Origin of the sequence: Pararhodobacter zhoushanensis (assembly GCF_025949695.1) — a bacterium.
Lineage (GTDB): Bacteria > Pseudomonadota > Alphaproteobacteria > Rhodobacterales > Rhodobacteraceae > Pararhodobacter > Pararhodobacter zhoushanensis_A.
Window position 1 is genome coordinate 907,135 of the sequence record NZ_JAPDFL010000001.1, and the last position, 56,085, is coordinate 963,219.

General features: G+C 65.4%; 52 protein-coding genes and 2 pseudogenes (2 of these 54 cut by a window edge). 24 read left to right on the top strand and 30 right to left on the bottom strand.

Going from position 1 to position 56,085, the window contains the following annotated elements:
- Window positions 1-423: the final stretch of a transglycosylase domain-containing protein gene (locus tag OKW52_RS04490; RefSeq protein ID WP_264504644.1), read on the top strand. Its footprint begins 1,767 nt before the window's first position; the window shows 423 of its 2,190 coding nt (coding positions 1,768-2,190); its start codon lies beyond the left edge, outside the window; it ends in the stop codon at window positions 421-423.
- A gap of 55 nt (window positions 424-478) precedes the next feature.
- Here OKW52_RS04490 and OKW52_RS04495 read toward each other — a convergent pair whose 3' ends face one another.
- Both OKW52_RS04495 and OKW52_RS04500 read right to left on the bottom strand, forming a co-directional pair.
- Window positions 479-1,087 carry an MlaC/ttg2D family ABC transporter substrate-binding protein gene (locus OKW52_RS04495; protein WP_264504645.1) on the bottom strand — a complete coding sequence of 203 codons (609 nt, stop codon included), beginning with the start codon at window positions 1,085-1,087 and terminating at the stop codon, window positions 479-481.
- Window positions 1,074-1,853, bottom strand: coding sequence for an MlaA family lipoprotein (locus OKW52_RS04500; protein WP_264504646.1), 780 nt, complete (start codon window positions 1,851-1,853; stop codon window positions 1,074-1,076). The genes OKW52_RS04495 and OKW52_RS04500 overlap by 14 nt, the downstream gene beginning before the upstream one ends.
- Before the next feature lie 109 nt (window positions 1,854-1,962).
- Between OKW52_RS04500 and OKW52_RS04505 the strand changes: the two genes are divergently transcribed.
- From OKW52_RS04505 to OKW52_RS04540, 8 genes and pseudogenes are all read left to right on the top strand, one after another.
- Window positions 1,963-3,654 carry a type I secretion system permease/ATPase gene (locus OKW52_RS04505; protein WP_264504647.1) on the top strand — a complete coding sequence of 564 codons (1,692 nt, stop codon included), beginning with the start codon at window positions 1,963-1,965 and terminating at the stop codon, window positions 3,652-3,654.
- Window positions 3,651-4,943 carry an HlyD family type I secretion periplasmic adaptor subunit gene (locus OKW52_RS04510; RefSeq protein WP_264504648.1) on the top strand — a complete coding sequence of 431 codons (1,293 nt, stop codon included), beginning with the start codon at window positions 3,651-3,653 and terminating at the stop codon, window positions 4,941-4,943. Before OKW52_RS04505 ends, OKW52_RS04510 begins: the two co-directional genes overlap by 4 nt.
- A gap of 226 nt (window positions 4,944-5,169) precedes the next feature.
- Window positions 5,170-5,634 carry a RidA family protein gene (locus tag OKW52_RS04515; RefSeq protein ID WP_264504649.1) on the top strand — a complete coding sequence of 155 codons (465 nt, stop codon included), beginning with the start codon at window positions 5,170-5,172 and terminating at the stop codon, window positions 5,632-5,634.
- Window positions 5,634-6,413: a glycerophosphodiester phosphodiesterase family protein gene (locus tag OKW52_RS04520; RefSeq protein ID WP_264504650.1), complete on the top strand. Its 780-nt coding sequence runs from the start codon at window positions 5,634-5,636 to the stop codon at window positions 6,411-6,413. Before OKW52_RS04515 ends, OKW52_RS04520 begins: the two co-directional genes overlap by 1 nt.
- Window positions 6,414-7,637 carry a GNAT family N-acetyltransferase gene (locus OKW52_RS04525; protein ID WP_406622187.1) on the top strand — a complete coding sequence of 408 codons (1,224 nt, stop codon included), beginning with the start codon at window positions 6,414-6,416 and terminating at the stop codon, window positions 7,635-7,637. It abuts the gene before it with no gap.
- Complete coding sequence (locus tag OKW52_RS04530) at window positions 7,634-8,224, top strand: glutathione S-transferase family protein (RefSeq protein ID WP_264504652.1); 591 nt, start codon at window positions 7,634-7,636, stop codon at window positions 8,222-8,224. Before OKW52_RS04525 ends, OKW52_RS04530 begins: the two co-directional genes overlap by 4 nt.
- Entirely contained in the window at window positions 8,224-8,523 is a 300-nt protein-coding gene (locus OKW52_RS04535; protein ID WP_264504653.1) for a 4a-hydroxytetrahydrobiopterin dehydratase, read from the top strand. Before OKW52_RS04530 ends, OKW52_RS04535 begins: the two co-directional genes overlap by 1 nt.
- Window positions 8,520-9,402 (top strand): annotated as a pseudogene (locus tag OKW52_RS04540) (mechanosensitive ion channel family protein). Before OKW52_RS04535 ends, OKW52_RS04540 begins: the two are co-directional and overlap by 4 nt.
- Before the next feature lie 55 nt (window positions 9,403-9,457).
- On the opposite strand, the gene OKW52_RS04545 reads toward OKW52_RS04540, so the two are convergent.
- Window positions 9,458-9,943, bottom strand: coding sequence for a peroxiredoxin (locus tag OKW52_RS04545; RefSeq protein ID WP_127108995.1), 486 nt, complete (start codon window positions 9,941-9,943; stop codon window positions 9,458-9,460).
- Between the two features lie 117 nt (window positions 9,944-10,060).
- On the opposite strand from OKW52_RS04545, the gene OKW52_RS04550 reads away from it, so the two are divergent.
- On the top strand, window positions 10,061-11,263 hold the full coding sequence (locus OKW52_RS04550; RefSeq protein ID WP_264504654.1) for an NAD(P)/FAD-dependent oxidoreductase: 1,203 nt from the start codon (window positions 10,061-10,063) through the stop codon (window positions 11,261-11,263).
- Window positions 11,260-11,835: a 16S rRNA (guanine(966)-N(2))-methyltransferase RsmD gene (gene rsmD / locus OKW52_RS04555; protein ID WP_264504655.1), complete on the top strand. Its 576-nt coding sequence runs from the start codon at window positions 11,260-11,262 to the stop codon at window positions 11,833-11,835. The genes OKW52_RS04550 and rsmD overlap by 4 nt, the downstream gene beginning before the upstream one ends.
- A 99-nt stretch (window positions 11,836-11,934) precedes the next feature.
- On the opposite strand, the gene OKW52_RS04560 is transcribed toward rsmD, so the two are convergent.
- Window positions 11,935-14,166, bottom strand: a complete 2,232-nt coding sequence (locus OKW52_RS04560) for a xanthine dehydrogenase family protein molybdopterin-binding subunit (RefSeq protein WP_264504656.1) — start codon at window positions 14,164-14,166, stop codon at window positions 11,935-11,937.
- Window positions 14,163-14,634, bottom strand: a pseudogene (locus OKW52_RS04565) ((2Fe-2S)-binding protein). Before OKW52_RS04565 ends, OKW52_RS04560 begins: the two are co-directional and overlap by 4 nt.
- A gap of 103 nt (window positions 14,635-14,737) precedes the next feature.
- On the opposite strand from OKW52_RS04565, the gene OKW52_RS04570 reads away from it, so the two are divergent.
- Complete coding sequence (locus OKW52_RS04570; RefSeq protein ID WP_264504657.1) at window positions 14,738-15,340, top strand: TetR/AcrR family transcriptional regulator; 603 nt, start codon at window positions 14,738-14,740, stop codon at window positions 15,338-15,340.
- Between the two features lie 11 nt (window positions 15,341-15,351).
- Here the strand turns inward: OKW52_RS04570 and OKW52_RS04575 are convergent, their stop codons facing one another.
- The 7 genes from OKW52_RS04575 to OKW52_RS04605 form a co-directional block, all read right to left on the bottom strand.
- Window positions 15,352-15,972 carry a L,D-transpeptidase gene (locus tag OKW52_RS04575; protein ID WP_264504658.1) on the bottom strand — a complete coding sequence of 207 codons (621 nt, stop codon included), beginning with the start codon at window positions 15,970-15,972 and terminating at the stop codon, window positions 15,352-15,354.
- A gap of 82 nt (window positions 15,973-16,054) precedes the next feature.
- Window positions 16,055-16,891, bottom strand: coding sequence for a tryptophan 2,3-dioxygenase (gene kynA, locus OKW52_RS04580; RefSeq protein ID WP_264504659.1), 837 nt, complete (start codon window positions 16,889-16,891; stop codon window positions 16,055-16,057).
- A gap of 243 nt (window positions 16,892-17,134) precedes the next feature.
- The gene (kynU, locus tag OKW52_RS04585) at window positions 17,135-18,331 is read right to left on the bottom strand and encodes a kynureninase (RefSeq protein WP_264504660.1); all 1,197 of its coding nucleotides are present in this window, start codon (window positions 18,329-18,331) and stop codon (window positions 17,135-17,137) included.
- Window positions 18,332-18,453: 122 nt separating this feature from the next.
- The gene (locus tag OKW52_RS04590; protein ID WP_264504661.1) at window positions 18,454-18,591 is read right to left on the bottom strand and encodes a hypothetical protein; all 138 of its coding nucleotides are present in this window, start codon (window positions 18,589-18,591) and stop codon (window positions 18,454-18,456) included.
- 158 nt (window positions 18,592-18,749) lie between these two features.
- Window positions 18,750-19,148, bottom strand: a complete 399-nt coding sequence (locus OKW52_RS04595) for a (deoxy)nucleoside triphosphate pyrophosphohydrolase (RefSeq protein ID WP_264504662.1) — start codon at window positions 19,146-19,148, stop codon at window positions 18,750-18,752.
- Between the two features lie 106 nt (window positions 19,149-19,254).
- The gene (gene argJ, locus OKW52_RS04600; protein ID WP_264504663.1) at window positions 19,255-20,601 is read right to left on the bottom strand and encodes a bifunctional glutamate N-acetyltransferase/amino-acid acetyltransferase ArgJ; all 1,347 of its coding nucleotides are present in this window, start codon (window positions 20,599-20,601) and stop codon (window positions 19,255-19,257) included.
- 86 nt (window positions 20,602-20,687) lie between these two features.
- Window positions 20,688-21,536, bottom strand: coding sequence for a peptidylprolyl isomerase (locus OKW52_RS04605; RefSeq protein ID WP_264504664.1), 849 nt, complete (start codon window positions 21,534-21,536; stop codon window positions 20,688-20,690).
- Window positions 21,537-21,717: 181 nt separating this feature from the next.
- Between OKW52_RS04605 and secA the strand changes: the two genes are divergently transcribed.
- Both secA and OKW52_RS04615 read left to right on the top strand, forming a co-directional pair.
- Window positions 21,718-24,453 carry a preprotein translocase subunit SecA gene (secA, locus tag OKW52_RS04610; protein WP_264504665.1) on the top strand — a complete coding sequence of 912 codons (2,736 nt, stop codon included), beginning with the start codon at window positions 21,718-21,720 and terminating at the stop codon, window positions 24,451-24,453.
- A gap of 201 nt (window positions 24,454-24,654) precedes the next feature.
- Window positions 24,655-25,881, top strand: a complete 1,227-nt coding sequence (locus tag OKW52_RS04615) for a hypothetical protein (protein ID WP_264504666.1) — start codon at window positions 24,655-24,657, stop codon at window positions 25,879-25,881.
- A 113-nt stretch (window positions 25,882-25,994) separates the two neighbouring features.
- Here OKW52_RS04615 and radC read toward each other — a convergent pair whose 3' ends face one another.
- From radC to OKW52_RS04655, 8 genes are all read right to left on the bottom strand, one after another.
- Window positions 25,995-26,744 (bottom strand): RadC family protein, encoded by a 750-nt coding sequence (gene radC / locus OKW52_RS04620; protein WP_264504667.1) that lies wholly within the window; start codon window positions 26,742-26,744, stop codon window positions 25,995-25,997.
- Window positions 26,745-26,933: 189 nt separating this feature from the next.
- Window positions 26,934-28,082, bottom strand: a complete 1,149-nt coding sequence (dnaJ, locus tag OKW52_RS04625) for a molecular chaperone DnaJ (protein ID WP_264504668.1) — start codon at window positions 28,080-28,082, stop codon at window positions 26,934-26,936.
- Window positions 28,083-28,154: 72 nt separating this feature from the next.
- Window positions 28,155-30,074: a molecular chaperone DnaK gene (gene dnaK / locus OKW52_RS04630; RefSeq protein WP_264504669.1), complete on the bottom strand. Its 1,920-nt coding sequence runs from the start codon at window positions 30,072-30,074 to the stop codon at window positions 28,155-28,157.
- 179 nt (window positions 30,075-30,253) lie between these two features.
- A complete protein-coding gene (locus tag OKW52_RS04635) occupies window positions 30,254-31,180 on the bottom strand; it encodes an AEC family transporter (protein WP_264504670.1) in 927 nt (308 codons plus the stop codon).
- A gap of 55 nt (window positions 31,181-31,235) precedes the next feature.
- Window positions 31,236-32,624: a TRAP transporter large permease gene (locus tag OKW52_RS04640; RefSeq protein WP_264504671.1), complete on the bottom strand. Its 1,389-nt coding sequence runs from the start codon at window positions 32,622-32,624 to the stop codon at window positions 31,236-31,238.
- A gap of 5 nt (window positions 32,625-32,629) precedes the next feature.
- Entirely contained in the window at window positions 32,630-33,181 is a 552-nt protein-coding gene (locus tag OKW52_RS04645; RefSeq protein WP_264504672.1) for a TRAP transporter small permease subunit, read from the bottom strand.
- Window positions 33,182-33,306: 125 nt separating this feature from the next.
- Window positions 33,307-34,413 (bottom strand): TRAP transporter substrate-binding protein, encoded by a 1,107-nt coding sequence (locus OKW52_RS04650; protein WP_127108955.1) that lies wholly within the window; start codon window positions 34,411-34,413, stop codon window positions 33,307-33,309.
- A gap of 167 nt (window positions 34,414-34,580) precedes the next feature.
- Entirely contained in the window at window positions 34,581-35,462 is an 882-nt protein-coding gene (locus tag OKW52_RS04655; RefSeq protein WP_264504673.1) for a DMT family transporter, read from the bottom strand.
- 179 nt (window positions 35,463-35,641) lie between these two features.
- On the opposite strand from OKW52_RS04655, the gene OKW52_RS04660 reads away from it, so the two are divergent.
- Window positions 35,642-37,021, top strand: a complete 1,380-nt coding sequence (locus OKW52_RS04660) for a multicopper oxidase family protein (protein WP_264504674.1) — start codon at window positions 35,642-35,644, stop codon at window positions 37,019-37,021.
- Here OKW52_RS04660 and OKW52_RS04665 read toward each other — a convergent pair.
- Window positions 37,018-38,151: a citrate/2-methylcitrate synthase gene (locus OKW52_RS04665; protein WP_264504675.1), complete on the bottom strand. Its 1,134-nt coding sequence runs from the start codon at window positions 38,149-38,151 to the stop codon at window positions 37,018-37,020. The genes OKW52_RS04660 and OKW52_RS04665 overlap by 4 nt on opposite strands.
- Before the next feature lie 38 nt (window positions 38,152-38,189).
- Between OKW52_RS04665 and OKW52_RS04670 the strand changes: the two genes are divergently transcribed.
- Entirely contained in the window at window positions 38,190-39,059 is an 870-nt protein-coding gene (locus OKW52_RS04670) for a phosphate acyltransferase (protein ID WP_264504676.1), read from the top strand.
- 88 nt (window positions 39,060-39,147) lie between these two features.
- On the opposite strand, the gene OKW52_RS04675 is transcribed toward OKW52_RS04670, so the two are convergent.
- Window positions 39,148-39,852 carry a sulfite exporter TauE/SafE family protein gene (locus tag OKW52_RS04675; RefSeq protein ID WP_264504677.1) on the bottom strand — a complete coding sequence of 235 codons (705 nt, stop codon included), beginning with the start codon at window positions 39,850-39,852 and terminating at the stop codon, window positions 39,148-39,150.
- Window positions 39,853-39,890: 38 nt separating this feature from the next.
- Window positions 39,891-41,666, bottom strand: a complete 1,776-nt coding sequence (gene xsc / locus OKW52_RS04680; RefSeq protein WP_264504678.1) for a sulfoacetaldehyde acetyltransferase — start codon at window positions 41,664-41,666, stop codon at window positions 39,891-39,893.
- Between the two features lie 160 nt (window positions 41,667-41,826).
- Here xsc and OKW52_RS04685 point away from each other — a divergent pair, with 160 nt between their 5' ends.
- The 3 genes from OKW52_RS04685 to OKW52_RS04695 all read left to right on the top strand — a co-directional run bounded on the left by OKW52_RS04685 (window position 41,827) and on the right by OKW52_RS04695 (window position 43,400).
- The gene (locus tag OKW52_RS04685; RefSeq protein ID WP_264504679.1) at window positions 41,827-42,579 is read left to right on the top strand and encodes a Stf0 sulfotransferase family protein; all 753 of its coding nucleotides are present in this window, start codon (window positions 41,827-41,829) and stop codon (window positions 42,577-42,579) included.
- Window positions 42,580-42,646: 67 nt separating this feature from the next.
- The gene (locus tag OKW52_RS04690) at window positions 42,647-43,039 is read left to right on the top strand and encodes a MerR family transcriptional regulator (protein WP_264504680.1); all 393 of its coding nucleotides are present in this window, start codon (window positions 42,647-42,649) and stop codon (window positions 43,037-43,039) included.
- Window positions 43,011-43,400: a carboxymuconolactone decarboxylase family protein gene (locus tag OKW52_RS04695; RefSeq protein WP_264504681.1), complete on the top strand. Its 390-nt coding sequence runs from the start codon at window positions 43,011-43,013 to the stop codon at window positions 43,398-43,400. Before OKW52_RS04690 ends, OKW52_RS04695 begins: the two co-directional genes overlap by 29 nt.
- Here OKW52_RS04695 and OKW52_RS04700 read toward each other — a convergent pair.
- Both OKW52_RS04700 and pdxR read right to left on the bottom strand, forming a co-directional pair.
- The gene (locus tag OKW52_RS04700) at window positions 43,397-43,891 is read right to left on the bottom strand and encodes an NUDIX domain-containing protein (protein ID WP_264504682.1); all 495 of its coding nucleotides are present in this window, start codon (window positions 43,889-43,891) and stop codon (window positions 43,397-43,399) included. The genes OKW52_RS04695 and OKW52_RS04700 overlap by 4 nt on opposite strands.
- 21 nt (window positions 43,892-43,912) lie before the next feature.
- Window positions 43,913-45,412 (bottom strand): MocR-like pyridoxine biosynthesis transcription factor PdxR, encoded by a 1,500-nt coding sequence (pdxR, locus tag OKW52_RS04705; protein WP_264504683.1) that lies wholly within the window; start codon window positions 45,410-45,412, stop codon window positions 43,913-43,915.
- Window positions 45,413-45,544: 132 nt separating this feature from the next.
- Between pdxR and OKW52_RS04710 the strand changes: the two genes are divergently transcribed.
- The 4 genes from OKW52_RS04710 (at window position 45,545) to OKW52_RS04725 (ending at window position 49,695) form a co-directional block, all read left to right on the top strand.
- Window positions 45,545-46,921 (top strand): aminotransferase family protein, encoded by a 1,377-nt coding sequence (locus tag OKW52_RS04710; RefSeq protein WP_264504684.1) that lies wholly within the window; start codon window positions 45,545-45,547, stop codon window positions 46,919-46,921.
- A gap of 67 nt (window positions 46,922-46,988) precedes the next feature.
- Window positions 46,989-47,369, top strand: a complete 381-nt coding sequence (locus tag OKW52_RS04715) for an acyl-CoA thioesterase (protein WP_127108933.1) — start codon at window positions 46,989-46,991, stop codon at window positions 47,367-47,369.
- Between the two features lie 93 nt (window positions 47,370-47,462).
- Complete coding sequence (locus tag OKW52_RS04720; RefSeq protein ID WP_264504685.1) at window positions 47,463-49,352, top strand: hypothetical protein; 1,890 nt, start codon at window positions 47,463-47,465, stop codon at window positions 49,350-49,352.
- 184 nt (window positions 49,353-49,536) lie between these two features.
- On the top strand, window positions 49,537-49,695 hold the full coding sequence (locus OKW52_RS04725) for a hypothetical protein (protein WP_264504686.1): 159 nt from the start codon (window positions 49,537-49,539) through the stop codon (window positions 49,693-49,695).
- Window positions 49,696-49,749: 54 nt separating this feature from the next.
- Here OKW52_RS04725 and OKW52_RS04730 read toward each other — a convergent pair whose 3' ends face one another.
- From OKW52_RS04730 to OKW52_RS04750, 5 genes are all read right to left on the bottom strand, one after another.
- A complete protein-coding gene (locus tag OKW52_RS04730) occupies window positions 49,750-50,727 on the bottom strand; it encodes an ABC transporter ATP-binding protein (protein WP_264504687.1) in 978 nt (325 codons plus the stop codon).
- The gene (locus OKW52_RS04735) at window positions 50,724-51,698 is read right to left on the bottom strand and encodes an ABC transporter ATP-binding protein (RefSeq protein WP_264504688.1); all 975 of its coding nucleotides are present in this window, start codon (window positions 51,696-51,698) and stop codon (window positions 50,724-50,726) included. The genes OKW52_RS04730 and OKW52_RS04735 overlap by 4 nt, the downstream gene beginning before the upstream one ends.
- A gap of 8 nt (window positions 51,699-51,706) precedes the next feature.
- The gene (locus tag OKW52_RS04740) at window positions 51,707-52,561 is read right to left on the bottom strand and encodes an ABC transporter permease (protein WP_264504689.1); all 855 of its coding nucleotides are present in this window, start codon (window positions 52,559-52,561) and stop codon (window positions 51,707-51,709) included.
- Window position 52,562: 1 nt separating this feature from the next.
- Window positions 52,563-53,543: an ABC transporter permease gene (locus OKW52_RS04745; RefSeq protein WP_319800453.1), complete on the bottom strand. Its 981-nt coding sequence runs from the start codon at window positions 53,541-53,543 to the stop codon at window positions 52,563-52,565.
- A gap of 80 nt (window positions 53,544-53,623) precedes the next feature.
- Complete coding sequence (locus OKW52_RS04750) at window positions 53,624-55,204, bottom strand: ABC transporter substrate-binding protein (RefSeq protein WP_264504690.1); 1,581 nt, start codon at window positions 55,202-55,204, stop codon at window positions 53,624-53,626.
- 269 nt (window positions 55,205-55,473) lie between these two features.
- Between OKW52_RS04750 and OKW52_RS04755 the strand changes: the two genes are divergently transcribed.
- A protein-coding gene (locus tag OKW52_RS04755; RefSeq protein ID WP_264504691.1) for an amidohydrolase crosses the window boundary here: on the top strand, window positions 55,474-56,085 show its 5' portion. The gene runs 1,017 nt beyond the window's last position; only the first 612 of its 1,629 coding nucleotides appear in the window; it begins with the start codon at window positions 55,474-55,476; its stop codon lies off the right edge, out of view.

The window sequence follows — 56,085 nt, forward strand, 5'->3', positions numbered from 1 at the left end:
GCGGCACACCGTCTGGTCTGGATGATGACGCAGGTGCTGGAAGGGCCCTATGGCACCGGTCGTCGTGCGCGGCTGCCCGATGGGCGGCAGGCGGCGGGCAAGACCGGCACCACCAACTCGGCGCGCGATGCGTGGTTCGTCGGCTTTACCGCTGACTACGTCGCCGGCGTCTGGATGGGCAATGACGACAACACGCCCCTTGCAGGCGTGACCGGCGGCGGGTTGCCCGCCGAGATCTGGCGCGAGACCATGGTGCGCATCAACGATGGCATGCCGCTGCATCCGCTGCCCATGGTCGTGCCGCAACCGCCCGCACTGGAGCCGCCGACAACCCGGGGCGCGCCCGGTGCCACGCAAGGCGGCAACGGCAATCTGGGCGATGCGGTCCTGGGGATCCTGAATGGCATTCTGGGCGGGAACTGACACGAAAACGCCGGGGTCTGCGTGACCCCGGCGTTTTTCATTTCCGACTGTGGCCTCAGCCTGCCTGACGCAGATCCGCGATCATCTGGTCGATATTGCCGCCGCGCCGTTCCAGCATGGTGCCGATCTCTTGGCGTTCGGCCGCCAGCAGGTTCACGCCCTCGATGATCAGGTTGAAGAACAGGTCGCGCCCGCTGCGGTCTGACACCTGCCAGCGCACCTCGAACGGGGCATCGCCGCGCATGGTCATCGTGGTGATGACCTCATAGAAGCTCTGCACCTCGCGCGCACCCGTCACCTCGACCGAGGCGCCGACGAACCGGCGGAACTGGCGGCCATATTTGCGCGACAGGTAGTCGCGGAAGGCCGTGGTGAACGCCGCCATCTGCGCGGCACTGGCGCTGCGCGCGGGCGGCCCCAGAACCGAGCGCGCAATCACCGGCACATCGCCATAGCGGTCGAACAGATCGGCAAACTGCCCGATCATCCGTGCTTCCGACGCGCCCGAGTTGATGATCCCGTGAACGTCGCGCATCACGCTGGTAATCAGCTCGCTCGCCTGTCCCTGGGTCATCGCCACAGCAGTGCGGGGCAGCAAGGGCAGCGCGGTGGCTGCGGCCATGGTGGCCAGCAGCGAGCGGCGGGTTGGCTTAAAAGTCGGCATAGGGGTCAATGATCTCGTCCTCAGCTTCAATCCCAAGATGATACCGCCGCGTCTGCAAGTAGAGAAGCCGCGCCTGGGCATAGGGGTCGGCGGTATTGATCACATTCGCGTCGAGTATGTCCGAATACTCGGCCGCATCGGCCAGTCTGCCGCCAATGCGCGCGATCGAGGTCAGGCTCGATTCGGGCTGAGGCAGGACAAACCGCAGCGGGTTGATGAAGGCGTCGACGACCAGCCCGGCGGTGTCGCGCTCGGTCGAGGGGCCAAAGACCGGCAGCACCATGTACGCCCCTTCTCCGGCACCCCAGCGATGCAGCGTTTCGCCGAAATCGGTGCTGCGACCATGGATGCCCATATGCCCGGCAGGGTCGAACAGCCCGCCCAGACCAACGGTGGTGTTGATCACAAAGCGGAGGGTGTTTTCGACGGCCCGGTCCGGGCGCACTTGCAGCAGATCGTTCAGGATCACCGAGGGTTGGCCCAGATTCCCGCCGAAATTGCCAACGATGCGGCGAAACCGGCTCGAGCGGTGCGGCGCCGGGGCGACCACGGTGGTCGCGTCCGTGACAGGAGCGACGGCCGGTGCCGGTTCGTCACCGCCGGTCAGGGCGCCGCTCAGCGCCATGTTGTGCTCGAACCATGCGCGGTTCGTGCTCTCGAACGGGTCGTTGAAGCCGGGCGCGACCGTTGGGCTGGCGCAGCCGGCAACCAGCCCGACCAGCACCAGAGCCATCAGCCCCCCATGTTCGCGTGTCGCAATCGCCATCGCGTTCTCCTGCCGGTGTTTACCGAATACTAGCACTTCATGCGCAACGTTGGTGTAAAAGGGGACAACGGCAAGGGCAACCTCGCATCCCCGTCAGCTGGGGTGCGTCATGCCGAACCGGATCACAGCCGGTAACTGGACAGCAGAATTGCGCGGGCTCTGGCTGGCGGTTTTGGTTTTCGGCGCGGTGTCAAATCTGCTCATCCTGACCGGTCCGATCTTCATGCTGCAGGTCTATGACCGTGTGCTGACCGGGCGCTCGACGGCCACCTTGATCGTGCTCTTTGCACTGGTTGCCTTTGTCTATGCGATGATGGCCGGGATCGACACGGCGCGTGCGCAGGTGATGGTCCGCATCGGCGCGCGCACCCGGCATGCGCTGGAACAGCGCGTGTTCGAAGCCAGCTTGCGCGCCCGCCTGCGCGACCCGCCCGATCCCCGCGCCGCTATGGCGATGCAGGATCTGGATACGGTGCAGCGCGTCCTGGGCTCGACCGTGGCGCAGGCGGCGTTTGATCTGCCATGGACGCTGGTGTTTCTGGCCATCCTTTATGCTGTGCATCCGGCCTTGGGTTGGCTGGCGGTGGGCGGCAGTGTCGTGCTGGCCGTTCAGGCCTTTGCCGGGCATCTGGCCCAGCGCCGACTGCTTGGCGACGCCCGGCATGAGGGGGCCGCCGCCGACCAGCTGCAAGCCGCGATTGAGAATGAGGGCAGCGATCGCGTTGCCGGCCTGACCCCCGATGTCATCGCCCGCTGGCTTGGGCACCGTGATCACGCGCTGGCGGCGCTTTTGCGCACGGCGGATGGCTCGGTGCGCTCTTCGGCTTTGGCGCGGACGTTCCGGCTGTTCCTGCAATCGGCGACGCTGGCGCTGGGGGCCTGGCTGGTCCTGCAGGAGCAGCTTTCACCGGGCCTGATGGTCGGCGCGTCGATCCTGCTTGGGCGGGCGCTGGCCCCGGTCGAGCAACTGGCGGCGCATTGGAGCACGCTGCACGCCGCGCTGACCGGATGGCGCCGCCTGGACGCGTTCTTGCGCGCCACGGGTCGCCCGGTCGAGCCGGTGCTCGGGTCTTTTGACGGCGCGCTCAGCGTGCGCGGTCTGGTCGTGGTGCCGCAAGGCCGGCGCGAAGCCGTGCTGCGCCTCCACGGGTTCGAAGTATCGCCGGGCCGCGCGCTGGGTGTGATTGGACCGGGCGGCTCGGGCAAGAGCCTGTTCGCCCGCGTGCTGGCCGGATCGGTTCCGCCTTCCGCCGGCGTGCTGCGGCAGGGGCAGGTGCCACTGTCCAAAGTGCCCGTTAACCGCATCGGCTTTCTGCCTCAGCGCTTCGGGCTCTTGCCGGGCACCATCGCCGAGACGATCTCGCGTCACGCGCCCGGTGCGGATCCGGCCCGGATCGAAGCCGCGGCCCGGTTGGCTGGTGCGCATCCGGGCATCGCCGCCCTGTTCGCGGGCTATGAGACCCCGACCGCGCCTGACGCCGCGCACCTGCCGGGTGGCTTGCTGCAGCGCATCGGGCTGGCGCGCGCCTATTACGGCGACCCGGCGCTGGTGGTGCTGGATGAACCCAATGCCCATCTCGATGCCGATGCACAGGCCGCCTTCAACACCGCAATTCGTGAGCTCAAGGCACGCGGCGCGGTGATCGTCATCACCGCGCTACGCCCCGCCTCGATCTCGGAATGTGATGACCTTCTGGTGCTCGATGGTGGTGTGCAGACCGGCTTTGGTCCTCGCGACATCATTCTACGTCAAATGGTCCGCAATCACGTCGCTGTCGTGCCAGCAGGACGAGAGCCATGAGCGCCGCGGTTCCAGAACTGGGGGCAGGGCGGGCGATTGCCTTGGGGGGCATGGCCTGTCTGATCCTGCTGGTCGGAATTTTCGGCTGGGCAGCGCGGGCGTCCATTTCTTCGGCCGTCGTTGCCACTGGTGAGGTGGATTCAACCCCGGCCCGCCACCCGGTTCAGCACCCCGATGGCGGTGTGGTGGCGCAACTGATGGTCCGTGAAGGGGACGCTGTCATCGCCGGGCAGCTGCTGATCCGGCTGAACGGCGAACAGGTGAGCAATGAACTGCGCTTCATCGACACGCAGGTGCGCGAGCTCGAAGCGCGCCTGATGCGCCTGCGCGCCGAGCGCGATACCGGCAGCTTTCCGCAGGTTCCGCCCGACCGAATGCAAGACCGCGCGTTTATTGCGGCACTGGCAGCGCAGCGGCGGTTGTTCGACGCACGCCGCGACACGCTTGAGCGGCAGCAGGCCCAGTTGGTCCAACGCCGCCGCCAGACCGAGGCTGAGCTGGCCGGTCTGACCGAGAGCCGCGTGCAGATGGATACCGAGCAAGCCTTGCTGAACGAAGAGCTGCAGACGCTGCGCACCCTGCGCGCCAGCGGTCTGGCGCGGGCCGAACAGGTCAGCGCCCTTGCCCGTTCGGCGGCGCGACTGGCGGGGTCGCGGGCCGCCATGGTCGCGCGCGATGCCGAACTGCGCGGGCAGATCTCGGAGATTGCGCTGCAAACGGGTTCCCTGGCCGCCGCCCGGCGCGAAGAGGCGGAGCAGGCCTTCGCCGATACCGGCATGCAGCTTATCGAACTTCAGGCACGCCGGTCTGCGTTGCGCGCCCGGCTAGAGGGTCTGGACCTGCGCGCTCCGACCGCAGGGGTGGTGCATGATCTCACCGTCCCGGCAGTTGAGGCGGTCGTTCGTCCCGCCGAGGTGGTCATGCAGATCTTCGCCGATTCCGCGCCGCCCAGCCTGATGGTGCGCGTCAGCCCCGATGAAATCGACCATGTGGTGATAGGCCAGACCGCCACCCTGCGCTTTCCCGGGCTTGCTGAGCGCAACCTGCCCGATCTGCCTGCCGTCGTGACCAATGTTTCCGCCGCCACGTTCGTCGACGAGCGTACGGGTGTCCGCCATTTCCGCGTCTCCCTCTGGCCGACGCCGGAATCGATGGCGATCCTTGCGGACCGTGATCTGGTGCCGGGCATGTCCGTTCAGGCGTTCCTCACCACCGGCGAACGGACGCCGCTGGCCTATCTGATATCCCCCCTTCGCGAGCATTTCGCCCGGGCCTTGCGCGAACCTTGAAACGAGAACATCGGGGCCTGTACGGCGTTGGCACTCTTGCGGTGACGGGGTTTCCCAAGGGGGCCTAGGCCCCTTTGAGCGGTGTGCGGTGCTGGCCCCGCGCGCACCGCCCGCCCCTCGATGGGGGAGGCGCGCGATCCCGGTCATGGTGGCCATGCGCCGTCCGGGGCTTTCCGTTGCGCGATAAACGTGCTTTTGTCCGCGCATCCCATCAGGAGACCGTGCCATGCCCCATGCCATCGAAGCTCGCCTTGCCGAATTGGGTCTCGAGTTGAAATCCGCGCCCGCCCCCGCCGCAAATTACGTGCCGTGGGTCATCAGTGGTAACCAGATTTTCGTCTCGGGGCAGATCAGCCAGACCGAAGCCGGCCTGATCACCGGTAAACTGGGCGCCGATCTGAGCACCGAACAGGGTGCACAGGCCGCGCGCGCCTGTGCGCTGTCCCTGCTGGCGCAGGCGAAATCCGCGCTGGGCGGCGACTGGTCGCGGTTGCGCCGACTGGTCAAGCTGACCGGTTTCGTCAATTGCACCGCCGATTTCACCGACCAGCCCAAGGTGATCAACGGGGCATCGGACCTGATGGTCGCGGTGCTGGGAGAGGCGGGTCGCCACGCCCGCGCCGCCGTCGGCGCACCCTCGCTACCGATGGGGGTCGCGGTCGAGATCGAGGCGATTTTCGAGATCGCCTGATGCGCCCCAGCTTGCACCCAGACTTCCTGCGCCTGCCGATCGCGCACCGCGCCTTCCATGACGCGGGATCGCGCCGCCCCGAAAACTCGCTGCCCGCGATCCGGGCGGCGATCCGCGAAGGCTACGGCATCGAGATCGACCTGCAACCCAGCGCCGACGGTCAGGCGATGGTGTTTCACGACGATGATCTGGACCGGCTGACCTATGACACCGGTGCGGTTGCCGGCCGGTCAATGGCCGAGCTTCAGCGCATCCGCGTGCGCTCGTCGCCCGAGCCGATCCCGACCCTGCGTCAGGTGCTGGCCGAGGTTGCCGGTCGCGTGCCGCTGCTGATCGAGATCAAGGATCAGTCCGGCGTCATGGGGCCGACCAATGGCGTGCTCGAAGCCGCTGCCGCCAGTGCGCTGCAGGGCTACGACGGGCCGGTTGCGCTGATGTCGTTCAATCCCTCGTCCGTGGCCCATATGGCGCGGCTTGCGCCCGAAATCCCGCGCGGGCTGACCACCTTTGCCTTCCCGGCATCTGAGTTCCCGGCCGACATGGGGCCTGAGCTGAACGCACATCGCGAAGCGCTGGCGGCGATTGCCGATTTCGATGCGGTCGAGGCCAGCTTCATCTCGCACCATTGGCGCGATCTGGATCGCCCGCGGGTGGCCGAGCTGAAAGCCCAAGGCGCTGCGGTGCTGTGCTGGACCATCCGCTCGACCGAGGAAGAGGCGGCGGCGCGGCGCATTGCCCAGAACATCACCTTTGAGGGATACCCCGCCGCGCAGTCCTGAATGCGACCGGGGCCGGACTTGACTCCGGCCCTCCCTCGCCCAGCTTTGGCCAAAGGCCAAGGAGACGCCGTGGATATCGCGATTATCGACGCCATCAGCCAAGTCGCAGCAAAAGACTGGGACGGGCTGTGCGCACAAGACGGCGCCCGCCCGCTTGACCCGTTTACCACGCATCGCTTTCTGGCGGCGCTGGAGGACTCGCGCTCGGTCGGGGGCCGCAGTGGCTGGGAGGCAAAACACCTGACGATCCGGCAGGAGGGCCGCTTGCTGGCCGCGATGCCGCTTTATGCCAAGGGCCACAGTCAGGGCGAATACATCTTCGATCATGCCTTCGCCGATGCCTGGCAACGCGCGGGCGGCAGCTATTATCCCAAGCTGCAATCGGCGGTCCCCTTCACCCCCGCCACCGGCGCGCGGCTCCTGGGGGACGAGGCGCTGCGCCCGATCCTGCTGCGCGCCCTGGCCGAGGTGACGGGCGCGAACAACCTGTCCTCGGCCCATGTCACCTTTTGCACCGAGGACGAGGCGGCGGTCGGCGTCGAAGAGGGCTGGCTTCACCGCCTGACCCAGCAATTCCATTGGCAGGATGAGGGCTACGGCGATTTCGACGGGTTCCTGTCCGCGCTCAGCTCGCGCAAGCGCAAGACGATCCGCCGCGAACGGGCGCAGGCGCAGGCGTTTGGTGGTGAGATCCGCGCGCTGACCGGCGACGATTTGCGGCCCGAGCATTGGGATGCCTTCTGGGAGTTCTATCAGGACACCGGCAGCCGCAAATGGGGCACGCCCTATCTGACCCGCGCGTTTTTCGACCGAATCCAGCAGACCATGCGCGATGACACCTTGCTGATCCTCGCCGAGCGTGACGGCCAACCCATTGCCGGGGCGCTGAATTTCATTGGTTCACAAACGCTCTTTGGCCGCTACTGGGGCTGCACCGAGGATCACCCCTGTCTGCATTTCGAGCTGTGCTACTATCAGGCGATCGACTGGGCGCTGGCCAACGGGCTGCGCCGGGTCGAGGCCGGGGCGCAGGGCGAGCACAAGCTGGCGCGCGGCTATTTGCCCAGTGCCGTGCATTCGCTGCACTGGTTCCCTGATGCAAGGTTCCGGCAGGCGGTAGACGATTATCTGCAGGCGGAAACCGCCGCGGTCGGGGATGAAATGCGCATCTTGGAAGCCTATGCGCCGTTCCGGCGCGGGCCGCAGTCCGGAGGGGACCAATGATCGAGTTTTACACCAACCCGCAATCGCGCGGGCTGATCGCACACTGGATGCTGGAAGAGATCGGCGAGCCGTACACCCTGCATGTGCTCGAGTATCACACCTCGATGAAAGCGCCCGACTATCTGGCGATCAACCCGATGGGCAAGGTGCCGGCGCTGGTGCATGACGGGGCCATCGTCACCGAAGTTGCGGCGATCTGCGCCTATCTGGCCGAGACATTCCCCAAGGCGGGCCTTGCCCCCACAGCCAGCGAGCGCGCCGCCTATTATCGCTGGATGTTCTTTGCCGCCGGGCCGGTCGAATCCGCTGTGACCAACAAGGCGATGGGCTTTGTGGTGCCTGACGAGCGCAAGCGCGCGGCGGGCTATGGGTCGCTGGCTGACGTGGTTGCAACGCTGGATCAGCACCTGTCGACGAGCCCCTATTTCGCGGGTGACCGCTTTACCGCCGCCGATGTCTATGCCGGCGCGCAGATTGGCTGGGGCATGCAGTTTGGAACGCTGCCGACGTTGCCCAGCTTTTCGGCCTATTTTGAGCGCATCAAGACGCGCTCTGCGTGGAAGAAAGTCATGGGAGGGATCAACTGATGGCGCGACCGAGCAAACTGGAGGGTGCCGAGCGCGCCGCTGCGCTCACGGCACTGACCGCCGCAGGCTGGACCCATGACGCCAAGCGTGATGCGATCAGCAAGACCTACACCTTTAAGAACTTCGTCGAGGCTTTCGGCTTTATGACCAAAGCTGCGATCTGGGCCGAAAAGCTGGATCACCACCCGGAATGGTCCAACGTTTACAAGACAGTAGAGGTCACGCTGTCGACACATGACGTCGACGGGCTAACTGAGCTCGATCTGAAACTGGCACAAAAAATGGATGCGTTTACATGAATTTTTCAGACTTCATGTCACTGAGCATCGCCGACGGGGTCACCGTCGGCGATGTCCTAACTATTGATTTCCTGGCGTCGGTGCTCGGCAGCGTGCTTGCCGCCGTCGCGATCCTGTTCATCGGTTTTGCCATCGGCGGCTGGGCCTTGCGCCGCATCCGCGGATTGGGCGAGAAGCACAGAACGCTGGATTTCACCCTGTTCAGCTTTCTGGGCAACATCGTCCGTTATGTGATTCTCGCCTTTACGGTGATCTTTGTCCTCAACCGCTTCGGGCTTGAGACGACCTCGCTGGTCGCCGCTCTGGGTGCCGCTGGTCTGGCGATTGGTCTGGCGCTGCAGGGCACGCTGTCGAACATCGCCGCCGGGGTGATGATCATCATGTTCCGTCCGATCAAAGTGGGCGATTTCGTCCAGATCGCCGACAAGATGGGCACCGTCAAAGACATTTCGCTGAATTTCACCGAGCTGGCCTCGATCGGCAACACGCAGATCATCATTCCCAATTCCGAAGTCTGGGGCAACACGATCGAGAATTACTCGGTCTATCCGACCCGCCGCGCCGATTGGACCTTTGGCGTGTCGTATGATCTCGGATCTGAAACTGGCCGAGACGACGATCCTGCAGACCATCATGGCCGATCCCCGGTCCAAGTCCGACCCCGAGCCCTTCATTCAGGTGAACAATCTGGGCGACAGCTCGGTCGATTTCCTGGTGCGGGTCTGGGTCGATGCCTCGGTGTATTTCGCCTATCAGGCCGATATGAAGCGCAAGGTCAAAGAGGCGCTGGATGCCGCCGGGATCGAGATCCCCTTTCCCTATCGCACGCTGGTGATGGCGGGGGGCGAAGCGCCCAAGGTGCTGGAAGCCGAGCGCTGACCGAAACGCAAAAGGCCGCCCCGAGGGGCGGCCTTTGTCACACGGTGGTCAAGGTTTAAAGCGCCTCGACCATCGCCTCGCCACCGGAGATTTCGCAGCCCTTGCCGGTCTCGGGGTGGTAAACCTTGACCACACCATCCTCGACCATCATCGCATAGCGCTTGGAACGGCCCATCAGGCCGATTGCGGGGGCGTCAAAGCTCAGCCCCAGCTTGCCGGTCAGATCGCCCGCGCCGTCCGACAGCATGGTGATCCCGGCCTCGGTCGCGCCGGTTGCCTCGCCCCAGGTCTTCATCACGAAGGCGTCGTTGACCGAAACGCAGACCACTTCGTCCACACCTTTGGCCTTGAGCGCATCCATGCTGCGGATGAAGCTGGGCACATGCGCCGAATGGCAGGTCGGCGTGAACGCACCGGGTACGGCAAAGATCACGACCTTGCGGCCCGCGGTCAGGTCTTTGACGCTGACCTCGGCCGGGCCGGAATCGCCCATCGCGATGAGCGTGGCTTCGGGCAGCGTATCCCCAACGGAAATCGTCATATGCAGTCTCTCCTGATGTGTCGGAACGGGTCTGGGTTTGGTCGGCAGCCTAAGATATATACCACCCCAGCGCCGCTTCCAGTATGAAGCGATGGAATGAAATTGAGGGAGAGGGCAATGGCGGGAATCGTTGTGATCGGGGCAGGGCAGGCAGGATCGTCGCTGGTCGCCAAGCTGCGCGGGCTTGGCTATGCGGATGAGCTGACGCTGATCGGGGACGAAATCGCACCGCCCTATCAACGCCCGCCGCTGTCCAAGAAATACCTGCTGGGCGAAATGACGCTGGACCGGCTCTTCCTGCGGTCCGAGGCCTATTATGCCGAGCAGAACATCACCCTGAAACTGGGCACGCCCGTGTCGCGCATTGACCCGGCCAGCAAGACCGTCTGGCTGGGCGACGAGGCGATCCCCTACACCCAGCTCGCCCTGACCACCGGCGCCGATCTGCGCCACTTGCCCGCCGCCATCGGCGGCGCGCTTGAGGGCGTCTACGGCGTGCGCAAGCTGTCCGACATTGACGCGATGGCCCCCGAATTTGCGCCCGGCAAGCGGCTCTTGGTGGTTGGCGGTGGCTATATCGGGCTGGAAGCAGCAGCCGTGGCCGCGCAAAAAGGCCTGCAGGTCACGGTGATCGAGGCCGCGCCGCGCATCCTTGGCCGCGTCGCCGCGCCTGAAACCGCCGACTACATGCGCGCGCTCCATACCGCGCATGGGGTGACCATCCGCGAGGGGCTGGGCCTGACCCGCCTCACCGGTGACACCCGCGTCAATGGCGCGGATCTGGCCGACGGCAGCCATATCGACATCGACTTCGCCATCGTCGGCATCGGCATCACACCGGGCGCGGCGCTGGCCGAGGCTGCCGGGCTGACGATCGACAACGGCATCCGCACCGACGAGCAGGGCCGCACCTCGGACCCGTCGATCTGGTCGGCGGGCGATTGCGCCAGCTTCGTCTATCGCGGCACCCGCATCCGTCTGGAGAGCGTGCAGAACGCCATCGATCAGGCCGAAGCCGTCGCGGCCAACATGCTGGGCGCCGGGAAAGCCTATGTGCCCAGCCCGTGGTTCTGGTCGGATCAGTATGACGTCAAGCTGCAGATCGCCGGGCTGAACACCGGATATGACCGCATTGTCACGCGTGAAGTCGGCGCGGCGCGCAGCCATTGGTATTATCAAGGCGACACCTTCCTTGCGGTCGATGCGATGAACGACCCGCGCGGCTACATGGTGGGCAAACGCCTGCTGGAAGCGGGCAAGACGCCCGATCCCGCCGCCCTGGCCGATCCGGCGACCGAGCTGAAAACCCTGCTGGCATGAGGATCGTCGGCGGCACGCACCGGGGCCTGACGCTGGCCGAGGTCGGCGCAGGCGATGCCGCCGCCCATCTGCGCCCGACCTCGGACCGCGTGCGTGAGGCGTTGTTCAACATGCTGACACAGGGCAAATGGGGCGATCTGGTGCAGGGCCAGCGCGTGCTCGACCTCTTCGCGGGCACCGGCGCGCTGGGGCTTGAGGCGCTGTCGCGTGGCGCCAGCACCGTCACGCTGGTCGATGACGGCGCCGCCGCCCGCGCCCTGATCCGCACCAACATCGAAAAACTGCGCGCGATGGGCACCACCCGCCTCTACCGCCGCAATGCCACGGATCTGGGCCCCAACCGCGGCCCTGCGTTCGGGCTGATCTTCCTCGATCCGCCCTATGGCATGGGTCTTGGCGCAAAGGCGCTGACCTCGGCGCTGACCAATGACTGGATCGCGCCCGCCGCCACCCTCGTCTGGGAAGAAAACGCCCCGCAACTCGCGCCGCAAGGCTTCGAGACGCTGGACCAACGCCGCTATGGCGAAACCTGGATCACCCTGCTGCGCGCGCCGCACCCATCATCTGTCTGAAAATATCCACAGGGGGTTCCCCAAGGGGGGAGCGTGCTCCCCTCTTGGGTGGGGGGATCGGGGGGCGAGCAGCCCCCCGACACCAACAGACTCAACTCGTTAAAGCACAAACCGGAACTGACCCTCCAACGGCAGCGCCCGTGCCCGCTCGCCGGTCAGGGCAAACAGCGCATTCGCCAAAGCCGCCGCCGCAGGGGGCGTTCCCGGCTCCCCGGCACCCCCCAGATGCGGATTGTCCTGCAGGATCCGCGTCTCGATCCGGGGCGCGCCGGACATGCGCAGCGCGTCATAATCGGGGAAGTTCTGCTGTTCGACCCTGCCGTCGGCAAAGGTGATCTGCCCGTGCACGGCGGCAGACAGGCCATAGATCATTGCCCCCTCCATCTGCGCCTGCAGAATGCCCGGGTCCAGCGCGATGCCCGGATCGCAGGCGATCCAGCCGCGCGCGATGCGGATCGCGTCGCCCTCCTGCACCACCTCGATCACCTGCGCGACCGGGGTGCCAAAGCTCCAGACCAGTGCCACGCCCATGCCGGTTCCCGCCGCGCGCGGCTGGTCCCAGCCTGACATCGCGCGCACCGCTTCCAGCACGCCTGCTGCCGTTGCGCTCTCACCCCGCACCAATTCCAGCCGGAAGTCCATTGGGTCGCGCCCGGCGGCATGCGCCAGCTCGTCGATGAAGCTTTCATGCGCAAAGCCGTTGTGGCTGGCCCCGACCGAGCGCCAGAAACCCATCGGCACATCCAGATCCGCCCGGTAGCCGCGCACGCGGTAGTTGGGGATGCGGTAGGGCTGATCGAACATCCCCTCGACGATGGAGCGATCCGCCCCCATCATCCCCATGCCCATCATCCGCCCGCCCGCCTGCGCCATCAGACCGGGAGACGAGACCTGCGCGTCCATGAGCACCGCCTGCCCGTCGACCACCGCGCCCCTGATCCGGGTGATCGCGGCGGGGCGGTAGAAGTCATGCGTCATGTCTTCTTCGCGTGACCAGGTGACATTCACCGGCGTGCCGGGCAGCGCATGGGCGACCTTGGCGGCGATACCGGCATAATCCGCCTCGATCCGCCGACCGAAACCGCCGCCCATGAAGGTCGTGTTCACGGTTACGTCGTCACCGTCGATGCCAATCGCCTCACCGGCCACGCGGGCCTGCACGAACGGTCCCTGATTGGGCGACCACAGCTCCAGTTTTCCGTCCGCGAACAGCGCCGTCGCGTTCATCGGCTCCATCGTCGAATGCGCCAGAAACGGCATGCGGTATTCGGCCTCGATCACCGTGCCCGTGGCCGCATCGGCATCGCCATCGTCGCGCATCGTGCTGTCGGGGCTGCCGTCAAAGGCCGCCAGCAACCTGTCCGTCATCGCCTCGCTGGTTGCCGGATAGGGTGCCTCTCCCCATTCGCAGACCACGGCCCGCGCGCCCTGCATCGCCGCCCATGTGTTGCGCGCCACCACCGCCACACCGTCGCCGATGTCGATCACCTGCTCGACGCCGGGGGTCGCCAGCGCAGGCGCGGGATCATGGCTGGTCATCGCAGCGCCCAGCCGGGGCGAGCGCCGGACGCTGGCGAATTTCATCCCCGGCAGCCGCGTATCCACGCCGAACCCGGCGGTGCCAGTGACCTTGGCCAGCATATCCGGGCGGGGCAGGGCGGTGCCCAGCAGCCGCCACTCGGACCGCGGACGCGGCTCGACCTGCGGCGCGTCGATCATCGCCGCCGCTTCGGCCAGCTCGGCATAGGGCACGCGGGTGCCATCGGGCGCAACCACCGCGCCGCTCTCGGTGCTCAGGCGGTCCACGCTGACCCCCAGCCGGTCCGCCGCCACCGCCTTGAGCGCCTCGCGCGCGCTGGCCCCGGCGCGGCGCAGTCGTTCGAACCCGTCGCGCATGCTGGTCGAGCCGCCGGTCACCTGAATGCCCAGCGGCTTGGCGATCACGCCCAGCGTCTCACCCAATGAGCGTTGCCAGTCAGGCCGCGCGTAATCCGGGCCGGGCAGCGCCCCTTCCAGCATCGCCCCGTTGTAATAGGCCGCCGCCTTGGGCCCGTGCATCAGGCGCACGCTTTCCCAGTCGACATCCAGTTCCTCGGCCAGACAGGCCGCCAGCGTTGTCTGCGCGCCCTGACCCATCTCGGCCCGGCCGGTGACCACGGTGATGCCGTCGGCGTCGATGATCAGATAGGGGTTCAGCGTTGCGCCCTCGCGCGGGTGCAGCGGGTTTTCGGCGGGGCGCGTGACCGCGTAGACGCCAAAGGCGACGCCCCCGGCAACAGCCGCGCTGCCGATCAGGAACGCCCGGCGGGTGAGTTTGCCCAGACGGCTCATTGTGCCTCCTCCTGCATCACGGCGGCGGCGTCATGGATCGCCGCGCGGATCTCGGCCATAGGTGCCACAACGGCACAGGTTGCCGGCCATGGCCTGATCAATGTCTTCGTCGGTGGGGTTGGGGGTGTGCGACAGCAGATCGGCGGCCTGCATGATCTGTCCCGACTGGCAGTACCCACATTGCGCCACCTGATGCCGCACCCACGCGACTTGCAGCGCATGCGGGGCCTCGGGCGTGCCCAGCCCCTCGATCGTCGTCACCTCGCCCCAGACATCGGCCAGCGTCACCTGACAGCTGCGCATCGCCTCGCCGTCGATCTGCACGGTGCAGGCGCCACAGGCACCGACGCCGCAGCCGAACTTGGTGCCGGTCATGCCCAACTCGTCACGCAGCACCCACAGCAGGGGGGTGTCGTCAGGCGCGTCGATGCTGCGGGCGATGCCGTTGATCGTCAGGGGTATTGCCATGGGAGAGCCTCCAGAGCTGAGCTCATGACAATATGTACGGAAAGTGTCATAGTGTAAATCGGCAAAATTGACAAAATCGACAAGGACTGTCAGAGGTCTCGCTATGCCAAGCACCGCTCTACAGATCGCCGAAACAGACCCGCGCCGCGTCGCCATTCTGACCGGCGCGGTCGAGGTTTTCGCGCGCTACGGCTACCGCCGCACCTCGATGGAGGACATCGCGCGCGGAGTCGGGGTGTCGCGCGCGGCGCTCTATCTGCACTATCGCAACAAACCCGATATCTTCCGGTCGCTGGTCATGGTGCATTTCGAGGTGTCCGTTGGCCGGGTCGCGCAGGCCTTGCAGCCGGGGCTTGCCCCGGAACAGGCGCTGGCCGCGGTGTTCGAGGCCAAGATCGGACCCGAGACGGCGGTGCTGTTCGATTCGCCGCATGGGGAAGAACTGCTGGATGCGAATTTCGCCGTCGCTGCCGATGTGGTCGAGCAAGGCGAGGCTCGCATCCGGGCCCTGCTGCGCGCGTGGCTGCAAGCCGAAGCCGACGCCGGACGGATCACGCTTGCCCCCTATGGCGGCGATGCCGATGCCTTGGCTGAAACCATCGTCGCAGCGCTGAGCGGGCTGAAATCCTGCGCCACCGGCTACGATACGCTCTGCGCCGCCTTCAACCGGATGGCGCAGCTGTTCGGACGCGGTCTGCGGGCCTGAGAGCGTGACGTTTAAAGAATCGTCACCAGCGTGCCTTCGCCGACACGCTCGTACAGGTCGATGATTTCCTGATTGATCATGCGGTAATAGCCAGCGGAATCGCCGGGCCCGGTGGCCGAGCCAAGCGGTGTGCCATGAATACTCAGCCCTTCGTCCGCCCCCGTCCCGCGCGACCGCAGATAAAGCGCGCGCGCGCCCAGCGGGGCTGACGGTCCGGCGGGTTCTGTGAATGCCGTGCCCTCGTCGACCAGGGTTGGCGCAGGCGCAGCGGTAGCCTCCGGCCAGGGCTGGCCCCGATAGATCTCGGCGTTTCCGTGCCAGCCCAGCGCCGCACGCCCCACGGCGATGCTGTAGCGCAGGGCAAAGCCGCCGCGCAGCACCAGATACAGCGCGTGCTCGTCGGCGATGATCACGATCGAATCGCGCGGATAGTCTATCGTGAAAGGGACGAGCTGACGCAGCTGCCCAGCGGCGATATCCTCGGTCTGGACGGCCGGGATTGTAAAACCGCCATCCAGCCGCATGCCATAGTCAAGCGGCTCGACCACCGGGTCCGCGTTGCTGGACACGCAGCCGGACACCGGAAAAAGCGCGATGCCACCCAGAACGGCGCGGCGGGACAGATCAATCATGGCAGACTCACAGGCTCAGGTCAGGGGCTTTGTCCTATAATGCCGCTCCTGACCGCAAGGTGCCAGCCAAAACCCCGTGTAGTTAAAGCTCGGTCCGCAGATGCCACAGTTCAGGGAACAGCTCGACCTCCAGCATCCGGCGCAGATACATCACCCCGGCGGTGCCGCCGGTGCCGCGCTTGAAGCCAATGACCCGTTCGACCGTGGTGACATGGTTAAAGCGCCAGCGGCGGAAATAGTCCTCGAAATCGACCAGCTTCTCGGCCAGCTCGTACAGCTCCCAGTGTTTTTGCGGATCGCAATAAACCTCGCGCCACGCGGCCTGCACGCTCTCGTCAGCGCGCCAGGGCTGACGCAAATCGCGGTTCAGAATGTCGGCCGAGATCGCAAACCCGGCCTTCGCCAACACCCGCACGGCCACGTCATACAGCGACGGCCGCGCCAGTTCGGCCTCCAGCGCTTGCGTCAGATCCTCGCGATGGGCATGCGGCTTGAGCAAAGCCACGTTACGGTTGCCAACGGTGAACTCGATCAGCCGATACTGCCACGACTGGAAGCCCGAGGATTCACCCAACGCATCGCGAAACTCGGTGTACTCGCTCGGCGTCATGGTACGCAGCACATCCCAGGCGTTGTTCAGCTGCTCGAAAATCCGCGCCACCCGGCTCAACATCTTGAACGCCAGCCGGGTGTTACCCTCCTGCAAGTGACCGCGTGCGGCGCTGATCTCGTGCAGCGCCAGCCGCATCCACAGCTCGCTGGTCTGGTGCTGAATGATGAACAGCATCTCGTCATGCGCGGTCGAGCGCGGATGCTGGGCGGTCAGGATCGCGTCCAGACCCAGATAGTCGGTGTAGGACATGCGGCCATCAAAGGCCATTTGCGCGCCTTCGCGGGCGGGATCGTAAGCTTCGGTCATGGGGCAGACTCCGGTACGGTGAACGGGACAGGGGCAGACTCAAGCCGACCCGCGCGCGTTCAACTTTCCCATCATCGCCAATCGCTTCCACAACACAACCCAGCCGCCGGGCCGACACAGCGGCGGCAGCACCATCATCTGTCCGAAAATATCCACGGGGGGATCCCCAAGGGTGGCGCGTGCGCCCCCCTTGGGCGAGGGGGTACGGGGGGCGAGCAGCCCCCCCGATCACCCGGTCGGGTCTCATGTAACCTTTGCCCGTGTCTTGAACGCGGGCGTATCCCAAGCATCCGAGGCCATGATCTCGGCCAGAATTTCGACCGCTGCGTTGACCTCGTCCAGCGCGATATAGAGCGGCGTGAAGCCGAAGCGCAGCACGTCCGGCGCGCGGAAATCGCCGATCACGCCGCGCGCGATCAGCGCCTGCATGATCGCATAGCCCTCAGGATGGCGGAAGCTCACCTGACTGCCGCGCTGCAGCGGATCGCGCGGCGAGCCCAGTGTCAGCGTCGGGCAGCGCGCCTCGACCCCAGCGATGAAGGCCTCGCACAGTTCGATCGAGCGGGCGCGCAGATCGGCGATCTCGACCCCGTCCCAGACATCCAGTGCGGCGTCCAGCGCCGCCAGTTGCAGGATCGGCGGGGTGCCAACCCGCATGCGCTCGATACCGTTGCCGGGGCGATAGCTGAGGTCGAAGGCAAAGGGTGCCTCGTGACCCATCCAGCCTGACAGCGCCGGGCGCACGGTCTCGGCGTGGCGCGGGGCAACGTAGATGAAGGCCGGGCCGCCGGGGCCGGAATTGAGGTATTTGTAGGTGCAGCCAACCGCGAAATCCGCGCCGCCGGCGGCGACTTTCACATCCGTCGCCCCGGCTGAATGCGCCAGATCCCAGATCGCGAGCGCGCCGTGTGCATGCGCCTTGGCGGTCAGGGCGGGCATGTCGTGGCGGCGGCCGGTGCGGTAGTCGACCTCGGTCAGCATCAGCACCGCGACACTGTCGTCGATGGCGTCGGCGACGTCTTCGGGTGCGACGGTGCGCAGCTCATATCCGTCGCCCAGCGTCCGGCACAGCCCCTCGGCCATGTAAAGATCCGACGGGAAGTTGCCGGTGTCCGACAGGATCACCTTGCGCGTGGGGGTCATCTCCAGCGCCGAGGCCAGCGCCTGATAGACCTTGATCGACAGCGTGTCGCCCAGCACCACATGGCCGGTCTCGGCCCCGATGATCCGCGCGATGCGGTCACCGATGCGCGTGGGCAGGTCCATCCAGCCGGCCTTGTTCCAGCCGGTGATCAGCATTGTGCCCCATTCCTGCGTCACCGTCCGGGCAAGCCGCGCGGCGACGTTGCGCGGCAGGGGGCCCAGAGAGTTGCCGTCGAGATACAGGATCCCCTCAGGCAGGTCGAACTGGGCGCGGGTGGCGGCGAAATCGGTAGGCATGGCGACTCCCTTTTGGGGGAGAAGGCTATCGCTCGGCGGGCTATATTTCAAGCTTGAAACTAAGGGCCGAAAAAAGGGCGCATACCCGGAGGGAACACGCCCGTCACTCGCTACTCACAGGTTCAGGCAATCCGCTTTTGTACAGGGTGCCCGGCAAAGGTCTTTTCGCCGACCATGACCACCATCAACCCGGTAGGCGTGGTGCCGACGAACTGGCCTTGGATGCTCAGATAACGGCCGATCATAATGGTTTTCAGCACAGTGCATTCCTCTTGTCCCATGCCCTGAATTTGACACATTCACGACGATTTTGCCAGAAAAACACCGCAATTGACTGCTTCGCTGCGGAACCTGTTTGTTTCCGAGTTTCCATTTTACCGAATAATATTCCCCAGAAAGAGAACTGTTTCGATAAAAGTCAAAGCCAGTCGCGCAAGATGGCAATGAGCGGGATGTCCGCCGGCGGCATCGGATACTCGCGCAGCGCATCGGCCCGAACCCATTTCAGCACCTGCCCCTCTTGCGGCGTGGCGATTCCCTCCCAGCGACGGCAGGCGAAGAGGGGCATCAGCAGGTGAAATTCCGGGTAGGCGTGGCTGGCGAAAGTCAGCGGTGCCAGGCACGAGGTCCAGGTGTTGATGCCCAGTTCTTCGTGCAATTCGCGGATCAGGGCGGCTTCGGGGGATTCGCCGGGTTCGACCTTGCCGCCGGGAAACTCCCACAGCCCGGCCATGGACTTGCCCGCCGGTCGCTGGGCCAGCAGCACGCGGCCATCGGCGTCGATCAGGGCGACGGCGGAGACGAGGACAATCTTCATACGGGATCTCCGGGTGGAGAGGCCGGGGGCTGGCGGCCCCCGGACCCCCCGAGCGTATTTTCAGCAAGATGAAGGGGCGCGGTTTACGGGTTGTTAACCACGATCCCTACGAGCGGTAATCGGCGTTGATGTCGATATAGCGGTGGGTCAGATCGCAGGTCCAGACCTTGGCGGTGCCTTTGCCCAGCCCCAGATCGACGCCGATTTCAAGCTCGGGGTTTTTCATATAGGCCGCGCCTTCGGCCTCCTTGTAGCCCGGATCGACCAGCCCGCCCGAGGCCACGGTGAGGGCGCCAAACGTGATGCCCAGCCGGTCGCGGTCAGCCGCTGCGCCGGATTTGCCGACGGCGGCGACGATGCGGCCCCAGTTCGGATCTTCGCCCGCCAGCGCGGTCTTGACCAGCGGCGAATTGGCGATGCTGAGCGCGCACAGCTTGGCGTCTTCGTTGCTTTGGGCGCCGCTGACGGTGATGCCGACGAACTTGGTTGCCCCCTCGCCGTCACGCACCACCTGATGCGCAAGGTTCATCATCACGTCACCAAGCGCGCGCTCGAAGGCCTTGGCCTCGGCCGAGCGCATATTGGTCAGTGCCGGACCCTGACCCGTCGCGGCGATGAGCAGCGTGTCCGAAGTCGAGGTGTCGCTGTCGACCGTGATGCAGTTGAAGCTGCGGTCTGTCAGGCGGCTGACGACGGTTTGCAGCGCCTTCTGGGCGATCTTCACGTCGGTGAAGATATAGACCAGCATCGTCGCCATATCCGGCGCGATCATGCCCGAGCCTTTGGCGATCCCGGCGATGCGCACGGTCTGGCCGCCGATCTCGACCTCGGCCATCGCGCCCTTGGGGTAGGTGTCGGTGGTCATGATGGCGCGGGCGGCGTCGGGGATGCCGTCGGGCGACAGGCCATCGACCAGCGCGTCCAGCGCCGCTTCGATGCGCTCATGCGGCAGCGGCTCGCCGATGACGCCGGTCGAGGAGGTGAAGACGCGGGTTTCGGGCAGGCCCAGCTTGGCTGCGACCGAGGCCGACAGCGCGTTGACCGAGGCCCAGCCGCGCGCACCGGTAAAGGCGTTGGAATTGCCCGAGTTCACCAGGATCGCGGCGCCCTGATCCGCCCCGTCGGTCACGCCGACCTTGGCCTGACAATCGAGCACCGCCGCCGAGCGGGTGGCCGAGCGGGTAAAGGTTCCCGCCACGACCGAACCGGGCGCGAGGCGGGCCAGCATCACATCGGTGCGGTTCTTATAGCGCACACCGGCCTGTGCGGTGGCGAACTCGACCCCGGGGATGACGGGCAGCAGCGGGAAGCCATCCTTGGGAGCCAGCGGCGAGACGACGGTCACTTTGGTTGCCGGGGAAGCGACCGGCACCGTGGCAAGGCGGGTTTTCAAGGCCTTGGCGCGGGATTTCCACTTTTGGATCTTCTGCTTGTACTTCTTCTTCGTTGCCATCGGGACCGAGCTCCTGGAAAGACAGACGGCCCGCAGCCCCCGGAAGGGTGCGGGCCGGTTTCGGCGTTACGCTACGCGCTGGCGCGTCACTCGTCCAGCAGCGACGATTGGCTCAGCAGGGCCGGATCCATGCCTTCGGCAAGGTTTTCGACCTCTGCGCCTTCGCGCAGTTGCTCGACGCGGGCGGTGGTCGCTTCGCGCTGGATCTGGGTGACCAGATCGTCGCGGACATCCTCAAGTGCCGGAACCTCGGCGGTGCGGGTGCCCAGCAGGGTGATGACGTGCCAGCCGAAGCGGGTCTGCACCGGCTCGGACACCTGACCGTCTTCCAGACCTTCAACGACGGCCTGGAATTCGGGGATCATCACGCCGGCGGGGAACCAGCCCAGATCGCCGCCCTGCTGCGACGAGCCGTCGATCGAGAACTCGCGCGCCACGTCGGCAAACTCACGGCCCTCGGCCAACGCGGCCACAACCTGATCGCGCTCTTCTTCGGTGCGCACGAGGATATGGGCCGCGTTGTATTCGGTGACCGGCTCGCCTTGGGCGTATTCGGCGGCGAAGGCGTCATAGGCGGCCTGCACGCTTTCGTCGGTGACGGCAGCCGTAGCGGCCTCGACCAATGCGGCATTGGCCAGGAAGTTGCGGGTTTCGTTTTGCAGCATCAGCTGATCGCGCGGCGACAGGTTGTCGGCCTGTGCCTGTGCGAGCAATTCCTGCTCGATCAACTGCTGCACGATGGCCGGGAAGAGCGTGGTGTCGGGCACCTGCGCAAATTGTTCGGGAAGTTGGGCGCGCAGGGCGATCGCGTTGCCCAGCGTGATCTCTGTGCCGCCGACGCGGGCGATCACCGTCGAGGCATCTTGTGCCACCGCGGGCACGGCCAGGGCGGTAAAGATCGCGGTTACCGCGGCAAATCGAGCGATTTTGAACATGCAAGGCTCCTGAATCGCGGCCCTGAGGGCCGCTGTGATTGACACCAACATGGTCGGCCCTTACATGCCGGAACGGTATATTTGAAGGGCTGACCAGCCGCGCCCTGTTTAGAAAAGCAGCCGCCGACCGGCAACCCCGTCGGTTTAGTCAGCCGGTCACACAATGGCGAGCGGAGAATAGATGTTGGGCCTCGGAACACTCAGCCGGAAAGTTTTCGGCACCGCGAACGATCGAAAGGTCAAAGCTGTCCGACCCCTCGTCGCAACGATCAACGCGCTGGAAGACGAATACACAGCGCTGAGCGACGACGGGCTGGTGGCCAAGACCGCAGAGCTTAAGGCACGGGCGGCAAACGGCGAAAGCCTGGACGCGCTGCTGCCGGAAGCCTTTGCCAACTGCCGTGAAGGTGCCCGCCGGGCGCTGGGTCTGCGCGCCTTCGACGTGCAGCTGATCGGCGGTATCTTCCTGCATCAAGGCAATATCGCCGAGATGAAGACCGGTGAGGGCAAAACCCTTGTCGCCACCTTCCCGGCCTACCTGAACGCGCTCAGCGGCAAGGGTGTGCATGTCGTCACGGTGAACGATTACCTCGCCCGCCGCGACTCGGACTGGATGGGCAAGGTATTCGCCAAGCTGGGCCTGACCACCGGCGTGGTCGTGCCGCATCAGCCGGATGATGAAAAGCGCAAAGCGTATGCCGCTGACATCACCTATGCGACGAACAACGAGCTGGGCTTTGATTACCTGCGCGATAACATGAAGACCGATCTGGGTCAGATGATGCAGCGCGGGCATAACTTTGCCATCGTGGACGAGGTCGACAGTATCCTCATCGACGAAGCCCGCACGCCGCTGATCATCTCGGGGCCGATGCCGGACCGCGAGAACCTGTATGTCCGCGTCAACGCGCTGATCCCGTCGCTGCTGGACGAAGATTTCACGCTGGACGAAAAAGCCCGCTCGATTACCTACACCGACGATGGCAACGAACATATCGAGCAACTGCTCTATGCCGAAGGCATCCTGCCCGAAGGTCAGACGCTTTATGACCCGGAATCGACGACGATTGTGCACCACGTCAACCAGGCCCTGCGCGCGCACAAGATGCTGCACAAGGACCAGCATTACATCGTCCGCGACGGCAAGATCGTTCTGATCGACGAACACACCGGGCGCATGATGCTGGGTCGCCAGCTGTCCGAGGGTCTGCATCAGGCGGTTGAGGCGAAAGAGGGTCTGGAGATCCAGCCCGAGACGGTGACGATGGCCTCGATCACCTTCCAGAACTACTTCCGCATGTACAAGAAGCTGGGCGGCATGACCGGCACGGCCACGACCGAGGCGGAAGAGTTTCAGGAAATCTATAACCTTGGCGTTGTCGAGATCCCGACCAACCGCCCCATCGCGCGCCTTGACGAACACGATCAGGTCTACAAATCCGCGCGTGAGAAATTCGACGGCGTTCTGGCGGCGATCAAGGAAGCCAACGAAAAAGGCCAGCCGATTCTGGTCGGCACCACCTCGATCGAGAAATCCGAAGAGCTGTCGGCGCTGCTCAAATCCGCCGGGGTCGAGCATAACGTCCTCAACGCCCGCCAGCACGAGCGTGAAGCGCATATCGTGGCCGAAGCCGGGCGTCTGGGCATGGTGACCATCGCCACCAACATGGCCGGTCGCGGTACGGATATTCAGCTGGGCGGCAACGTGGACATGCAGGTCATGGACGCGCTGGACGCCGACCCGACTGCCGATCCCGCCGCCGTGCGCCGCCGGATCGAATCCGAGGTTGCCGATGAGCGTCAGAAGGTGCTCGACGCCGGGGGGCTGTTCGTTCTGGCCACCGAGCGGCATGAGAGCCGCCGCATCGACAACCAGCTGCGCGGTCGTTCGGGCCGTCAGGGCGACCCGGGCCGGTCGGTGTTCTTCCTGTCGCTGGAAGACGACCTGATGCGCATCTTCGGGTCCGAGCGTCTGGAGAAGGTTCTCTCGACACTGGGCATGAAAGAGGGCGAGGCGATCGTGCACCCCTGGGTGAACAAGTCGCTGGAAAAGGCGCAGGCCAAGGTCGAAGCCCGCAACTTTGACATCCGCAAGACGCTGCTCAAGTTCGACAACGTGATGAACGACCAGCGCCGCGTGATTTTCGAGCAGCGGCTTGAAATTCTGGCGGCCGAGGATCTGTCCGAGATCGTCGGCGACATGCGCCACGCGGTGATCGAGGATCTGATCTCCAAGCATATGCCGTCGGGCAGCTATGCCGATCAGTGGGACATCGACGGTCTGGCCGAAGTGCTCAAGGACAAGCTGTTCATCGAGCCGCCGCTGGCCGACTGGGCCAATGAGGATGGCGTCGATCAGGAGGTCGTGCGCGACCGGCTGATCGCGATGTCCGACACGATGATGGCCGAGAAAGAGACAGCCTTCAGCTCGGACACCATGCGTCAGGTCGAAAAGCAGGTTCTGTTGCAGGTGATCGATGGCAAGTGGCGCGAGCATATCGTGACGCTGGACCATCTGCGCTCGGCGGTGAACTTCCGCGGGCTGGCGCAGCGCGATCCGCTGAACGAGTACAAGTCCGAAGCCTTCGTGCTGTTCGAAAACCTGCTCGGCCAACTGCGGGAGGACGTCACGCGGCAACTGTCGCGCATCCGTCCGCTGACGGCAGAAGAACAGGCGCAGATGCAGCAGCAGATGGCGATGCAAGCCGCCGCTGCGCGCGGTGATGGCAAGCTGGACACGCCGATGGACCTGCCGCGCCTGTCGCCGCAGGCTCCGGCCGAAGCGGTCGAGCCGGGCACCCCGCGTGAGGGGTTCGATGAGGCCGATCAGACGACCTGGGGCAACCCCGGCCGCAACGAGCTGTGCCCCTGCGGATCGGGCAAGAAGTTCAAGCATTGCCACGGCAGTCTGGCCTGACACGGCACTCGCATCGCTTAGCAAGGGGCCGCATCGCGGCCCCTTTTGCGTGGTCCATACCGGGGCAGGGCGTTGCAAATTCGTTAACGATGATAGTCACTTCTGGCCCGGTTTGGCCCTCAAACCACCGCTCAGCCGCCCCAAAGCTGCCCGGATTGACCCCGATAACGCAACTGTCAGTACATTGAGTCGGAGTCGGTCATGAAACGAGTGCGCATCGTCGCCATTGCCGCCGTCGCCCTCGGGGCGGCTGTCACGGCGGGAACCAAATTCCAGCAATCGCGCGAGCTCTCTCTCGCTGAACCTGCGGCGCCAAGCCTCACCTCGGCTTCTGTTGTGCCCGCGCCGACCGGGACCGCGCCGTCGCTCGCAGCGCTTTCTTCCGAGGCCCAGGCGCCCGTGGTTGCGCTTGCGCAGGCCCCTGAGGCCGCCGAGGCGCCTGCCCCTGCCGATGTACCCGCGATGCCCTCCCTGATGGGCGCACAGGCCCCCACGCAGGCCCCTGCCGCCCCTGTCATGGCTCAGGCTGGCGATCAGCCCGACATGGACCTGTCGCGCGCCAGTATCCTGCCCTCGATCGACGGCGCGCCAGCCCCGGTCGCCGCCGACACGCAATCTGACACGCAATCCTTCGCCGATACGCTGCCTGTGGCTGATACCGGCAACCCCGTTCAGCTGAGTGATCTGTCCCCCGCCCAGACGCCCGTGGTGGACGATGTGCTGCCGCTCGATCCCGAGCTGCAGGCCGAACTCGCCGCCTGTGCCGTCTGGCTGGTCGTGACCCCTGCGCCGGGCGCGATGCTGGATGCCAGCGTCTACGCCCCATGCGACAACGGCGCGGCTGTTTCGGTCACCCACGCCGGGTTGTCCTTCGACAGCCGTGTGGGCGATGACGGACAGATGATGCTGCAACTTCCCGCCCTGTCGTCAGACGCGACGGTGAGCGTCAGTTTCGCCGACGGTCGCGTGCAGACCGATATGACCACCGTGCCGGATCTGGCCTCGATCGAGCGCGTTGTGTTGCAGTGGCAGGGTCCGGCGATGCTGGTGCTGAACGCCTATGAGTTCGGCGCGGCCTATGGCGACCCGGGTCATGTCAACGCAAACGCCCCGCGCGAACCGGGTGTGCCGGATCAGGGCTTCATGACCGTTCTGGGCGATCCCGATATCGAGGGCGCGCATCTGGCGCAGGTCTATTCCTATCCGCGCGGGGAAACGCCGCGCACGGGTCAGGTGTCGCTTGAAATCGAAGCGCCGATCACCCCCAACAGTTGCGGCCAGACGCTTCAGGCCAATACGGTTGAACTGCACGGTACGGCCTCGGCCCAGGTGCGCCAGGTTCAGATCACCATGCCTGATTGCGACGGGACGGGCGGCTTTATCGTGCTGCCCGGTGTCTTGCCTGAGCTGGAGATCGCGCTGAACTGACCCGGCGGGCTGTCGCCCCGATGATCGACTGACACCTGCACCAAGGCTCGGCGTTTTGCGCCGGGCCTTTCGCATTGGCAAGGGGGCTAGAGGCACGACGCACCCGCGCTGGATTACAGCAACCCCTCTGCCTTGAAGCTGAACTCGCGCGATTTGCCGATGATCAGGTGATCGTGCAGCACCAGTGACAGGGCCTCGGCCCCGGTACGGATGCAGTCGGTCAGGGCGATATCCTGCGCGCTTGGCGTGGGGTCGCCCGACGGATGGTTGTGCACCAGAATCAACGCCGAGGCGTCCAGATCCAGCGCCCGGCGCAGCACCTCGCGCGGGTAGAGCGGCACATGATCGACGGTGCCGCGCCCTTGCTCCTCATCCGCTATCAGGCAGTTCTTGCGGTCCAGATAGAGCACGCGCACATGTTCGACCGGGTGATGCGCCATGGTGGTGTGGCAATAGTCGAGCAAGGCGTCCCAAGAGGAAATCACCGGGCGATTCAGCAGCTTGGCGCGGGCGAGGCGGATCGCCGCGGCTTCGGCCAGTTTCAGCGCGACCAGCACGCAGTCGCCGACACCGTCGACTTTCAGCAACTGCGCTTGCTGCGCGGTAATCACGCCCGCCAGCCCGCCGAAACGGTCAATCAGGGTGCGGGCGAGCGGTTTGACATCGCCGCGCGGGATTGCGCCGAAAAGGATCAGTTCCAGCAGTTCATAGTCGGGGATTGCCGCGGCCCCGCCTTCAAGGAACCGGGCGCGCAGGCGCTTGCGGTGGTCCTTGATGTACGAGGGAAGCCTGCCAGGGTTCACCGGCTCGGGCGCGGTGAACAGGGGGAGCGGTGGCTCTGACAAGGAGGCGGGGCGCGACATGGGCTCAGCCTGCAGTGATTCTGGTTGAAGAAGGGTTAAAGCGAAACGGCGGTCCGAAGGGGGCCGCCGTTTTGGGATCGTGTACGCTTGGATGTGGAACAGGCCCTCGGCAGGGGCCTCGGGCGTGAGCCGCTAAAATCGCTCCACCGGAGCGATTTTACCCTGCCCGCTCGCGGGCAGGGTCGCGGCTCACCCCTTCATTCCATCCCAAAAGCTCTTCACCTTGGTGAAGAAACTGCTGCCCTCGGGGTGGTTGTCCTGCGACAGCCCCTCGAACTCGCGCAGCAGCTCTTTTTGCCGCGAGGTCAGGTTCACCGGCGTCTCGACGCTCAACTCGATCATCATGTCGCCCGACCCGCCACCGCGCAGCGCGGGCATACCCTTGGCGCGCAGACGCATCTGCTTGCCCGCCTGCGAGCCCGCAGGCACCTTCACCCGGCTGCGGCCACCGTCGATGGTCGGCACCTCGACCTCGCCGCCCAGAGCGGCTGTGGTGAAGCTGACGGGCACCCGGCAATGCAGGTCCAGTCCGTCGCGCAGGAAGATCGGGTGCTCGCGCACTTCGATGAAGATATAAAGATCGCCCGCAGGACCGCCGCGCAGCCCGGCCTCGCCTTCGCCGGTCAGGCGAATGCGCGTGCCGGTTTCGACGCCGGCGGGGATGTTGACGCTGAGCTGGCGCTCTTTCTCGACCCGGCCTGCGCCTTTGCAGACCTTGCACGGGTTCTTGACGATCTGACCGAGTCCACCACAGGTCGGGCAGGTCCGCTCGACCGTGAAGAAACCCTGCTGCGCACGGACCTTGCCCATGCCCGAACAGGTCGGGCAGGTCACCGGCTCGGCGCCACCTTCAGCCCCGGTCCCGCTGCATTCATCGCAGGCAGACAGGGTCGGAACGCGGATCGACTTTTGCGAACCGCTGAAGGCTTCTTCCAGCGTTATCCGCAGGTTATAGCGCAGGTCGCTGCCACGGCTGGCACGTTGACGCGCACCGCCGGCGTTGCGACCGCCCATGAAATCGCCGAACAGATCCTCGAACACATCCGAGAAGCTGGACCCGAAGTCACCGCCGCCGCCACCGGGACGAGCGCCCCGTTGCTGCCCCATGCCACCCTCGAAGGCCGCATGACCGTAGCGGTCATAGGCCGCCTTCTTATCGGCGTCCTTGAGCACTTCGTAGGCTTCGTTCACTTCCTTGAACTGCGCTTCCGAGGTGGGATCGTCTTTGTTGCGGTCGGGGTGAAGTTCTTTGGCCTTGGTGCGATAGGCTTTCTTCAGCTCTTCAGCCGAGGCGCCTTTGGACGCACCCAGAACATCGTAATAATCGCGCTTGGCCATCCATGGACCTCACTTTCAAAGGCAGGGCCCCGGTCCGGCGTTGCCGGCCGGGGCCCCTTGGATCACCGAGCGTCAGTCGCGACGCTTGTTGTTGTCGAGGTCCTCGAAGTCGGCATCGACGATGTCGTCATCGACCGGGCGCGGCTCGTCGTCAGCTGAGGCTTCTTCACCCTCAGAGGCTTCCTGCTGCGCCTTGTAGATCGCCTCACCCAGCTTCATCGACGCGTCGCGGACGTTGTTGATGCCCGATTTGATCTTGTCGGGATCGTTGCCGTCCAGCGTGTCTTTCAGCGCCGCAATCGACAGCTCGATGGCTTCGACCGTGGTCGGATCGACCTTGTCCTTGTATTCGACCAGCGATTTCTCGGTCGAATGGATAAGGCTTTCCGCCTGGTTCTTGGCCTCGACCAGCTCTTTGCGGGCCTTGTCGGCGTCGGCGTTCTCTTCGGCGTCCTTGACCATCTTTTCGATGTCGGCATCCGACAGACCGCCCGAAGCCTGGATCGTGATCCGTTGCTCTTTGGCGGTGGCCTTGTCGCGGGCCGAGACGTTGACGATGCCGTTGGCGTCGATGTCGAAGGTCACTTCGATCTGCGGCAGGCCGCGCGGTGCGGGCGGGATGCCTTCCAGATTGAACTGGCCAAGGACCTTGTTGTCCGCCGCCATCTCACGCTCGCCCTGGAACACGCGGATGGTCACCGCGTTCTGATTGTCCTCGGCGGTCGAGAAGACCTGCGATTTCTTGGTCGGGATCGTCGTGTTGCGGTCGATCAGGCGGGTGAACACGCCGCCCAGCGTCTCGATGCCCAGCGACAGCGGCGTCACGTCGAGCAGCACCACGTCCTTGACGTCGCCTTGCAGAACGCCGGCCTGAATGGCGGCACCCAGGGCCACAACCTCATCCGGGTTCACACCCTTATGCGGCTCTTTGCCGAAGAACTTGGTGACTTCCTCAACCACGCGCGGCATGCGGGTCATCCCGCCGACCAGAACCACCTCGTCGATGTCGCCTTTGGTCAGACCGGCGTCTTTCAGCGCCTGCTGGCAGGGCTTCATCGACTTGACGATCAGATCACCGACCAGGCTTTCCAGCTTGGCGCGGGTCAGCTTCATCACCAGGTGCAGCGGCTGGCCGCTGTTCTTGTCCATCGAGATGAACGGCTGGTTGATTTCGGTCTGCTGGCTCGACGACAGCTCGATCTTGGCCTTTTCGGCGGCTTCCTTCAGACGCTGCAGCGCCATCTTGTCCTTGGTCAGATCGGCGCCGTGCTCTTTCTTGAACTCGTCGGCCAGATACTGAACGATGCGCATGTCGAAGTCTTCGCCGCCGAGGAACGTGTCCCCGTTGGTCGATTTCACTTCGAACAGGCCATCGTCGATCTCAAGGATCGTGATGTCGAACGTACCGCCGCCAAGGTCATAGACCGCGATGGTCTGCGATTGCTTCTTGTCCAGACCGTAGGCCAGCGCGGCAGCCGTCGGCTCGTTGATGATGCGCAGCACTTCCAGACCGGCGATCTTGCCCGCGTCCTTGGTGGCCTGACGCTGAGCGTCGTTGAAATACGCCGGAACGGTGATCACGGCCTGCGTGACGCTTTCGCCCAGATACGATTCAGCGGTTTCTTTCATCTTTTGCAGGATGAAGGCACTGATCTGCGAGGGCGAGTATTTCTCACCGCGCACTTCAACCCATGCGTCGCCATTGCCACCGTCGGCAATGGTGTAGGGGACAAGGTTCTTGTCCTTCTCGACGGCGGCGTCGCCCAGACGGCGGCCGATCAGGCGCTTGACGGCGAAAACGGTGTTGGTGGGGTTGGTGACGGCCTGCCGCTTGGCGGGCTGGCCGACGAGACGTTCACTTTCGGTAAAACCGACGATCGACGGCGTGGTGCGCGCGCCTTCTGCGTTCTCGATCACGCGAGGCTGCGAGCCTTCCATGATGGCCACGCAGCTGTTCGTCGTCCCGAGGTCAATCCCGATGACTTTAGCCATGATGCTTCCTCTTTCCTTCGGCGATGTTGTGGAGAGGCGATCCTGTCAGGCTTCGCGTCCCCGATCCCTGAACCGGGCCACCCACAAGGGCAATGTCCCGGCTTCGAAGGGCTATATAGGGAGGGGTAGAAGGGCCTGCAAGCGCCCGCGGTACGCCAATTTCACATCAGGTTCATGCTTCAGCCGGTGAATTGCGCGATCACCAGCGGAACGGTGAGCACACTCAGCGCCGTCGAGATCAGGATCGAGGCCGACACCCGCGCCACGGCGACCCCATAGTGTTGCGCAAGGATATACACATTGCCCGCTACCGGCAGTGCGGCGGCGCTGATCAGCACCCCCGCCGCGAAGGGGTCGACGTGGAAAATCCACAGCGCAGCGAAGCCCACGGCTGCTGGATGTAGCACCAGTTTGGCGAAGCTCAGCCATCCGGCAACGGTCAACCGCTCGGCCCGTTTGCCGGTCAGCGACGCGCCAATGGCGAACAGCGCGCCGGGCGTGGCTGCGGCACCCAGCAGGGCAGTGGTGGCCGCGATGGGGCCGGGCAGGGGAAAGCCGGTGGCGGACCACAAGAGGCCTGCGGCCATGGCCACGACCATCGGGTTTTTCGCAAGGCCAATCAGGATGATACGCGGCAGCGCCGGTGACACGCGCCCCTCTCGCCCCAGCGTGATCACGACGGTCAGCAGGCTGGAGAAAACGATCAGGTCGATGGACAGCACCAGCAGCACCGTGCCCGCGGCTTCAGGCCCCAAGAGCAGCACCAGCATCGGCACGCCCAGAAACCCGGTGTTGCCGATGATGGCGGTCTGCGCTTCCATCACCGCCTCGGGCAGCGGGCGCAGGCGGATGAAGGCGACGGCCAGCGCGATGAGGTACACGACCCCGCAGCCCCACAGATAGGCGGCCGCCGCGCGCGGATCGAAAATGTCGCCGATCGACATGCTGGCCGAGAAGCCCAGCAGCAATGCCGACAAGGCAAAATAAAACACGAACTTGGTCAGCCAAGCCGTGGCCTCGGGCGGGAAAAAACCACTGCGGCCCGCGCCATAGCCCAGGCCGATCACGGCAAAGAACGGAAGGGTCTGCGAAAAGACGGCGAGCATGGCGCTCCGATCTTTGGGCCCGGCCCGCCCGGTCAGGGGCGGGCCAGAGCCGGTGTCAGTACAAGATCGACGGCAGCCAGGTCACCAGACCGGGGAACACGAACAACACGGCAATGGCGATGATCTGCAGGATCACGAAAGGCACGGCGCCCTTGTAGATCATCCCGGTGCTCACCGTCGCCGGTGCCACGCCGCGCAGATAGAACAGCGCAAAGCCAAAGGGTGGCGTCAGGAAACTGGTCTGCAGGTTCACCCCGATCATCACACCCAGCCAGATCGGATCGACGCCCAGCATCAGCAGGGTCGGCGCGGTGATCGGCAGGACGATGAAGATGATCTCGAACGTGTCCAGAATGAAGCCAAGGATGAACATCACCACCATGACGGCGATCATCGCGCCCAGAGCGCCGCCGGGAATGCCGGTCAGGAACTCGTGCACCAGATCGTCGCCGCCCATCTGACGGAACACGACCGAAAAGACCGACGCGCCAAACAGGATCACAAAGATCATCGCCGTGATCTTGGCGGTGCTGCGCACGGTTTCCAGAAAGATCGAGCGGTGCAGACGCCCGCGCAGCGTGGCCAGCAGGGTCGCGCCGACAGCCCCCACCGAGGCAGCCTCGGTCGGGGTGGCGACACCGCCAAGGATCGAGCCGAGCACGGCGACGATCAGCAGCAGCGGCGGCACCAGAGCCACGACGATTTCACGCGGCAGGCCCGCCCGCTCGGCGGCGGACATCGGGATAGCCGGGCAGCTTTGCGGATCGGTCCAGGCTTTGAACAGGATATAGACGATATAGACCACGACCAGCAGCAGGCCCGGAATGAACGCGCCCGCGAACAGATCGCCGACCGACACCGCACTGGGGGCAAAGTTGCCCATGCTCATCTGCGCCTGCGCGTGCATGCCCGCGATCATGTCGCCCATGAAGATCAGCACGGTCGAGGGCGGGATGATCTGACCCAGCGTGCCCGATGCACAGATCGTGCCGCAGGCCAGCTTGGGGTCATAGCCCGCCCGCATCATCGCGGGCAGCGAGATCAGGCCCATGGTGACCACCGTGGCCCCCACAACCCCGGTCGAGGCGGCCAGCAGCGCGCCCACCACGACAACCGAAATGCCCAGACCGCCGCGCAGGCTGCCGAACAGCTTGCCCATGGTGGACAGCAGTTGCTCGGCAATGTTCGAGCGTTCCAGCATCACGCCCATGAAGATGAACAGCGGCACCGCGACCAGCACTTCGTTGGTCATGTAGCCGGTATAGCGCCCGGCCAGCGCGCTGAAGTTCGACATGTCGAACACGCCCAGCCAGTTGCCCAGCAGGCCGAACAGGATCGAGGTGCCCGCCAGCGTAAAGGCGACGGGGAAACCCAGCATCAAGAAGCCGATGACGCCCAGAAACATCAGTCCGGCGAGGAGTTCACCAATGAGAACAGGATCCATGGGGGTCACTCCGACACAGGTTCATAGCGGTAGGCGGGCGGGACCAGATCTTCGCGACCGCGAACGATCAGGACCGAACGGATCAGCATCGACAGACCTTGCAAGGCGACGGTCACGGCAAAGACCAGAATGAAGCCCTTGACCAGATACAGCCCCGGTGCGCCGCCCGGATTGGCCGAGCCTTCGTGCAAGCCCCACGACCGCGCGACGAAGGTGTAGCAATAGGTCCAGACCACCCAGGTGAAGGGGAACAGGAAAATCAGCACCCCGGTCAGATCCATCCACGCCTTTTTCACGTTCGACGCCGGCCGGTAGAAGATATCCACCCGCACGTGGTCATTGGCATAAAGCGCATAGGCCGCGACCGAGCAGAACATCACGCCGTTCAGCCAAGGGTACAGGTCCTGCATCCAGAGTCGGGTGTTCGAAAACAGATAGCGTTCGACGACAACCCAGAAGCAAATGAGGACAATCGCCAGGGCGAGCCATGAAAAGACGTTGCCGATCAGCCGGTTTACACCGTTGATCGCACGCATGAGGGCGGACAGACCGTTCAAGGGGGCCTCCTGAGGTTTGCCTGTTACGGTCGAGGGCCCCGGTGCGATCTCTCGTTCCGGGGCCCTCGCAAGGCTGGCCTTTGCACCCGGATCGCTCCGGGTGCAAGAGCAAGGCTTAGCCCGGATCAGAGGTCCGAGTAGTCCATGAAGCGCGAGCGGGCCGTGGTGAACACCTGATCGGTGCCCTCGGTCCGGGTGCGCAGCAGGCGCACGGCGTCCAGGAAGCTCTGACCGACGCGGCTGGTCAGGTCGTCATCCGAGTTGATCACGCCGCCGAGCACTTCCTTGGCGGCATCGGCAGCTGCCTGCATGATGTCGTCGGGGAATTCCGAGTGCAGGATGACGCCGTGATCCTCGACCAGCGTGCGCAGGGCGCGCGGGTCGTTGGCGTAGAAGTCCGAGGCAACCTGATCATACTCGGCCTGCGCCACGTCCTTGACGATGGCCTGCAGGTTGGCGGGCAGGGCCTGATACTTGGCCTTGTCCACGACGATCTCGGTGGCCAGACCCGGCTCGTTGAACGACGAGGTATAGTAGTGCTGGCAGACCTGATAGAAGCCCAGCGCCAGATCGTTGTACGGGCCGACGAATTCGGCCGCGTCCAGCGCACCCGACTGCAGCGCCTGGAAGATCTCGCCGCCAGCCATGTTGGTGACCGACGCGCCCATGCGCTGCCAGACCTGACCGCCCAGACCCGGCGTGCGGAAGCGCATGCCCTGAATGTCGGCCAGCGAGGTCAGCTCGTTCTTGAACCAGCCGCCGGTCTGCGTGCCGGTGTCGCCCGACAGGAAGCCCTGAACGCCGAACTGGTCATAGACCTCGTCCCACAGTTCCTGACCGCCCAGATAGCGGACCCATGCCGTCAGCTCGCGCGAGGTCATGCCGAAAGGCACACCGGTGAAGAACGACAGCGCGGTGGACTTGTTTTGCCAGTAATAGGCAGCGCCGTGGCTCATCTCGGCGGTGCCGTCGATGACCGCGTCCAGCGATTGCAGCGCAGGCACCATCTCACCGGCCGAGAACACCTCGACGGTCAGCTGGCCATCCGACGCGGCGGTGATCCGGTCGGCAAGGCGCTGCGCGCCCACGCCCAGACCGGGGAAGTTGCGCGGCCACGTCGTGACCATGCGCCAGGTGATGCGGCCTTGCGCAATCGCGGGGGCTGCCAACGTGCTGGCTGCCGCAGCGGCGCCGCCGACAGTCGACGTCCGCAGGAATGAGCGACGATCCATGTAGTCCTCCCTAACTTGTAACATTTGGTCATATATCTTGACCAATAGATCAGTTTTATACACGGCTTTCACGCCATGCAAACCCGATTCTTGTGGCGCGCGGGCGTGCTTCGTCGGGTTCAGTCATCCTAACGCAAGGCTAAATGTGATCCAGAAGTTTCCGCGCCTTACGTTTGTGCGCGACGCCGCGTGCTGAGGCGCAAGTTCAAGAAATTCGCTGAAAAAATAATCGCCGCACCCAGAAACACCATCGGATCCAGCGTCTCGCCGTACAGCCAGACCCCGACCAGCGCGACGATGGGCAGCCGGGCGAATTCCATCGGTGCGACGATGGTCGCTGGGGCCAGCCCCAGCGCCGAGGTCAGCGAGAAATGCGCGGTCAGTCCGGTGACGGCGATCACCGCCAGCCACGGCAGCATGGCCATGCTGGGCAGCTGGAAACCCGTTGCCAGCATCAGCACCAGCGCCATGATCGTCTGGCTGGTCGTCATCCAGAACAACACGCACAACACCTGATCATGCAGCATGATCTTGCGGGTAAAGATCAGGTTTATCGCAAAGCCGATCGCTGCCAGAATCCCGGCCAGATGCCCCAGATGCAGCGGCTGCACGCCCGGCTGCGCCACCACCAGCACGCCGACAAAGCCGATCAGCGTCAGCACCATCTTCATGCCGGTCAGCCGCTCGCCCAGAAAGAACGGCGCCAGCAGCACCACCCAGATCGGGTTGGTGAATTCCAGCGCCACCAGCTGTGACAGCGGGATCAGCATCAACCCGTAGAACCACATGTTCTGGCCAAAGAAGTGGAACACATTGCGCGTGACATGCAGGCCCCAGTGCTGGGTGCGGATCAGCGACAGGTCGCCGGTGCGGATCTTGATGATCGCCACGACAATGAAGAACCCGATCAGCGAGCGCCAGAACATCAGCTCGAACGTGTTCAGCTCGACCTGCACGGCGCGCCCGGAAACCGCCATCAGGACAAAGGACACGATCGCCCCGCCCATCCACATCGCCGCCTTGAGCGGATTGGGTTGCGTCGTGTTCATGGTGTTAAATCCTCCCGGCGCGGCGCTGCGCCTTCCCGGTGACTGGATAGGCCCGGCAGGGCGACCAAGGCAAGCCCGCGCAACCCCGGCGCGACAGGACGCTGCGGCAAAACGCGGGGATGCGCGGCAGGCACCTCATTGATAGAAAGGCTCGGGTAACCGCAGCCGGAGACCCCGCGATGAACCGCCGCCAGTTTCTGATGACCTCGGGCCTCTTTGCCGCCGGGGGCTTGTCGGGCCTCGGGATGGCCAGCCGCGCGCAGGCCTCGCCGGTGACGCTGACGATCCAGAGCGCCCGCTTTGCACTTGAAGCCAACCCGACCGAGGGCATGGTCAGCCTGTCCCCCGACGCGCCGCCGCCCGTGTTGCGCTTGCGGCAGGGCCAGCCCTTTGTCGCCGATGTCACCAACACGCTGGACGACTACACGGCGATGCACTGGCACGGGCTGCGCCTCCCCAACGCAATGGACGGCGTGCCGTACCTGACCCAGATCCCGATGGGGCAGGGCGATACCTACCGCTATGAATTCACCCCGCCCGATGCGGGCACCTACTGGTATCACCCGCATTGCAACACCATGGCCCAGATGGCCCGTGGCCTGACCGGCGTGCTGATCGTGGACGAGGCCGAAGACCCCGGTTTCGATCTGGATCTGCCGGTGAACCTGCGCGACTGGCGGCTGGGCGAGGGCAGCCAGTTCATCGACCTGTTCACCGCGCGCGGTGCGGCGCGCGGCGGCACGCATGGCACGGTGATGACCGCCAACTGGGCGCAAGAGCCGGTCTATGACGCGCCCGCCGGGGGGCTGGTCCGCCTGCGGCTGGTTGCCACCGACACCACCCGCGTCTACCGGCTGCACCTGCCGGGGGCCGAGGGGCAGGTGATCGCTCTGGACGGTCACCCCTTGTTGGTCCCCGTCGCTTTCCCGACGGCAGAGGCACCCCTGATCCTCGGCCCCGGCCAACGCGCAGACCTTGCCATCCGCATGCCTGCCAGTGAGGGGCAGACCCTCACATTGTTCAACGACCAGCCCGGCGGATTGCGCACCCTGCTCACACTGCGCGCCACCGGTCCCGACAGCCGCCACGCGCTGGCCGATCTGCGCCCGCTGGCCCCCAACCCGCTGCCCCTGCCCGATCTGGCCAATGCCGAGGTGCTGGAATTCGTCTTCGGCTGGTCCCCCGGCGACGGCGCGGTGAACAACGGCTTCTGCGGCTCGCTGGGCTACACCTTCTGGTCGATCAACCGCGTCTCGTGGCCCGGCGATGCCGCCGACGGCGGCCCACTGGCCACGCTCGAACGCGGTCGCACCTATATCCTGCGCCTGCGCAACGAAAGCCCCAACGACCACCCGATCCACCTGCACGGCCTCGCCTTCCTGCCGCTGCGCTCGGACCGGCGCGAGATCGCCAGCAACTGGGTCGACACCGCCATGTTGCTGGAGCGCGAGACAATGGACGTTGCCCTCGTCGCCGACAATCCCGGCGACTGGGCGTTTCATTGTCATGTGATCGAGCACCAGAAAACCGGCCTGACCGGCTTTCTGCGCATCCCTTAGCGCGCGGCCAGCGGCACCCAGTCGCGCGGTGCCGCGCCGTCATACAGGGTCAGCGGCCGGATCAGGATATTCGAGCGCCGCTGCTCAAGGCATTGCGCCAACCAGCCGGGCATCCGCCCGATGGCGAAGATCGGCACATACAGATCCATCGGGATCTCGTGCAGCTGATAGATCACGCCCGAATAGAAATCGACGTTCACATTCAGCCCGTGGCGCGCATAGGGCGACATCGCCTCGACCACGGCCTGCAGGATCGCGTACCAGCCCGGCGCGCCCATCTCCTCGCCCAACTTGCGCACCCCTTCGCGCATGTGGCGCGCGCGTGGATCTTCGGCACGGTAGACGCGGTGGCCAAAGCCCGTCACCGGCTCTTTCGCCGCGCGCTTGGCGGCGACATAGGCGGCGGCGTTCTCGGGCTTGCCGATCTCGTGCACCATCTTCATCACGTCCTCAGCCGCCCCGCCATGCGCGGGACCGGCCAGCGTGCTCAGCGCCGTGACCATCGCGCCGTGCAGAGTGGCCTCGGTCCCCACCGTGACCCGCGCGGCAAAGGACGAGGCGTTCGAGCCATGCTCGGCATGCAGGATGAAATCCACATCCGCCAGCCGCTCCGCATCGGCGCTGGGCCGCGCGCCCTTGAGCATCCACAGCCAGTTCGCGGCGTGGCTCAGGCTCATGTCGGGAAGCACCGGCGTGCGCCCGTTGCGGATCGCCTCGTGCGCGGCGATGATCATCGGCACCTGCGCGGTCAGCCGGATGCCGTTGCGCAGGAACCCGGCCTCAGAGGCGTCGTGGCTGTCCGGCTCCAGTGCCGCCAGCGCCGAAACCGCGGTGCGCAGCACGTCCATCGGGTGACCATGCGCGGTGGCGCGGATGATGTCGAACACCGGCTCGGGCAGCACCCGCGCGGCTTTCAGTGCCGCGTCGAACTCGGCCAGCTGCGTGGCGTCGGGCAAGTCGCCGTGGATCAGCAGATAGCAGACCTCTTCAAACGTCGCTTGCGTGGCCAGATCATGGATCGAATAGCCGCGATAGGTCAGCGACCCGGCGCGCCCGTCGATGTCTGAAATCTGCGAGCGTTCAAAGTAAACGCCCTTCAGGCCGCGGTTGATCTTGACGGTGTCGGTCATATCGGCAGTCTCCCGGTGAACATGGCGTGGAGGATAAAATGAGCGTTCTGGATCAGGCCCTTGCCGCGGCGCGCGCCGGGCAGTTCCGCGTCGTGCTGCCCGAGATGGACGACCCGCGCATCGCGGATGCTGCGGCGCGGCTGCGGGCCGAAGGCTTGGCGCAGGTGGTGACGCTGGCCGATGCGCGCCCGGCCGAGGCCTATGTCGAACACCTGCTCGCCAACCGCCCCGGCCTGAAACCGGCGCTGGCGCTTCGGATGCTGGACAAACCCCTGATCCGCGCCGCCGCCATGGTCGCGGCGGGTGAGGCGGATACGATGGTCGCGGGGGCCGCCAATGCCACGCGCCGGGTGATCGAAGCGGCGGCGCTGGCCGTCGGCATGGCCGACGGCGTGCAGACCCCGTCCAGCTTTTTCCTGATGCTGCTGCCGGATGGCCGCGAACTGGTCTTTGCCGACTGCGGCGTCAACACCAGCCCCGATGCCGCGCAACTGGCCGACATCGCCCGCGCCAGCGCCGCCACAGCGCGCGGCCTTTTCGGCGAGGCGCGCGTGGCGCTGCTCAGCTATTCCACCGGCGCGTCGGGCGCAGGCCCGTCGGTCGAGACCGTCCGCGCGGCAGCTCAGGCCAGCGGCTTTCCCGGCCCCGTGCAGGCCGACGCTGCCCTTAACGCCAGCATCGCGGCCAAGAAGGGCTATGACGCGCCCCCGGCCAACACGCTGATCTTCCCCGATCTCAACTCGGGCAACATCGCCTATAAACTGATGCAGGAACTCGGTGGCGCGCAGGCGCTGGGCCCCTTCCTGCAAGGCTTCGCCAAACCGATTTGCGACCTGTCGCGGGGGGCAACCGTCGAGGATATCGTTGCCGCCACACTCGTCACCCTGACCATGGTTAACAAACCCTGACCGCGCGCCCTCATCTGTCTCTAAATATCCTGGGGGGTGAATTGGCCGCAGGCCAAGAGGGGGCGACGCCCCCCTGCGCCGGTCGCGCTCATAGCAACGCCCGCCCCAGCCCGATCACCGCCATCGCCATCAGCACACCGATGGTCAGTGTGCGAAACCGCGCCGGGTTCGCGCCGACGGCGCGGCGCGCGCCCCACCAGCTGCCCAGCAGCACCAGCGGCACCGACAATGCGGCGGCAATCACGGTCTCGCGGTCCAGCCGCCCGGCCAGCCCGAACTGGCCCATGGCCAACACGTTGAGCGTGATGAAATACGCCAGCAAGGTCGCGCGGAACACCAGCGGTGCCAGCCCCAGCGCCGCCGCCAGCGTCACCACCGGTGGCCCGGCCACGCCCGCCGGGGTCACCAGCCCTGACACGAAGCCCGCGCCGATGGTCATAGACGGCCCGGCGCGGCCCGGCAGCGTCCAGCCGCCCAGCATGACCAACGCCGCCAGCAGCACCATGCCACTGACCACCAGCCGCGCCATGTCGTCGTCGATCAGGCCGAGCAGCCAGATCCCCGGCACCAGCCCGACCGCCGCGCCGATGATCAGCCGGATCATCGTCGGCCAGTCCACATAGGGCCGTGCCGAGCGCCAGAGCGTTACGCCGATCAGCATGTCACCCAGCAGCCCGACGGGCACCAAGGGCACCGGATTGGTAACCAGCGCGCCCGCCGCGACCAGCAGCACCGGATAGCCAAAGCCCGAGAACCCGCGCACGAAGGCGGCGATGAAAACGACCGCTGCCATGAAGGCAGCGGTCCCGGGGCTCAAGCCGAACGGCAGGATCATCGCGTTTGCGGCCGCATATCCGCCGGGTCGATCCCCGCCACCACCACCGGCTTTTTCATCGCGTCGCGGCGGAACGGCTCGCCCAGTTCCTGATTGATCAGCGCCTCGATCAGCGTGGTCTTACCGTGGGTCATCTGATCGTCCACCGCCTTGGCCAGCGCCGCCGTCAGTTCGTCCATCGTCCGGGCCTGCACGCCTTGCAGCCCGCAGGCCTGCGCGATGCCCGCATAGCTCACACCCTCGTCCAGCTCGGTGCCGACGAAATTGTCATCGTACCATAGGGTCGAGTTGCGCTTTTCCGCACCCCATTGGTAGTTGCGGAAGACCACCATGGTGATCGCGGGCCACTCAGGCCGCCCAATCGCCGTCAGTTCCGTCACCGCGATGCCGAACGCGCCGTCCCCGGCAAAGCCGACGACCGGCACATCGGGGCAGCCGATCTTGGCACCGACGATGGAGGGCAGGCCATAGCCACAGGGCCCGAACAGACCCGGCGCCAGATATTTTCGCCCCTCGTCAAAGCTGGGATAGGCGTTGCCAATGGCGCAGTTGTTGCCGATGTCGGACGAGATGATCGCCTCTTTCGGCAGCGCCGACTGGATCGCGCGCCACGCCATGCGCGGGCTCATCCACTCGGGCTTGGCGTCGCGGGCGCGCTGGTTCCAGCTGGTGCCGACGTCGTCATCCTCATGGTCCATCGAAGCCAGTTGCTGCGCCCAGGCCGATTTCTTCTGCCCGATGGCCGCTTTGCGGTCTGCGCGCCCCGCATCGCCCGCGTGATCGCCCAGTTGTGCAAGGATTTCACTGGCCACCGCCTTGGCGTCGCCGACAATGCCCACGGCGACCTTCTTGGTCAGGCCGATCCGGTCGGGGTTGATGTCGACCTGAATGATCTTCGCGTCTTTGGGCCAGTAATCCATCCCGTACCCCGGCAGGGTCGAGAACGGGTTGAGCCGGGTGCCAAGGCACAGCACCACATCGGCCTGCGCGATCAGTTCCATGCCCGCCTTGCTGCCGTTATAGCCCAAGGGCCCCGCGAACAGCGGATGCGAGCCGGGGAAGGCGTCGTTGTGCTGGTAGCCGACGCAAACCGGCGCATCCAGCCGCTCGGCCAGCGCCATCGAGGCCGGGATCGCCCCGCCCAGCACCACGCCCGCGCCGTTCAGGATCACCGGGAATTTCGCATCCGACAGCAGTTTGGCGGCTTGCGCGACAGCCGAGGCACCCCCGGCAGGCCGTTCAAATTCCACCACGGCGGGCAGCTCGATGTCGATCACCTGCGTCCAGTAATCGCGCGGGATGTTGATCTGCGCCGGGGCGGAATGGCGGTGCGCGTTCAGGATCACCCGGTTGAGCACCTCGGCGATGCGCGACGGATCGCGGACCTCTTCCTGATAGGCGACCATGTCCTTGAACAGCGCCATCTGCTCGACTTCCTGAAAGCCACCCTGTCCGATGGTCTTGTTGGCCGCCTGCGGGGTGATCAGCAGCAGCGGCGAATGGTTCCAGTAGGCGGTTTTCACCGCCGTCACGAAATTGGTGATCCCCGGCCCGTTCTGCGCGATCATCATGCTCATCTTGCCCGAGGCGCGGGTATAGCCATCGGCCATCATCCCGCCCGACCCTTCATGCGCGCAGTCCCAGAAGGTGATCCCGGCGCGGGGGAACAGGTCGGAAATCGGCATGAACGCCGAACCGATGATGCCAAAGGCATGTTCGATCCCGTGGCGCTGGAGCACTTTGACAAAGGCTTCCTCGGTGGTCATTCGCATCGGTATGGTCCTTGAAACAAAAAACGCAGCGCAGCGTCGGTTAACGGTCACACTGCGGGAAGGCAGGGGTAAAGGTTAGGGCCAGCCGGGGGCGATGAATAGAGCCAGAATGCGGAAGCTGGTGGTTCTCTTGGCAAGGGGGCTTTGCTATCCCTAAAGGATGAAGCAACCCGCCCCCTCGTACATCCTGTGCACCGCGCCGCGCAGCGGCAGCACGCTCCTGTGCAGCCTGCTGGCCGCCAGCGGGGTCGCCGGTGCGCCTGAGTCGTATTTTCACGGGCCGTTGGTGTCGGATTGGGCGGCAGAGGTGGGGCTGAGCCTGCGCCCCAGTGACGACAGCCTGCCCACCCTGCGCACTGTCTTTGCCGCGATTCTGCGCGAGGGAACGGCTGGCACCGGCGTCTTCGGCCTGCGCCTGCAACGCGGCAGCGTGGACACGGCCATGGCCCAACTGGACCGCCTTTTCCCCGGTCACGCCACCGATGCCGCCCGCCTCAACGCGGCCTTCGGCGCGCCGCGCTACGTGCATTTGCGCCGTTCCGATACGCTGGGGCAGGCGATCTCGCGCGTGCGGGCCGAGCAGACCGGGCTCTGGCACCGCGCAGCGGATGGATCGGAGCTGGAGCGCCTCGCCCCGCCCGCCGCGCCGGTCTATGACCGCGCCCGGATCGCCGCCGCGCTGGCCGAGGGCGAGCGGCTGACTGCGGAATGGGACGACTGGTTCGCGCAGCAGGGCATTGTGCCCCTGCGCGTGAGCTATGAAGACCTCTCCGCCGATCCGCAGGCCACCCTTGCCCGCGTGCTTGGCCACATCGGCCAGAACGCCGCCCGCGCGCGCGGCGTCGCGCCGGGCACCGCGCAGCTTGCCGATGCCGTCAGCGACGACTGGCGCGCGCGGTTTCTGGCAGGCTAACTTGGCGCTTGACCTAGAGTGCGCTCGAACCCGTATCTGTACCGGCGTCGAGACGAAAGACAGACGCATGAAGATTGCCGACCTTGCCAGACGCACAGACCTCAGTGTCCACACGATCCGCTATTACGAGCGGATCGGGCTGTTGCCCTATGCCGACCGCGATGCCTCGGGGCACCGCGATTATGACGCCGAGATCCTGACGTGGATCACGTTCCTGTCGCGGCTCAAGACCACCGGCATGCCGATCCGCGAGATGCTGCGCTACGCGGCCCTGCGTGAAGAAGGCCCGCACACCGGCCCGCAACGCCGCGCGCTGCTGGAGGCGCACCGTGACGCAGTGCGCGCCCGGCTGGCTGAGCTGCAAACCTGTCTCACGGTCCTCGATGCCAAGATCGGCGGCTATGCCGAGGATGAAGAGAGGCTGAAAATCTATGACCCATCAACCACAAACCCGCCTTGAACGCGGCACGCAGGCGCTGGCGCAGATCGACGGCGAAGCCGGTGAGGCGGTGATCGCTTCGCTGGCCGACATCGCCCCTGACTTTGCCACGCTGCTGCTGGAGTTCCCCTTTGGCGACATCTACACCCGCCCCGGTCTGGACCTGCGCGCGCGTGAGGTTGCCACCATTGCAGCCCTCGCCGCGATGGGCACGGCGCAACCGCAGCTCAAGGTGCATATCGCGGCGGGGCTGAATGTCGGCCTGACCCGCGACGAGATTGTCGAGATCCTGATGCAGATGGCGGTTTACGCCGGCTTTCCCGCCGCGCTGAACGGACTTTTCGCCGCGAAAGAGGTGTTTGCGCAGCGCGACGCGGCCTAGACGAACTGGAACTGCCCGGTTTCCCGCCATGCCCGGAAATAGGCAAAGGCGGGAAATTCCGGCGGGCTGAAGCTGGCCTTATCGATGGCCTCGGGCGCGACGAAGCGGAACGCATCCGCCTCGCCGTCGTTCGAGCCGATCACCGTCCCCGCCGCCAGCCGCGCTGTGGCCAGCACCGAGACATTCTGGATCTGGTCGCCATTGGGGTAGGTGTAGCACTCAACGGCGGGGTTCGAGGACAGGCCGAACACCTGCACATCCTCGAGCGTGGCGTTGGTCTCTTCCTTGGCCTCGCGGTGGATCGCGTCCATCAGCGACTCGCCCAGTTCCAGCGAGCCGGCGGGCAGGCCCCAGTCGCCGGTATCGCTGCGTTTCAGGATCAGGATGCGGCCCTCGGCGTCCTCGATCAGCACGCGCACGCCGATCACCAGCAGCGGGCGGCTGCCGACATGGGCGCGCAACTGGCCCAGATAGCTTTCTGCAAAACTCAACGCGTCTTCCTTTTTGGCAGGTCAGCCCGCGCGGCTTGTGCGCTGGCCCTGCGGGGTCATGGCACGGGTGCGGCGGGCGATACGGGCGATGCCCTCGGCGATGCGGTCCTGCGTGATCGACGAATAGGCGATGCGGTAGCACCGGTCATTCCCCAGCGATTCGCCAAAGAACGGCCCGCCCGGTTCGATCAGGACCGAATCCGCGCGCAGGGCCTGTGACAGTTCGGTCGCGCTGACCCCGTCGGGCGTGCGCATCCACAGGCTGGACCCACCATCCCCCGCCGCGCCGGCAATCGTCAGCCCTTCGGCCCGCACGGCGGCCAGCATCACGGCCCGGCGGGCGGCGAAGGCGCGGGTCAGGCGGCGCAGCATGGCGTCGTAATGGCCCAGCGACAGGAAATGCGCGGCGGCGCGTTGCAGCAGGCCGGGCGGGTGACGCAGTACCGTGGCGCGCAGGGCGCGGGCCTCGCGGATGAATTCCGCCGGGCCGACCAGAAAGCCCAGCCGCAAGCCGGGGAACATGGATTTCGAGAAGCTGCCGATGTGGATAACCCGCCCCTCGCGATCCAGCGATTTCAGCGCGGGCAGGGGCGCGCGGTCGTGGCTGATCTCGAATTCGTAATCATCCTCGATCACCAGAAGGCCCCGCGCATTGGCGACCACAAGCAGTGCATGGCGGGCTTCAAGCGGCATGGTCGCGCCGGTGGGGCAGTGGTGCGACGGGGTGCAGAACAGCACATCCATCCCTTCGGGCAGCGCATCCGGCTCCAACCCGCGCGGCCCCACGGGGATGCCGGTCACCTTGCAACGGGTCTGGTTCAGGATGTCGCGCAGGCCGGGATAGCCCGGCTCTTCGATCCCCGCGTTGCGGCGCTGGTTCAGCAGCAGCTGCGCGGTCAGCCACAGGGCATTCTGCGCGCCCAGCGTCACCAGGATCTCATCCCCGCGCGCCAGAATTCCGCGCCGGGGCAGGGTGTGGCGGGCGATGTATTCCAACAGGCCGGGGTCGTCCTGTTCGAACTGGTCATCGGTCATGCGGGCGAAATCGCGCTGACCCAGCGCCTGAATCATGCAGCCGCGCCAGTTGGCGTGATCGAACAGCTCAGGGTCGGCCTGCCCATAGACAAACGGATAGCGAAACTCGCGCCAGTTGCGGGGTTTGCCCATGTTCAGCTGCCCGCTGGCGGGCCGGTGCCCCAGTGCGCGCGCCCAGTCCACAACATCGGTGCCGCGCGCACCCGGCTGCGGGAAATCGCCGGGCTGCGGCGCGCTGTCGGACACGAAATACCCCGACCGGCCGCGCGCCCGCAGGTAGTCGTCGGCAACCAGATCCGCATAGGCCAGCGTCACGGTGATTCGGCTCACGCCCAGATGCTCGGCCAGTCGTCGGCTGGACGGCATCCGCTCGCCGGGGCGCAGACGGCCCGCCAGAATGCCCTCGGCCACCATCTGCCGGATGCGGCTTTGCAGGGTTCCGCTGTGCTGCGGATCGAGAAGAAAACACTCGACCGAAATGGTCATCAATCAGGTCCGATTTTTTGCTGAGTCTAGCGTTTTCTGGTGCTATGGATAGGGGGTCTCTGGCCCTATCCGCGACGGTGCATTACAGCCAGAGTGAATCTTTATGATCAAATCTCGCCAAGGAGTCGTCCCATGGACACCGCGACCTTCAACGATATCGGTGCCGTGGTCGAAGCCGACCGCGCGCATGTGTGGCATCACCTGACCCAGCACAAGGCGTTCGAGACCATCGATCCCCGCGTCGTGGTTGAAGGCAAGGGCCTGCGCGTCTGGGATGCGACCGGGCGCGAAACGCTGGATGCCGTGTCGGGCGGCGTGTGGACGGTCAACGTGGGCTATGGCCGCGAGAGCATCGCCAATGCGGTGCGCGATCAGCTGCTGAAGATGAACTATTTCGCCGGGGCGGCGGGCTCGGTTCCCGGTGCGATCTTTGCGCAGATGCTGACCGACAAGATGCCGGGGCTGACCCGCGTCTACTATTCCAACTCGGGGTCCGAGGCGAACGAGAAGGCCTACAAGATGGTCCGCCAGATCGCCCATGCCAAGCATGGCGGCAAGAAGTGGAAGATCCTGTACCGCGAGCGGGATTACCACGGCACCACCATCGCCGCGCTGGCCTCGGGCGGGCAGGAAGAGCGCAAGTCGATGTATGGCCCGTTCCCTGAAGGGTTCATCCCCGTGCCGCATTGCCTTGAGTACCGCAGTCAGTGGGGCGATGTGGCCGATTACGGCCTGCGCGCCGCGAATGCGATTGAAGAGGTGATCCTGCGCGAAGGTGCCGATACTGTCGGCGCGATCATCCTTGAGCCGGTGACGGCGGGTGGCGGCGTCATCACCCCGCCCGAGGGCTACTGGCCCCGCGTGCAGGAAATCTGCAAGCAATACGGGCTTTTGCTGATCATCGACGAGGTGGTCTGCGGTGTGGGTCGCACCGGCAAATGGTTCGGCTATCAGCAATACGACATCCAGCCCGATATCGTGACCATGGCCAAGGGGCTGGCCTCGGGCTATGCCGCGATCAGCTGCACGGTGACGACCGAAGCGGTGTTCGAGATGTTCAAGGATGCCGCCGATCCGATGGCGCATTTCCGCGATATCTCGACCTTCGGCGGCTGCACCGCTGGTCCGGCCGCAGCCATCGAGAACATGCGCATCATCGAGGAAGAAGACCTGCTGGGCAACACCACCGCCATGGGTGAGCGGCTGATGGGCAACCTGCACAAGCTGATGGAAAAGCACAGCGTCATCGGTGATGTGCGCGGCAAGGGCCTGTTCTGCGGGGCCGAGCTGGTCGCTGACCGCGCCACCAAGGAACCGATGGCCGAGAGCAAGGTGGCCGCCGTGGTCGCCGCGGTGATGAAACGCGGCGTGCAGATCGGCATGACCAACCGCTCGCTGCCCGGCTTCAACAACACGCTCTGCCTGTCGCCCGCGCTGATCGTCACGGCGGCGCAGATCGACCAGATCACCGACGCCATCGACGGGGCTTTGACCGAGGTTTGTGGCTAAGGAGGCCTTTACCTTGCGACATGGATGCGCAACCTTGCCCGGAAATTGACCGAGCAAGGGCGCAGACATGGACGACAAACCCGAAGGCGAGCTGACCCTGCAGACCGTCCCCTTTCCCGCGGATACCAACGGGGCGGGGGATATCTTTGGTGGGTGGGTGCTCAGCCAGATGGACATCGCTGCCGGAATGACCGCCGCGCGCCGTGCGCGCGGGCGCACCGCCACCGTCGCGATCAACGCCATGCGCTTTCATGCGCCGGTGATGGTGGGCGATCTGTTCACCGTCTACACGCGCATCGTCAGGGTCGGCACCACCTCGATCACCATCCACGTCGAGGCCTGGGTCGAGCGGCTTGAAACCGCGCAGCACCTGCGGGTGACCGAGGCTGATTTCACCTTTGTCGCGCTGCATTCCTCGGGTGTTAAGCGGCCGGTCCCACCGGAGTAACCCCGCCCGGGCGCCGGATTTTCTTGCGGCATCACCCGTCTGTTACATTCCTCGGCTACGCGCCGGGGGAACCCCTAACAGCCGGACCGCCCCATGCCCGATCTTCGCCTTTCCGCCTCGACCCTTGCCCTGATGACCGCGCTTGCGCTGCCCGGCATCGCAAACGCGCAAGACGCCTGCACCCCTGCTGCGCCCAATGATGGCGACGTGGTCACCTGCACGGGCATTGGCACCGGCATTCTGGACGACGGGCTGGACGACGCACAGATCACCGTTCTGGAAGGGGCCGAGATCACCGGCACCGATCAGGGGTTCGAGTTCGACGACGATGTGACCTTTATCAACCATGGCATGATCACCGGTCAGGGCGATCATGGTGTGCAGGGTGACAATGGCGTCAGCGTCACCAACTATGGCACCATCACCGGCGATGGCGACGGGGTGAACATCGACAACGATGGCCGGCTGGTCAACGCGGGCACGATCATCGGCGCTGATGACGGCGTGCAACTGGAAGATAACGCCTATGTCATGAACACCGAAACCGGGGTCATCCGCGCGGCGGATGAGGGTGTGAACATCAACACCGACGGTGCGCAGCTCTATAACTACGGGCTGATCGAGGCGGGCGGCGACGGGGTCAACGCGGCCACGGATGCGTATATCTACAACGCGGGCACCATCCGGTCGACCGGCGATCAGGACGGCGTCGATCTGGACAGCGGCACGGTGATCAATGACGGGCTGATCGTCAGCGACGGTGCCGAGGACGGCATCGACTTTGACCCCAGCACGCTGGACAGTCTGGTGCAGAACACCGGCACGATCGCGGGCAGCATCGGCATCAATACCGACGGTGCCGACACCGGCGCGCAACGCGTGGTGAACAGCGGGACGATCCGGGGCCGCAGCGGTGTGGCGCTAAACCTCGGCATGGGCGACGACACGCTGGAGGTGCTGCGCGGCTCGATCATCGACGGGCTGATCGAGATGGGCGACGGCACCGACACGGTGAGGGTGCACGGCGTTCAGGCCGGGATGCTGCGCTTTGGGTCGCTGCCTGAGGTGGTCAGTTTTGACGGCCCCGGTCTGCTGGTCGGAACCGCGCTGGCGCTGATCGACCCGATGCCGCTGGCGGCGGGTGATCGTCTGGCACGCAGCGCGGCCTTTGGGGTCGCGGGTGCGGTGCATGACCGTCAGGATCAGGGCGGCGCATGGCTGGGGGTGTTTGGCGGCGGCTCTGACATCGCGGCTACCGGCGGCTATCAGGGCCTGTCCGAGCGCAGCGGCGGTCTGGTTGCCGGGCAGAGCTTTGGCACCGTCTCGGGCTTTCTGGCCGTCACGCAGGGCCGCGCCACGCTGGACGACGGCGAGCACCGCCTGCGCCAGACGGCGCTGTTCATCGGCCTGTCGCATCGCAGCGACTTCGGCGATGCAGGCACGCTGTCGTCACTGGGCTATCTGGGCAGGACCGATACCGACCTGACCAGCCCCGCCTATCGCTCGGGCGATGCGCAGATGGACGGCACGGTGATCGGCGCCAGCCTGCGCTTTGCGCGCGGCTTTGGCGGCCAGCCCGACGCGCCCTTCGCCGATTTGGCGTTGCAGGCGGATGTCGTGCACCATCGCACCGGGGGCTATACGCTCTCGGGTCTGGGCGGCGGGGCCATCGCCGCGCATGACGCCACGGCCTATGGGCTGCGCGCCGATCTGGGCATGCCGGTTGCCTTCGGCGGCGGGGTACTGCGCCCCTATGTCTTTGCCGCGCTGCGCGAGGGCGATCAGGGGGTGATGCAGTTCGGGCTGAGCGGTGGCAGCACCAGTTTCGCCGCGCCGGATCTGTTCGACGACAGCCACGCAGGCATCGGCCTGTCCTATGTCGCGCAGAGCGGGCCGGGCGCGTTGCGCGCCGGGATCGAATACGCGGGCAGCTCGGATGACCGGCAGATGGCACTGCGGGTCTCGTTCAATCTGGCCCTGTAAGCGGGTATCAGCGCAAGGGGCGGCGGAAGCTCACGCAGGGCCGCCCCTCGTGCAAATGTTCTTTTGACGCCTTAATTTTCAGGTGTATCGTTGATCTCGAAGAGCCGCGGCGGTTCTTTTGCGACTCGTCCCTGCGCGGGATTTCCCCGGCAGGATTCGGGCCTCGCGATCAGGAGGAGGGAACATGGCTGACACTTCCAAAGGCGGCGCTGGCAAGGGTGCCGCGCCGGGCAAAGGCAGCGGTCCGGCACCGTCGTCGTCCAAGGGCACCACAGCCAAGGGCGGCGCTGCTGGCAAGGGCAGCGGTCCCGCGCCGTCATCGGGCAAAGGCGGCAGCAAGTAACCGCGCAGATCAACGCACCGACCACCTGCGCCCGGCACCCAGTGCCGGGCGTTTTCAGTCCAGCGGGAAGTGGCAGGCGACGCGGCTGTCGCCCACGTCGCGCAGGATGGGCGCCTCGGCCCGGCAACGCTCCTGCGCCTTGGGACAGCGCGAGGCAAAGGCGCAGCCCGTGGGCAAGTTCATCGGCGACGGCAGGTCGCCCTTGACCATGCCCGCCCGCCTGTAGCCCGCCGATTTGCGCCGCAGAAGTGACGGCGCGGCTTCCAGCAGCACCGCCGTATACGGGTGGCGCGGTTTGGAGAACAGCGTCGGGCGGTCGGCGTATTCGACGATCTCGCCCAGATACATCACCGCGATGTCGTCGCAGATGAACTGCACCACGCCCAGATCGTGGCTGATGAACAGATAGCTGAGGCCAAATTCATCCTGCAACCGGCGGAGCAGGTTCAGGATCTGCGCCTGAATCGCCACATCCAGCGCGCTGACCGGCTCATCGCAGACGATCAACCTTGGGTTCGTCGCCAGCGCCCGCGCGATCGAAATCCGCTGCCGTTGCCCGCCCGAGAACTGGTGCGGAAACAGCGACATCTGGTCCGGGCGCAGGCCGACCAGCCCGAACAACTCGCGCACCCGTGCGTCACGGCCCGCCGGGTCGCCGACATTCATCAGGTCCAGCGGCTCGCGCACGATGGCGCCGACACGCTCGCGCGGGTTCAGGCTGGAATAGGGGTCTTGAAAGATCACCTGCAGATGCTTGCGCTGGGCGCGCATCGCTTCGGCAGGCAGGGTCATCAGATCGGTGCCCTCAAAACTGACCGAGCCGCCGGTCGAAGGCGCCAGCCGGATCGCCGCCATCGCGGTGGTGGTCTTGCCCGAGCCGGACTCGCCGACCAGCCCCAGCGTGCGCCCCGGCATCAGGTCGAAATCGACGCCTCGCACGGCGCGCAGCAGGCGCGGTTTGCCGAAAATACCCTTGCGGCCAATCTCGAAACTGACTTCCAGCTTGCGGGCAGAGAGCAGCGGCGTGGTCATGCGATTTCCCCGGCGTGGTGGCAGGCGACGGGGTGGCCCTTATCGTCCAGTGGCGGACGCACGCTGCGGCAATGATCATCCGCCAGCGCGCAGCGCTCGGCAAAGGCGCAGCCGTCGCCCAGCAGGTGCAGCGGCGGCACCACGCCGGGGATTTCGGCCAGCGGCGGCAGCCGGTCGGTGCTGGCAGCGGCACGGCCCAGCACCGGGATGCAGCCGATCAGACCGCGCGTGTAGGGGTGCAAGGGATTGTCGAGGATCTGGTCCGAGGTGCCCTGCTCGATCACCCGTCCCGCGTACATCACGGCAACGCGGTCGGTCATCTCGGCGATTGCGCCCATGTCATGGGTGATCAGCACAATCGCCACGCCGAACTTGGCCTGAATGTCGCGCATCAGATCGAAGATCTGCGCCTGCACGGTCACGTCCAGCGCTGTCGTCGGCTCATCGGCGATCAACAGCTTGGGACGGCAACTGATCGCCATGGCGATCATCACCCGCTGACGCATCCCGCCCGACAACTGGTGCGGATAGCTTTTCGCCCGCGCCTCGGGCTCGGGGATACCCACGGTTTCCAGCAGCTCGACCACCTGACGGTCGGCCTCGGCCCGGCTCATGTCCTGATGCAGCAGGATCGCCTCGGCGATCTGGTCGCCAACGGTGAACACCGGATTGAGCGAGGTCATCGGTTCCTGAAAGATCATCGCGATGTCGCGACCGCGCAGCTGCCGCAGGCGGCGGTTGCTGGCGTGCGTGATGTCCTCGCCGTCGAACTCGATCACGCCGCCGGTCACATGGCCGGGCGGGTTGGGGATCAGCCCCATCATCGCCAGCGCGGTGATCGACTTGCCGCAACCGGACTCGCCGACGATGCCAAGCGTCTCTCCTGGCAGCACGTCCAGACTGATCCCCGACAACGCAGTGACGCGGCCGTGGCGGGTGTCGAACTCGACCCGCAGGTCGGACAGGCTCATCAACGGGCTCATCGCGACCTCAGTTTCGGGTTGAAGGCATCGTTCAGCCCGTCGCCAACCAGCGACACGGCAAAGACAGTCAGAAAGATCGCCACGCCAGGGATCGCCACGGGCCACCAGGCTTCGAGCAGAAAGTTGCGGTTCTGGCCAATCATCAGGCCCCAGCTGATCGTGTTGGGATCGCCAAGGCCCAGAAAGGACAGCCCGGCCTCGAACAGGATCGCCACACCCACGGTCAGCGCGGCGGACACGATCAGCGGCGGCAGGGCGTTGGGCAGGATCACTTTCCAGATGATACGGCTGTTCCCCGCCCCGATCGAGCGCGCGGCGGTGACGTATTCCAGCTCGCGGATGCGCAGGAATTCGGCGCGGGTCAGGCGGGCGGTGCCGGGCCAGCTGACGATACCGATGGCGAAAGAGATCGTCACCAGGGAGGGCGCGAACAGCGTCACCAGCACCATGGCGAACAAAAGGGCGGGCAGCACCTGAAAGAACTCGGTCACGCGCATCAGCAGGTCATCGACCCAGCCGCCGAAATACCCGGCCAGCGCACCCATGGCGATGCCGATCACCACGGTCAGCAGCGCAGCGGCCAGCCCGACCGCCATGGTCGGTCCGCCCCCCTTGAGCAACAGCACGAAGATGTCGCGGCCCAGAAAATCGGTGCCCAGCGGTATGCCTTCCTGGTCGCCGGGGGCGGCCAGCGGACCCCAGACGATGCGGTAGGGATCGGCGTCAAACAGGAAATAGCCATAGAGCACGAAGCCCACGATGGCGATCAGCAGCACCAGACCGCCGACGGCAGGTTTGTTGCGCAGGAACTGGCCCCAGGCTTCGCCCAAGGGGCTGACGGCTTTGGTCATCTTAGCGCCCTCCGGTCCGAATGCGGGGATCGGCAAAGCGATAGCTCAGATCGGTGAGCAGGTTTGCCAGCACAACAACCGCCGAGGCAAAGAACAGCACGCCCAGCAGCGTCGGATAATCGCGCCTGAGTACGGAATCGAAGGCCAGCCGCCCCATGCCGGGCCAGTTGAACACCGTTTCCACCAGCAGCGCGCCCGAGATCAGGTTGCCAAACTGCAGCCCGGCGATGGTCAGGATCGGCAGGACGGCGTTGCGCAGCGCGTGGTTGAAGGTGACCTTGCCCTCGCCCAGCCCCTTGGCACGGGCAGTGCGGATATAGTCGGCGCCCAGCACCTCGATCATCGCGGTACGCGACAGGCGGGCGTATTGCGCCAGAAACAGAATGCCCAGCGTGGTGGCAGGCAGCACCAGATGCCACGCGACGTTGAGCGCATAGGCCAGCCCCGTGCCGCGGAACCGCGCGCTGACATAGCCTTCGACGGGGAACAGCGGGATCCAGACGGCGAACAGGATGACCAGCATCAACCCGGTCCAGAACACCGGCGCGGCATAGCCCACGGTCGAGAACACCGACACAAAGCCCGACAGGAACCCCTGCGGCTTGCGCGACGACAGCACCCCCAGCACCACGCCCAGCAGCATCGCGATCAGCTGCGCGCTGAGCGCCAGCATGATGGTGGGGCCAAGGCGCTGCAGGATCAGCTCGGTCACCGGGCGGTTGAAGTGGTACGAGGTGCCCAGATCGCCCATGGCGATCTGCTTGAGGTAGATCCACAGCTGTATCAGGATCGGTTGATCCAGCCCGTAATGCGCCCGGATCTGGGCCATCATCTCTTCGGTGGTGCCGCCCATTTCACCGGCGATCACTTCGGCAGCGTCGCCGGGGGCGGCGTGGATCAGAAAGAAGTTCAGGACGACCACCCCAAGCATCAGGATCAGCCCGTAGAGCAGCCGCTGAAGAATATAGCGCATCATTGCCATGGGTTGGTTTTCGATCCTTGGAAAGGGGCATCAGAACAAAGCGCGGCCCGCGCGGGGCGGGCCGCGAAAACTGTCTCAGATCAACGGTCTTCGGTCCAGTAGACCTCGTCCATGGCCTGCATCATGCCCCAGATGGACAGCGGCGGGTTGCCGATGCGGTCGTCGAACACGTTGTGATAGGGCAGCGCGTTGATCCAGTAGACCGGCAGCTCTTCGCCGACGATATCCTGAAACTGACCGTAAAGGGCTTTGCGCGCCTCAAGGTTGGTCTCGCGGCCGGCTTGTTCCAGCAGCGAGTCGACCTCGGGGTTGGCATAGCCTTGGGTGTTGGACCAGATCACCGGGCGGATGTTGGTGCTCAGATAGGTGCGGTGCACCCCGATCACCGGATCGCCCCAGTTGAACACGATATCCATCGACATCATGAACTCGCCCGAGGCCAGTCGACCCGCCCATGTCGGGAAGTCAGGCGAGGCGCGCAGTTCGACGTTGATCCCCACTTCGCGCAGCTGCGAGCGCAGATATTCGGGGATGTTGCCGGTGGCGGCGTCGCGGCCCGGGATGGTCTCCATCGTCAGGGTAAAGCGCGTGCCATCGGCACCGCGCGGGTGCCCGGCCTCGTCCAGCAGCGCGTTGGCGCGATCCAGATCAAGAGTGTAGCCGGGCATGTCAGGGTTGAAGAACGGGCTCGATTCGATGATCGGCCCCTTCTGGCTGGCGGCCACGCCGCGCATCAGCGCGTTCAGGATAAAGTCGCGGTCCATCGCATAGGCAATCGCCTGACGCACGCGCATGTCGTCCAGCGGCGCGACGCGGGTGTTGAAGGCCAGCCACTGGATCGGGCCGATCCCCTCGAACCCGCGCGGGGTGACCATCAGACCATCGGTCGCCGACAAGCGCGAGATCGCGGTCGAGTCGGTGATCATCCCGGCGTCAGCCTCACCGGATTCCAGCGACAGCGTGACCGACGAGGCGTCGCGCACGATGCGGATGACGATCTCGTCCAGATAGGGGCGACCTTCGATGAAGAAATCGTCAAAGCGTTGCAGGGTGATCTGCTCGCCCGGGCGATACTCGGCCAGCTTGAACGGGCCCGAGCCGATGGGCGCGTTGTTCGCCGGGTGCGTCGGCATCTCTTGGCCGTCATCATAAACGTGCTTGGGCAGGATCGGGCACAGCGCCCCGGTCAGCGCCAGCAGCAGGGCCGGGTGGGTTTGCGACAGGCGGATGATCGCGGTTGTGGCGTCTGGGGTCTCGACGGCCTCGACCGGGCCGAACATGGTCTGGAACGGGTGGTTCGCCTTGATCGTCATGATCGAAAAGGCGACGTCCTCGGACGTGACGGGCATGCCGTCGTGGAACGTGGCGTTGGGCACAAGGTTCAGCGTCAGGCTCAGCCCATCCTCGGCCAGTTCCCAGCTTTCGGCCAGATAGGGGTGCAGATCCCAGTTCTCATCGACCCGCAGAGGCGAGGCGAAAATCTGTGTACCGGGAATGGCCGTTGCCAGACCCGATTGCACGGCAGGGTTCAGGTGGCGCGGGTTTTCGCCGCTGACGATCACCAATTGACCGCCCCGCCGCTCTTGGGCCGAGACCGGCCCAAGGCCGAGCGCCATCAGCGAGGCGCTGGTGCCGACGAAGGTTCTCCGAGTCAGACGCATGTCATGTCTCCCAGTTGAAAGAGGTGTATCTTTTCGACCTGCCGGTTTTCCGGTCGTTGTGCCGCGAGTATGAAAGCGCGCTCAAACCGATCAAGACTAAAGTCCCTCTGGATCTATGCTTTCCGAAATCTGGCGCTAGGGTGGCTGCCATGCTGCGGCATTCTGGGCGCAGGGTGTCAGCAGTAACGGCAACCCGCTTGCTGCGCTGCTCAAAAACACCGCATCGTCAAAAAAGCCCGGCCTGATCCGGGCGCAGAACCGGGAACATCATGGCCGAAACCGTCCTCTACGCCGCCCGCCGCATCATCACCATGGAGCCGACGCAGCCCTATGCGACCCATGTCGCCGTGCGCGACGGGCGCATTCTGGCCGTCGGCGGCCCTGAGATTGCCGATGTCTGGGGCGGTGCGCGGCTGGATGAGCGGTTCCGCGATCAGGTCCTGCTGCCCGGTTTCGTCGAGGCGCACAGCCACATGATGACCGGTGCGCTGTGGACCTATCTCTATTGCGGCAACGTGGATCGCACCGATCCTGACGGCAATCTGTGGCCCGGCGTCCATACCGTCGACGACATGATCGACCGGATGAAGGACGCCATCGCCAAGCTGCCCGCCGGTCAGCCGCTGGTCTGCTGGGGCTTTGATCCGCTGTTCTTTGCTGGCGACCGCCTGAACCGACATCATCTGGACCAAGCCTCGGCCGAGGTGCCGATTGCGGTGATGCACCAGAGCTTCCACCTGATGACCGTCAACTCCAGGGCGCTTGAGGTCGCGGGCTATGGCCCTGACACCAACGCCGAGGGCGTGGTGCGCCTGCCTGATGGCTCGCTGATGGGCGAGTTGCAGGAAATGGGCGCGATGTTCCCGGTGATGCGCCGCCTG

Excerpts from the sequence above, each read along its gene's own strand:
- OKW52_RS04730 (WP_264504687.1), bottom strand. The coding sequence starts at position 50,727 with ATGACCACGCCGCTGCTCTCTGCCCGCAAGCTGGAAGTCAGTTTCGAG.
- OKW52_RS04535 (WP_264504653.1), top strand. The coding sequence starts at position 8,224 with ATGGCGCGACCGAGCAAACTGGAGGGTGCCGAGCGCGCCGCTGCGCTC.
- OKW52_RS04665 (WP_264504675.1), bottom strand. The coding sequence starts at position 38,151 with ATGACCGACACCGTCAAGATCAACCGCGGCCTGAAGGGCGTTTACTTT.
- OKW52_RS04520 (WP_264504650.1), top strand. The coding sequence starts at position 5,634 with ATGCGCCCCAGCTTGCACCCAGACTTCCTGCGCCTGCCGATCGCGCAC.
- OKW52_RS04725 (WP_264504686.1), top strand. The coding sequence starts at position 49,537 with ATGGCTGACACTTCCAAAGGCGGCGCTGGCAAGGGTGCCGCGCCGGGC.
- OKW52_RS04660 (WP_264504674.1), top strand. The coding sequence starts at position 35,642 with ATGAACCGCCGCCAGTTTCTGATGACCTCGGGCCTCTTTGCCGCCGGG.
- OKW52_RS04715 (WP_127108933.1), top strand. The coding sequence starts at position 46,989 with ATGGACGACAAACCCGAAGGCGAGCTGACCCTGCAGACCGTCCCCTTT.
- OKW52_RS04545 (WP_127108995.1), bottom strand. The coding sequence starts at position 9,943 with ATGACGATTTCCGTTGGGGATACGCTGCCCGAAGCCACGCTCATCGCG.
- dnaK (WP_264504669.1), bottom strand. The coding sequence starts at position 30,074 with ATGGCTAAAGTCATCGGGATTGACCTCGGGACGACGAACAGCTGCGTG.
- OKW52_RS04515 (WP_264504649.1), top strand. The coding sequence starts at position 5,170 with ATGCCCCATGCCATCGAAGCTCGCCTTGCCGAATTGGGTCTCGAGTTG.
- OKW52_RS04650 (WP_127108955.1), bottom strand. The coding sequence starts at position 34,413 with ATGGATCGTCGCTCATTCCTGCGGACGTCGACTGTCGGCGGCGCCGCT.
- OKW52_RS04550 (WP_264504654.1), top strand. The coding sequence starts at position 10,061 with ATGGCGGGAATCGTTGTGATCGGGGCAGGGCAGGCAGGATCGTCGCTG.
- dnaJ (WP_264504668.1), bottom strand. The coding sequence starts at position 28,082 with ATGGCCAAGCGCGATTATTACGATGTTCTGGGTGCGTCCAAAGGCGCC.
- OKW52_RS04635 (WP_264504670.1), bottom strand. The coding sequence starts at position 31,180 with ATGCTCGCCGTCTTTTCGCAGACCCTTCCGTTCTTTGCCGTGATCGGC.
- OKW52_RS04640 (WP_264504671.1), bottom strand. The coding sequence starts at position 32,624 with ATGGATCCTGTTCTCATTGGTGAACTCCTCGCCGGACTGATGTTTCTG.
- kynA (WP_264504659.1), bottom strand. The coding sequence starts at position 16,891 with ATGACCGAAGCTTACGATCCCGCCCGCGAAGGCGCGCAAATGGCCTTT.
- OKW52_RS04655 (WP_264504673.1), bottom strand. The coding sequence starts at position 35,462 with ATGAACACGACGCAACCCAATCCGCTCAAGGCGGCGATGTGGATGGGC.
- OKW52_RS04575 (WP_264504658.1), bottom strand. The coding sequence starts at position 15,972 with ATGATTGATCTGTCCCGCCGCGCCGTTCTGGGTGGCATCGCGCTTTTT.
- OKW52_RS04570 (WP_264504657.1), top strand. The coding sequence starts at position 14,738 with ATGCCAAGCACCGCTCTACAGATCGCCGAAACAGACCCGCGCCGCGTC.
- OKW52_RS04525 (WP_406622187.1), top strand. The coding sequence starts at position 6,414 with ATGCGACCGGGGCCGGACTTGACTCCGGCCCTCCCTCGCCCAGCTTTG.
- radC (WP_264504667.1), bottom strand. The coding sequence starts at position 26,744 with ATGTCGCGCCCCGCCTCCTTGTCAGAGCCACCGCTCCCCCTGTTCACC.
- OKW52_RS04505 (WP_264504647.1), top strand. The coding sequence starts at position 1,963 with ATGCCGAACCGGATCACAGCCGGTAACTGGACAGCAGAATTGCGCGGG.
- OKW52_RS04495 (WP_264504645.1), bottom strand. The coding sequence starts at position 1,087 with ATGCCGACTTTTAAGCCAACCCGCCGCTCGCTGCTGGCCACCATGGCC.
- OKW52_RS04500 (WP_264504646.1), bottom strand. The coding sequence starts at position 1,853 with ATGGCGATTGCGACACGCGAACATGGGGGGCTGATGGCTCTGGTGCTG.
- OKW52_RS04720 (WP_264504685.1), top strand. The coding sequence starts at position 47,463 with ATGCCCGATCTTCGCCTTTCCGCCTCGACCCTTGCCCTGATGACCGCG.
- OKW52_RS04530 (WP_264504652.1), top strand. The coding sequence starts at position 7,634 with ATGATCGAGTTTTACACCAACCCGCAATCGCGCGGGCTGATCGCACAC.
- OKW52_RS04750 (WP_264504690.1), bottom strand. The coding sequence starts at position 55,204 with ATGCGTCTGACTCGGAGAACCTTCGTCGGCACCAGCGCCTCGCTGATG.
- OKW52_RS04605 (WP_264504664.1), bottom strand. The coding sequence starts at position 21,536 with ATGTTCAAAATCGCTCGATTTGCCGCGGTAACCGCGATCTTTACCGCC.
- OKW52_RS04690 (WP_264504680.1), top strand. The coding sequence starts at position 42,647 with ATGAAGATTGCCGACCTTGCCAGACGCACAGACCTCAGTGTCCACACG.
- OKW52_RS04710 (WP_264504684.1), top strand. The coding sequence starts at position 45,545 with ATGGACACCGCGACCTTCAACGATATCGGTGCCGTGGTCGAAGCCGAC.
- argJ (WP_264504663.1), bottom strand. The coding sequence starts at position 20,601 with ATGGCAACGAAGAAGAAGTACAAGCAGAAGATCCAAAAGTGGAAATCC.
- OKW52_RS04695 (WP_264504681.1), top strand. The coding sequence starts at position 43,011 with ATGACCCATCAACCACAAACCCGCCTTGAACGCGGCACGCAGGCGCTG.
- OKW52_RS04595 (WP_264504662.1), bottom strand. The coding sequence starts at position 19,148 with ATGAAGATTGTCCTCGTCTCCGCCGTCGCCCTGATCGACGCCGATGGC.
- rsmD (WP_264504655.1), top strand. The coding sequence starts at position 11,260 with ATGAGGATCGTCGGCGGCACGCACCGGGGCCTGACGCTGGCCGAGGTC.
- pdxR (WP_264504683.1), bottom strand. The coding sequence starts at position 45,412 with ATGACCATTTCGGTCGAGTGTTTTCTTCTCGATCCGCAGCACAGCGGA.
- OKW52_RS04510 (WP_264504648.1), top strand. The coding sequence starts at position 3,651 with ATGAGCGCCGCGGTTCCAGAACTGGGGGCAGGGCGGGCGATTGCCTTG.
- OKW52_RS04615 (WP_264504666.1), top strand. The coding sequence starts at position 24,655 with ATGAAACGAGTGCGCATCGTCGCCATTGCCGCCGTCGCCCTCGGGGCG.
- OKW52_RS04740 (WP_264504689.1), bottom strand. The coding sequence starts at position 52,561 with ATGACCAAAGCCGTCAGCCCCTTGGGCGAAGCCTGGGGCCAGTTCCTG.
- OKW52_RS04670 (WP_264504676.1), top strand. The coding sequence starts at position 38,190 with ATGAGCGTTCTGGATCAGGCCCTTGCCGCGGCGCGCGCCGGGCAGTTC.
- xsc (WP_264504678.1), bottom strand. The coding sequence starts at position 41,666 with ATGCGAATGACCACCGAGGAAGCCTTTGTCAAAGTGCTCCAGCGCCAC.
- OKW52_RS04735 (WP_264504688.1), bottom strand. The coding sequence starts at position 51,698 with ATGAGCCTGTCCGACCTGCGGGTCGAGTTCGACACCCGCCACGGCCGC.
- kynU (WP_264504660.1), bottom strand. The coding sequence starts at position 18,331 with ATGCCTACCGATTTCGCCGCCACCCGCGCCCAGTTCGACCTGCCTGAG.
- secA (WP_264504665.1), top strand. The coding sequence starts at position 21,718 with ATGTTGGGCCTCGGAACACTCAGCCGGAAAGTTTTCGGCACCGCGAAC.
- OKW52_RS04560 (WP_264504656.1), bottom strand. The coding sequence starts at position 14,166 with ATGAGCCGTCTGGGCAAACTCACCCGCCGGGCGTTCCTGATCGGCAGC.
- OKW52_RS04745 (WP_319800453.1), bottom strand. The coding sequence starts at position 53,543 with ATGGCAATGATGCGCTATATTCTTCAGCGGCTGCTCTACGGGCTGATC.
- OKW52_RS04675 (WP_264504677.1), bottom strand. The coding sequence starts at position 39,852 with ATGGCAGCGGTCGTTTTCATCGCCGCCTTCGTGCGCGGGTTCTCGGGC.
- OKW52_RS04685 (WP_264504679.1), top strand. The coding sequence starts at position 41,827 with ATGAAGCAACCCGCCCCCTCGTACATCCTGTGCACCGCGCCGCGCAGC.